Genomic DNA, 57,671 nt, shown 5'->3' with positions numbered 1-57,671 from the left:
GGAGACGGCGGGCTACGCGTTGGTCGCCGCCACCCAGCGCTCCAGGGCCCTCCTGGCCGCGCCGGAGTCGATCGACTCGGCGGCCCGGTCCATGCCGGCCCGGATCTGGTCGGTGAGCGGGCCGTCGCCGGGCTCCAGGGCCACCAGGGCCGCCGCGGAGTTCAGCAGCACCGCGTCCCGCACGGGGCCCCTCTCGCCGGCCAGCAGGCGGCGGGCGACGTCGGCGTTGTAGGAGGCGTCGGCGCCGCGCAGCGCCTCGACCGGGACCAGTTCGAGGCCGACGTCCCGCGGGTCGAAGGTCTCCTCGGTCACCCGGCCGTCCCGCACGACCCAGACGCGCGAGGTGGCGGTCGTGGTCAGCTCGTCGAGGCCGTCGTCGCCGCGGAAGACCAGGGAGGAGTGCCCGCGTTCGGCGAAGACACCGGCGATGATCGGCGCCATCCGGGCGTGCGCGACGCCGATCGCCTGGGACTTCACGCCCGCCGGGTTGGTCAGCGGGCCCAGGAAGTTGAAGACCGTGCGGATGCCGAGCTGGCCGCGGGCCGCCGCCACGTGGCGCAGCGCGGGGTGGAACTTCACGGCGAAGCAGAAGGTGATGCCGGCCTCCTCGGCGACCTCCGCCACCCGCTTCGGCGTCAGCTCCAGATTGACGCCCAGCTTCTCCAGGACGTCGGAGGCCCCCGACGCCGAGGAGGCGGCCCGGTTGCCGTGCTTGACGACCTTGGCGCCGGTGCCGGCCACCACGATCGCCGACATGGTGGAGATGTTGACGGTCTTCGCGCCGTCGCCGCCGGTGCCGACGATGTCGACCGTCCGCCCCGGTACCTCGATCACGTTGGCGTGCGCGTACATGGTGCGGACGAGACCGGAGATCTCCTCGACGGTCTCCCCCTTGAAGCGGAGGCCGACCGCGAAGCCGGCGATCTGCGCGTCGGTCGCCTCGCCGCGCATGATCACGTCCAGCGCCCAGGCGGTCTCGTCGGCGGTCAGGTCCCGGCCGTCGGCCAGTCCGTTCAGCAGGGCGGGCCAGGAGCGGCCCGCCGCGGTGTCGCCTCCAGCGGGGGTCAAAGCGCTCATGAGCCGCTCCTGAATCGTGTGCATGACGGAAAGAAGGTGTGCTCCCACCCTATCCAGCCCCGGGCACGGCGAAGGGCCCCGTCCGCGGAACGGACGGGGCCCTTCGACCGTGGTGTGGCGACGCTGGAGGGTCAGTGGTGGCCGTGGCCGCTCGTGATCTCCTTGTACTCCTCGACGGTCGGCTTCGGAATCTGCGACTCCTCGCCGTAGTACGACTTGCTGAGCTTGGCGCGCAGCTTGTCCGTGCGCTTCACCTTGCGCCGGACGCCGTTCTCGTCGACCGTCGGGCCGATCTCGGCCGGCTTGTACTGCTCGTGGGCCGTGAGCGTGTGCAGCTGCTCCTGGCTGAGCGGCTCGTGCACCTCGATGAACTCACCGTGCGGCAGGCGCTTGATGATGCCGGACTCGCGCCCATGCAGCACCTTCTCCTTGTCCCGGCGCTGGAGGCCGAGGCAGATCCGCTTGGTGATCACGAAGGCGATGACCGGGCCGACGAAGAACCCGATGCGGACGAACCAGGTGACCGCGTTGATCGACAGGTGGAAGTGCGTGGCGACGATGTCGTTGCCACCACCGATCAGCATGATCATGTACGCGGTGACCCAGGCGACACCGAAGGCCGTACGGGTCGGGGCGTTGCGCGGGCGGTCCAGGATGTGGTGCTCGCGCTTGTCCCCGGTCACCCACGACTCGATGAACGGGTAGAGGGCGATGACCGCGAGGAAGATACCGAAGATCACCAGCGGGATGAACACACCCAGGACCAGTGTGTGGCCCCAGAAGTTGATCTCCCAGCCCGGCATGGCGCGGACCAGACCCTCGGCGAAGCCCATGTACCAGTCCGGCTGGGCGCCGGTGGACACCATGTCCGGCCGGTAGGGGCCGATGCTCCAGATCGGGTTGACCGAGGCGATGCCGGCGATGGCCGCGATGACACCGAAGACCAGGAAGAAGAAGCCTCCCGCCTTCGCCATGTACACCGGCAGCAGCGGCATGCCGACCACGTTCTTGTTGGTCTTGCCGGGACCCGCGAACTGTGTGTGCTTGTGGTAGAAGACCAGGATCAGGTGGCCGACCACGAGACCGAGCATGATGCCCGGCAGCAGCAGGATGTGGATCGAGTAGAACCGGGCGACGAAGTCGGTCCCGGGGAACTCCCCGCCGAACAGGAACATCGAGATGTACGTGCCGACGATCGGCACGGACAGGATCGCGCCCTGGGTGAAGCGGACACCGGTGCCGGAGAGCAGGTCGTCCGGGAGCGAGTAACCGGTGAAGCCGGTGAACATGCCGAGGACGAACAGCAGGAAGCCGAACAGCCAGTTGATCTCACGCGGCTTGCGGAACGCGCCGGTGAAGAAGACGCGCATCATGTGCACGAACATGCCGGCGAGGAAGATGATCGCCGCCCAGTGGTGGATCTGCCGGATCAGCAGACCGCCGCGCACCTCGAAGCTGATGTCGAGCGTCGACTTGTACGCCTCACTCATCAGCTGTCCCTGCATCGGGACGTACGCGCCGTGGTACTCCACCTCGTTCATCGACGGGTGGAAGAACAGCGTCAGGTACACACCCGTGAGGATGATGATGATGAAGCTGTAGAGGCAGATCTCACCGAGCATGAAGGACCAGTGGTCCGGGAAGATCTTGCGCATGTTGGCCTTGGCCAGGGAGTAGATCCCGAGCCGGCCGTCGGCCCAGTCGGCGACGCGTTCGCCGGCCGGGGCCTTCCCGCGAGAGCGGGGTGATTCGTTGGCTGCAGTACTCATCCGCGCTCCCAGAATGCAGGACCGACGGGCTCCGCGAAGTCGCTGAGCGCCTCGAGGTAGCCCTCGTCGTTCACGCCGATGCGCAGCTGTGGCAGCGGGTGACCGGCGGGACCGAAGATCACCCGGGCACCGTCGGCGAGGTCGAAGGTGGACTGGTGGCAGGGGCACAGCGCGTGGTGCGTCTGCTGCTCGTACAGCGAGATCGGGCAACCGACGTGGGTGCAGATCTTCGAGTACGCCACGATGCCCTCGTGGGACCACTCGAGCTCCTGCTTGTCCTTGATGGCCTCCGGCTCCAGCCGGATGAGCATCAGGGCCGCCTTGGCGATCTCGTTCTGGAAGCCGTGGTCGTGCTCGTCCAGGCCCTCGGGCTTGGCGAAGGTGAGCGAACCGACCGCGATGTCCGACGGACGCATCGGCTCGTTCGTGTTCATGTTGACGATCAGCTTGCCCTTGGACCACAGCGTGTGGCGCAGCTTGGTCCCGGGCAGCGGGCCGAGGTCGCGCAGCAGGACGACGCCGGAGAGCGGCACCAGGGTGAGCGCGCCCAGCATCGTGTTGCGGATCAGCTTGCGCCGGCCGATCACCGACTCCTTGGCGCCCTGCTTGAAGTCCGCGTGGACCTTGGCACGGGTCTCGGGAGACGCCTCGATCGGGTGCCGCTCGTCGGCGACCTCCTCGTCGGACATCAGGGTGCGCGCCCAGTGGACGGCGCCCGCGCCGATGGCGAACAGCGCCACGCCCAGGGTCAGGCCCAGCGCGAGGTTCATCGCGTTGACGTGCCCGATCGGCCAGACGTAGATCGACTTGTCGTGCGGGATCGCGACGAACGAGGCGATGAAGCCGATGGTCGCCAGCATCGAGACCGTGAACATCAGGGCGACCGTGCGCTCGGACCGCTTGGCGGCCCGCTCGTCGATGTCCTGGATGCGGTGCTCGTGGGGCGGCAGGCCCGGGTCCGCGAACGGGTTCTTGTCGTCCGCGGGCTTCGGCGCGTGGGCGCCGCCGTGCTCGGCGGGCAGGTTCTCTTCTGGAATGTCTTGGCTACTCATGACTTCTTGGCCTTTGCGGTCCGAGCGGCGACCCACACGGCGACGGCGATGCAGCCGCCGAGGCCGAAGATCCAGCCGAAGAGGCCCTCACTGACCGGTCCGAGACCGCCGAGCGAGAGACCGCCGGGGTTCACGGTGTCGTCCGAGTTGACCGCGTCCAGGTAGGCGATGATGTCCTTCTTGTTCTGCTCCGTCAGCGTGCTGTCGGGGAAGGAGGGCATGTTCTGCGGGCCGGTCTGCATGGCCTCGTAGATGTGCTTGGGATCGACGTCCTCGAGGCTCGGCGCGTACTTGCCGTGCGTCAGCGCGCCGCCCTTGCCGGTGAAGTTGTGGCACTGCGCGCAGTTGTTGCGGAACAGCTCACCGCCCTTGGCGATGTCCGCGCCCTGCGGGCCGTACTTCTCCTCCGACGGGATGGCCGGACCGGCACCCAGCGAGGCGACGAAGGCCGCGAGCTGGTCGATCTCCGCCTGGGAGTAGATCACCTTCTTGCGCGGGACCTGCGCGCCCGGCTGCTGGGCCGGCATGCGGCCGGTGCCCACCTGGAAGTCGACGGCCGCGGCGCCCACGCCGACCAGGCTCGGACCGTCGGTGGTGCCCTGACCTCCGGTGCCGTGGCAGCTGGCACAGCCGACGGCGTAGAGCTTCTTGCCCTCTTCGATGGCGAGGGACTGGGCGGTTTCATCGGCCTGCGCCTTGTCCGCGGGTGCGAACGCGGCGTACAGCCCCCCTGTGCATGCCAGCGCGAGGAGTAGGACGACGAGCGCCGCCAGCGGGTGGCGTCGTCGTGCGGAGAGCTTTTTCACGGATTACCCCGGTGTCAGGATCTTCTGCGTCGATGCTTCTGGTATTGCGCGGGTGCGTGCCGCGACTACTTGATCATGTAGATCGTGGCGAAGAGGCCGATCCAGACGACATCGACGAAGTGCCAGTAGTAGGACACGACGATGGCGGCGGTCGCCTGCTCGTGAGTGAACCTCCGGGCCGCGTAGGTGCGGCCGAGGACCAGCAGGAAGGCGATGAGGCCGCCCGTCACGTGCAGTCCGTGGAAGCCGGTGGTCAGGTAGAACACCGAGCCGTACGGGTCCGACGAGAGCGAGAGGCCCTCGTGCTTGACCAGCTCGGTGTACTCGAACACCTGACCGCCGATGAAGATCGCACCCATCACGAAGGTGACGATGAACCACATCCTGAGCTTCTTCACGTCACCGCGCTCGGCCGCGAACACGCCGAGCTGGCAGGTGAGGGAGGAGAGCACCAGGATCGTGGTGTTCGTCGCGGAGAACGGGAAGTTCAGCGCGTCGGCCTTCTCGGACCAGAAGTCCGGGCCGGTCACCGATCGCAGGGTGAAGTACATCGCGAAGAGGGCCGCGAAGAACATCAGCTCGGAACTCAACCAGATGATGGTTCCGACGCTGGTGAGGTTCGGCCGGTTGACCGACGGGTGCGCGTGCCCGGTTTCTACTGTCGTTGCTGTCGCCACGACCGACATTATGTCGGTCGCTTATCCCGCCCTCACCCCGGGGGGTGCCGTTCGGTGTGTTCCCCCCGTCTGTACTGCCCGTATGGCCCATCGAACGGCCCGTCGAAGCCGTGTCCGAACCAGTGTTGACGGGCCGTGGGAGGGAGTAGCATCCGGCGCGACGGGCTACGACTGTTTCACTGCGTATCGGAGGAAGCATGCAGCCGACCGCCACGGTGCTGGTCTACAGCGACGACTCCAACACCCGCGAGCAGGTGCGGCTGGCGACCGGTCGCCGGCCCGCCCCGGACGTGCCCGTGGTCGAGTTCGTGGAGTGCGCGACTCCGGCCGCCGTGATCAAGGAGCTGGACAAGGGCGGCATCGACGTCTGCGTGCTGGACGGCGAGGCCGTGCCGATGGGCGGCATGGGGCTGTGCCGGCAGATCAAGGACGAGGTGTTCCGGTGCCCGCCGGTGCTGTTGCTGATCGCGCGGCCGCAGGACGCGTGGCTGGCGACGTGGAGCCGGGCGGAGGCGGCTGTGGCGTTGCCTGTGGAGCCCGTTGAGTTCGCGGGTGCGCTGGCTTCTCTGCTGCGGCAGAGGAGGCTGCAGAGCGCCTAGGAGCTCGGTCCTTCACGTTGTCCGGCGGCTGCGGGCCGGTGGGGGTTGATCGCGCAGTTCCCCGCGCCCCTGTCGGGGCGCTACACAACCGTTGGCCGCAGCCTGGCCGTGTCCTGGTTTGCTGTGCCTCCCGTGCCGCCCGTGAGGGCGCTGCCCGTGGTCCATTTGGTCCAGTCCAGGTTCCAGTCGCCGAAGCCGTTGCCGAAGGGCTCCATCATGTCGCCGCCCGAGTTCACGACCTCGACGAGGTCGCCCTCCTGGACGGCGCCGAAGAACCACTCCGCGTTGGCGGTGCTCATGCCGACGCAGCCGTGGCTGACGTTGGCGGAGCCCTGGGAGCCGACGGACCAGGGGGCGGCGTGCACGTACTCGCCGCTCCAGGTGACCCGGGTGGCGAAGTAGACGGGCAGGTCGTACGACTCCGAGGAGCCCTCGGCGATGCCGACGGTGCTGCTGCGCATGCGTACGAAGGGTTCCTTGCCCAGGACGACCTTGACGCCGTTGCGGGTCTCGAACCCGGGCTTGCCGGTGGTGACGGGGATCTGCCGGATCGCCTCGCCGTCCCGGTAGACCGTCAGTGTGTGGGCGGCGGCGTCGGTGACGGCCACGACGCGGTCGTCCGTGGTGATGGTCAGGGGCTTCGCGGTGCCGCCCCACATCCGGTCGCCGACCTTGATGCCGTCGAGGGTGCTGCTGACCTGGATGGTGGCGTGGGCGGGCCAGTACTCCTTGGGCCGGTAGTGGAGCTTCTTGTCGTCCACCCAGTACCAGGCTCCCTCCACCGCGGGCGTGGACCGCACCTTCAGGGCGCGCTCCACTATGGCCCGCTGGGCCGGGTCCGCGACCGGCTGGCTCAGCTCCGCGGTGACGGGCTGGCCGACGCCGTACGCGCCCGCCTCGGGCCCGAAGGAGACGTCCAGGGTCTTCTTGGCGCTGGGCCTGCCGGTCTCGAAGGTGAGGACCTTGCGGCCAGGAGCGCCGTCGCCGTCCTCGGTGCTCACGCGGACCGTGTAGCGGGCGTTGGCGGCCAGTGGTGAGGTGCTGTGCCAGCGGGTCCCGTCGGCGGAGAGTTCGCCCGCCACGTAGCGTCCCGCCGCGTCCACGGCCGTGACGTCCGTGATGCGCCCGTCGGCGCCCTCGGCGACGACCTCCAGGGGCTTGTCCGGGTCGGCCTTCTTCCCGGCGTCCGTGGGGCCGTTGAAGGAGATCTGGCCGGCCGCGTCGTAGGGCGCGGCGGACAGGGGGTGCTCGTCGTCGCCGCCGCTGGTGCAGGCGGTGACGCTCGCGCCGAGGGCGATCACCAGCAGGGTGCAGCCGACGACCGTACGCCCCCGCGCCTGGAAGTGAACCGTCTTGTTCATGTCCTCACGCTAGGGAGCAACGTCAACGGCGGCACGGCGGGTAAGCCGGACGAGTGAGGAGAGGTGCGGCAGACGAAGGGGCCCGGACGCTCCTGGCGGAGTGTCCGGGCCCCTCGGCGCGCGGCGCGTGCTACTGGGTGCGGTTCTCACCGCGGTAGTACTCGAAGACCCAGCCGAACAGGCCGATGAGGATGACCGGGGCCGAGAAGTACATCAGCCACCAGCCCAGCGCGATGCTCAGGAAGGCGAGCGCCCCGCCGATACCGAGCGCCAGCGGCTGCCAGCTGTGCGGGCTGAAGAACCCGACCTCGCCGGCCTCGTCCGCGACGTCCGCTTCCTTGTTGTCCTGGGCACCGGCGTCGACCCGCCTGGCCGTGAAGGCCAGGTAGAAGCCGATCATGAGGGCCAGGCCGAAGGCCAGGAAGAGGGCCGTGGTGCCGGCCGGCTCCATCGACCAGTAGCCGTAGACGATCGCGACGGCCAGGATGAAGACGCTCAGCCAGATGAAGAGCTGTCCCTGGATCTTCACTTGCCGGCCTCCTTGCCGCCGGCGAGGGTCTTCTCACCGTGACCGACGTTCTCGAGCTGGTCGATCGCCGAGACCTCCGGGTGGTGCAGGTCGAAGGCGGGGGATTCACTGCGGATGCGCGGCAGGGTGAGGAAGTTGTGCCGCGGCGGCGGGCAGGAGGTCGCCCACTCCAGCGAACGGCCGTAGCCCCACGGGTCGTCCACGTTGACCGGCTTGCCGTACTTGGCCGTCTTCCAGATGTTGTAGAAGAACGGCAGCAGGGACATGCCGAGCAGGAACGAGCTGATCGTCGAGATCGTGTTCAGCGCGGTGAAGCCGTCGGCGTCCAGGTAGTCGGCGTACCGGCGCGGCATGCCCTCGGCACCGAGCCAGTGCTGGACCAGGAAGGTGCCGTGGAAGCCGATGAACAGCGTCCAGAAGGTGATCTTGCCCAGGCGCTCGTCCAGCAGCTTGCCGGTGAACTTCGGCCACCAGAAGTGGAAGCCGGCGAACATCGCGAACACCACGGTGCCGAACACCACGTAGTGGAAGTGCGCCACCACGAAGTACGAGTCCGAGACGTGGAAGTCCAGCGGCGGCGAGGCCAGGATGACACCGGTCAGACCACCGAAGAGGAAGGTGATCAGGAAGCCGGTGGACCACAGCATCGGTGTCTCGAAGCTGAGTGAACCCTTCCACATGGTGCCGATCCAGTTGAAGAACTTCACACCGGTCGGGACCGCGATCAGGAAGGTCATGAAGGAGAAGAACGGCAACAGCACGCCGCCCGTGACGTACATGTGGTGCGCCCACACCGTCACCGACAGACCGGCGATGGCGATCGTCGCGGCGATCAGACCCATGTAGCCGAAGATCGGCTTCCGGGAGAACACCGGGATGATCTCACTGACGATGCCGAAGAACGGCAGCGCGATGATGTACACCTCTGGATGCCCGAAGAACCAGAACAGGTGTTGCCACAGCAACGCTCCGCCGTTGGCCGAGTCGAAGATGTGCGCACCGAACTTGCGGTCCGCCTCGAGCGCGAACAGGGCCGCGGCCAGGACCGGGAAGGCCAGCAGGACCAGCACACCGGTCAGCAGCACGTTCCAGGTGAAGATCGGCATGCGGAACATGGTCATGCCGGGCGCGCGCATGCAGATGATCGTGGTGATGAAGTTGACCGAGCCGAGGATCGTGCCGAAGCCGGAGAAGGCCAGACCCATGATCCACAGGTCACCGCCGATGCCCGGCGAGTGCACCGCGTCGGACAGCGGCGAGTAGGCGAACCAGCCGAAGTCGGCCGCGCCCTGCGGCGTCAGGAAGCCGCCCACCGCGATCAGCGAGCCGAAGAGGTACAGCCAGTAGGCGAACATGTTCAGCCGCGGGAACGCCACGTCCGGCGCGCCGATCTGCAGCGGCATGATCCAGTTCGCGAAGCCGGAGAACAGCGGCGTCGCGAACATCAGCAGCATGATCGTGCCGTGCATCGTGAACGACTGGTTGAACTGCTCGTTCGACATGATCTGCAGGCCCGGGCGGGCCAGCTCGGCGCGCATGAGCAGCGCCATCACGCCGCCGATCACGAAGAACGCGAACGACGTCACCAGGTACAGCGTGCCGATCGTCTTGTGGTCGGTGGTCGTCAGCCACTTCACCACGATCTCGCCACGCCTCTGGCGCCGGACCGGCAGTTCGTCCTCGTAGTGGGACCCTGCCGCGGCACCCTGGGGTTCATTGAGGATGCTCACAGGTTGTTCGTCTCCCGGTTCTTCTCGTGGCTCGTCTGCGCGATGCCGGCGGGAACGTAACCGGTCTGCCCCTTCTTAGCGAGGTCCTGAAGGTGCTGCTCGTAGCGCTCCGGGGAGACGACCTTCACGTTGAACAGCATCCGGGAGTGGTCCACGCCGCACAGTTCGGCGCACTTGCCCATGAAGGTGCCCTCCTTGTTGGGGGTCACCTCGAAGGCGTTGGTGTGGCCCGGGATGACGTCCTGCTTCATGAGGAACGGCACCACCCAGAAGGAGTGGATGACGTCACGCGAGGTCAGGACGAAGCGGACCGTCTTGCCCTTGGGGAGCCAGAGGGTCGGGCCGGGGTTGCCGTTCTGCGGGTTCCTCGTGCCCGGGACACCGCAGTCGTAGACGCCGCCGGCGTTCGCCGGGAAGTCTGCCTTGAAGCGGTCCGGGATGGCGGCCAGTTCCTTGGAGGTCTTGGCGTCGCCGGTGGAACCCTCGACGTTCTGGATGTGGTTGAAGCACCAGCTCCACTGGAAGCCGACCACGTTGACCGTGAGGTCGGGCTTCTTCTTCAGGCTCATGAGCTCGGACTCGTCGCGGGCGGTGAAGTAGAACAGCACCGAGACGATGACGAGCGGAACGATGGTGTACAGCGCCTCGATGGGCAGGTTGTACCTGTTCTGCGGAGGAACCTCGACCTTGGTGCGGCTGCGCCGATGGAAGAAGCAACTCCACAGGATCAGGCCCCACACCAGCACGCCGGTGGCCAGCGCGGCTGCCCAGGAGCCCTGCCACAGGGAGAGGATCCGCGGAGCCTCTTCCGTGGTTGGGGTGGGCATGCCGAGGCGGGGGAAGTCCTCGTATGTGCAACCGGTGGCGGTCGCCAGGACCAGGCCCGCGGTCAGTGCCTGCAGCAGCTTCCGCCGCATCGGGCGCCGCGGCGAGCGGTCGGAGCCGTTGGGACTCACGTAGCGCCTTCCCGAGAGTCTCGCCCGCGCTGTTCGGCTGCGGCCTTCTCGCTGGTCGGTCGCCGCCCTGCGTCGGGCAGGGGTTTGATGTTTATGCGGACCAAACCCTAGCCGACGCTCTCCGAGGGTTCGCGGGGAGGGTGGCATACGCGCCGGGGGGCACCCTGAAAGGGTGGGGCGGGGCGCCTATGGGGGGTGCGAGCTGGGGGTTCGTCGGCGGCTGACGGTGCGTTGTGGCTTGTCGCGCAGTTCCCCGCGCCCCTGGTCGGCGCTTCCCTGCCGGACGTCATAGCGTTGCTGTGTGGCCTACTTTGACGCTGCTTCCGCTGTTCCGCTTCATCCTGTTGCCCGGCAGGCCCTTCAGGCCTCCCTCGACGAAGGGTGGGCCGATCCCGCGCGGCTGTACCGGGAAGGGCGGCGGGCGCGGATGCTGCTCGATGCTGCCCGGGAGGCGGCCGCGGAGGCCGTGGGGTGCCGGGCGGACGAGTTGGTGTTCACCCCTTCGGGGACGCGGGCGGTCCATTCGGGGGTCGCCGGGGCGCTGGCCGGGCGGCGTCGTGCCGGGTCCCACCTGATCGTGTCAGCGGTCGAACACTCCTCCGTACTGCACGCGGCCGAGGTGCACGAGGCCGGCGGCGGGTCGGTCACGCGGGTTCCCGTGGACCGGACGGGCGCCGTGGACCCCGCGGCGTACGCAGATGCCCTGCGCGACGGCACCGCGCTGGCCTGCCTCCAGTCGGCCAACCACGAGGTGGGCACCGAGCAGCCGGTGGCGGAGGTGGCCGAGGCCTGCCGGGCGGCGGGCGTGCCGCTGCTGGTGGACGCGGCGCAGTCGCTGGGGTGGGGGAAGGTCGCGGGTGACTGGTCGCTGCTCGCGGGCAGCGCGCACAAGTGGGGCGGGCCGTCCGGGGTCGGGCTGCTCGTCGTACGCAAAGGGGTGCGGTTCGCGCCGCAAGGGCCGGGGGACGAGCGGGAGTCGGGGCGGGCGCCCGGTTTCGAGAACCTCCCGGCGATCGTGGCCGCGGCGGCGTCGCTGCGAGCGGTGCGCGCCGAGGCGGCCGCGGAGGCGGCCCGGCTGCGGGAGCTGACGGAGCGGATCCGGGCCCGGGTGCCGGGTCTGGTGCCGGACGTGGAGGTGGTCGGCGATCCGGAGCGCCGGCTGCCCGGCGTCGTCACCTTCTCCTGTCTCTATGTCGACGGGGAGACTTTGCTGCACGAGCTCGACCGTGCGGGCTTCTCGGTCTCCTCCGGGTCGTCCTGCACCAGCAGCACCCTGGCACCGAGCCACGTCCTGAAGGCGATGGGGGTGCTCAGCGAGGGCAACGTCCGGGTGTCCCTGCCGCCGGGGGCACCGGCCGAGGACGTCGAGCGGTTCCTGGAGGTACTGCCGGGCACGGTGGCCGCGGTGCGGGAGAAGCTCGGGGCGCCGGCGGCCACGGAGGCCGCCCCGCGGACCGGGGGCGACCTCGTCGTGGACGCGATCGGCCGGCGCTGCCCCATCCCGGTGATCGAACTCGCCAAGGTCATCGGCGACGTCCCCGTCGGCGCCACGGTCCGCGTCCTCTCCGACGACGAGGCCGCCCGCCTGGACATCCCGGCCTGGTGCGAGATGCGGGGGCAGGAGTACGTGGGCGAGGAGGAGGCAGTGAAGGGAACGGCTTACCTGGTCCGCCGGATCAGGTGAGGCTCATAGGGGCGCGGGGCTGTGTCGATTTGCGGCTCCGCCGCGTGGGCGCGACCAGCCCCCACGCACCCGCACCCGGCAATTCACCCCAGCCGCCCCCGAACCTCCTCCGCCGCCTCATCCCCGTACGCCTTCGTAAACCGCTCCATGAAGTGCCCGCGCCGCAACTGGTACTCCTGCGTCCCCACCGTCTCGATGACGAGAGTCGCCAGCATGCACCCCACCTGCGCCGCCCGCTCCAACGACACCCCCCACGCCAGTCCCGACAGGAACCCCGCGCGGAAGGCGTCGCCGACGCCCGTCGGGTCGGCCTTGCGCTCCTCGTCGGGGACGCCGACCTCGATGGTCTCCTCGCCGGCCCGCTCGATCCGCACGCCCCGCGCGCCGAGGGTGGTGACGCGGCACCCGACGCGGCCGAGGATCTCCTCGTCCGTCCAGCCGGTCTTGGTCTCGATGAGCCCCTTCTCGTACTCGTTGGAGAAGAGGTAGGTCGCCCCGTCCAGCAGTATCCGGATCTCGTCGCCGTTCATCCGGGCGATCTGCTGGGAGAAGTCCGCGGCGAAGGGGATCGACCGCGCCCGGCACTCCTCGGTGTGCCGGAGCATCGCCTCCGGGTCGTCGGCGCCGATGGAGACCAGGTCGAGGCCGCCCACGCGGTCGGCGACGGTCTTGAGCTCGATGAGGCGGGCCTCGCTCATCGCACCGGTGTAGAAGGAGCCGATCTGGTTGTGGTCGGCGTCGGTGGTGCAGACGAAGCGGGCGGTGTGCAGGGTCTCGGAGATGCGGACCGAGCCGGTGTCGACGCCGTGCCGGTCCAGCCAGGCCCGGTACTCGTCGAAGTCGGAGCCGGCCGCGCCGACCAGGATCGGCCGGGTGCCGAGCTGGCCCATGCCGAAGGCGATGTTCGCGGCGACGCCGCCCCGGCGCACGTCGAGCTGGTCGACCAGGAAGGAGAGCGAGACCGTGTGCAACTGGTCCGCGACGAGCTGGTCGGAGAATCGGCCGGGGAAGGTCATGAGGTGGTCGGTGGCGATGGAGCCGGTGACTGCGATGCGCACGGCGTGGACTCTCTCCTGAGGGGAGGCGGGTTGACAGTTCACGCTACCCGGGAGTGCCGTCTGGCCGAAGCAGGCGAAACTACCCGGTAGTACAACTTTCTCCACGGTCCCGGACGTGCCTACGGTTCTCTTATGACGAACCTGAGGACCGTCGACCCCGCCCCGGCCGATCTGGACGGCGACCTGGCGTCGCTGCGCGGCGACTGCGCCCGGATGGCCCCGCGCTGGGAGGCTCCGGTCGAGGTGGCGACCCGTCCCGTCCCCGTCTCGCTGCTCCACGGCGTGCGCGTGCCGCAGACGTCGGCCAGGCTGCTGGACGCGATGTCCGACTACGGCGACTGAGGCCACCGGGAACCGGATCCTCCTCCACCGCGTCCCATCGCTGTCCCCAGTAACAGCCGAAGGAGCGATGCGGTGAACACCGAGCGACCCGACAACGACGACGCCACCGCCGCCGACGAGGCCGGCACCGGGCGTCCCGCGCGGCGGCGTCCCCCGGCACTCGCCGTCGCGTCCGTCGCCGCCGCCGTGCTGTTGGTCGGGACCGGCGGGGCGTACCTGGCCACGTCCGCGTCCGGTGGCGGCCAGGACGGCGGCGGTACGTCGTCCGGCGCGTCGGGCGACGGCACTCCCCCGCCGCTGGCCCTGGACGGCTACGGGGCGCCTTCGCCGGGCGGCGAGGGCGGTCAGGACGGCCAGGACGGTACGAACGGCATCGCGCCCGGCGAGCCGAACCCGTACGGCGTCACCTACCGCGCCGACGGCCCGCTCCCCGAAGGGCCCGGCTCGGCGCCCGTCTACCGGGCCGAGGGCGAGGTCACCGAGGAGGAGGTGGCCCGCCTGGCGAAGGCGCTCGGCGTCGAGGGTGCGCCGCGGGTGCGGGGCGACGCGTGGAAGGTGGGCAACGCCAGGGACGGCTCCGGGCCGCTGCTCACCGTGAGCAGGCAGGCGCCGGGCACCTGGACCTTCCACCGCTACGCACCGGGCACGGACAACTGCAAGAAGGGCGCCGTGTGCAAGGCCCCGTCCGCCGACGGGGCGGGCGACCCGGTGAGCGAGGCGGCGGCGAAGAAGGCGGCGGCGCCGGTGCTGAAGGCGCTGGGCCAGGACGACGCCAAGGTGGACGCCGGTCAGGTCATGGGCGCCCGGCGGGCCGTGAACGCCGAACCCGAGGTCGGCGGGCTGCCCACGTACGGCTGGACGACCGGTGTGGTCGTCGGGGCGCGGGGCGACGTGGTCGGCGGCAGCGGGCAGGTGAAGGAGCCGGTCAAGGGGGACACGTACCCCGTCCTGGGTGCCGAGGAGACGCTGGCGCTGCTGAACGCGCCGGGCAGTGCGCCCGGCGCCGGCATCGGGGGCTGCGCGAGCCCCGTACCGCACGGGGACGGCGCGGACACGCCCTGCGAGCTGCCGACGGGCACGCCGAAGAAGCCGGAGAAGCAGGCGGTGACGGTCGAGGAGGCGGTGTTCGGGCTGGCCGCGCACCCGGTCGAGGGGCGGCGGACGCTGGTGCCGTCCTGGCTGTTCGAGGTGAGGACGCCGGGTGCGGACGACGCCGTCACGGTCACCTACCCGGCCGTCGACCCGAAGTACCTGACCACCGCGGCTCCCGCCCCGTCCGACGGGCCGACCTCGGCGCCGGACGGTGACCCGCGGGACGTGGAGGTGCGGGGCTACACGGCCGAGGGCGGGGAGCTGACCGTGCACTTCACGGGCGGGGTCTGCTCCGACTACGAGGCGACGGCGAAGGAGAGCGAGGGGAAGGTGACGGTCACCGTGACCGAGACACCGCACCCGGAGAAGGTCTGCATCCTGATCGCCAAGGAGTACGAGCGGACGGTGCCGCTCGACGAGCCGCTGGGCGACCGGAAGGTCGTGGGGTCGGACGGCGAGGAGATCCCGGCGCACAAGCCGGGCGCGCGGCTGCCGGCGCCGTCCGGAGGCCGGTGACCGCGTAAGGAGGTGAAAGGGGCGGCGGCCCGGGGTGTCCCGGGCCGCCGCCCCTCTCACACACGCCGTCGGCCGGCGCCGCGCGGCTCAGCTGAAGGAGTCGCCGCAGGCGCAGGAGCCCGTCGCGTTCGGGTTGTCGATCGTGAAGCCCTGCTTCTCGATCGTGTCCACGAAGTCGATGGTGGCGCCGCCCAGGTACGGGGCGCTCATGCGGTCGGTGGTGACCTTGACGCCGTCGAAGTCCTTCACCACGTCGCCGTCGAGCGAGCGCTCGTCGAAGAAGAGCTGGTAGCGCAGGCCGGAGCAGCCGCCGGGCTGGACGGCGACGCGCAGCGCCAGGTCGTCACGGCCTTCCTGGTCGAGCAGGGCCTTGACCTTGGCCGCGGCGGCGTCGGTCACGATGATGCCGTCGGTGACGGTGGTGGACTCGTCCGATACGGACATCTACATCTCTCCCGGGTTGTACGGAGACTGCTTGCCGACGGTTTCAACCGACGGGGCCGCGTATTCATTCCGGGCCGGGGCCGTGTCTTTCTCCTCGGCTCGTCCCTTCATGCTCGCACACGCCCCGGGGAGCGGTCAGCGGCTCGGGCGCCGGGATTCACGTCACACCGACACTATGGGCATCGTCAAAGTGACGTGAACGGGTTATGATATATAGCGTCAGTTCGACGAAAAGTAGAAAGGGTGCGTGTCGTGACCACCGCCCAACCCCAGGAGCTCGACGTACAGCCGACGCCCCTCGCCCTGCTGCTGCTCGGCCGCGAGGCGGACCCGACGAGCGAGCGCGGCGTGGACTGCCCCGGCGACCTGCCCTCGCCCTCCGACCCGGACCTGGTGGCGCGTGCCCGCGCGGCCAAGGAGAAGCTCGGTGACAAGGTCTTCGTGCTCGGTCACCACTACCAGCGCGACGAGGTCATCCAGTTCGCCGACGTCACCGGGGACTCCTTCAAGCTGGCCCGGGACGCGGCCGCGCGCCCGGAGGCCGAGTACATCGTCTTCTGCGGTGTGCACTTCATGGCGGAGTCGGCCGACATCCTGACCTCGGACGACCAGAAGGTGGTCCTGCCCGACCTGGCGGCCGGCTGCTCCATGGCGGACATGGCGACGGCCGAGCAGGTCGCCGAGTGCTGGGACGTGCTGACCGAGGCCGGGATCGCCGAGCAGGTCGTGCCCGTCTCGTACATGAACTCCTCCGCGGACATCAAGGCGTTCACCGGCAGGCACGGCGGCACCATCTGCACCTCGTCCAACGCCAAGCGCGCCCTGGACTGGGCCTTCGAGCAGGGCGAGAAGGTGCTCTTCCTGCCCGACCAGCACCTGGGCCGCAACACCGCGGTGCGGGACATGGGCATGTCGCTGGAGGACTGCGTCGTCTACAACCCGCACCGGCCGAACGGCGGGCTGACGGCGGAGGAGCTGCGCGGCGCGAAGATGATCCTGTGGCGCGGGCACTGCTCGGTGCACGGCCGCTTCAGCCTCGACTCGGTCGACGACGTGCGGGCGCGCATACCGGGCGTGAACGTCCTGGTGCACCCCGAGTGCAAGCACGAGGTCGTCGCGGCGGCGGACTACGTCGGCTCGACCGAGTACATCATCAAGGCCCTGGAGGCGGCCCCGGCCGGTTCCAAGTGGGCCATCGGCACCGAGCTGAACCTGGTCCGGCGGCTGGCGAACCGTTTCGCCGCGGAGGACAAGGAGATCGTCTTCCTCGACAAGACGGTCTGCTTCTGCTCGACGATGAACCGCATCGACCTCCCGCACCTGGTCTGGGCGCTGGAGTCGCTGGCCGAGGGCACCCTCGTCAACCGCATCGAGGTCGACAAGGAGACCGAGGCGTTCGCGAAGCTGGCGCTGGAGCGGATGCTGGCACTGCCGTAATCCGGTCGGGGTCGGTCCGGGCGGGCGGAAGCCCACGGCCGCGGTGTCAGTCCGCTGCCGTAGGCTTCCCGCCGCCCGCACACCGACTGACGAGGACTCAGAGCATTGACCGGCCTGCCCGCTTTCCCCCTGCCCTTCCACTCGACCCGTTCCATATCGTCCGCGAAACCCCGGACGCTCCGGGAACTCGAGATGATCCTGTGCAGCGCCCACATCCGGTCGAAGCCGGGGTGGTTCGAGAAGATGCACGACCCCGGCATCGTCGACAGATGGTCGCGGGAGGCGGTCGACCAGGGCCTCACCGAGGCACAGGTCCGCTACGTGCTCGCCGAGCTCGCGCACTACGCCGCGCTGCGGGACGCCCGGGCCGGCGTCGAGGTGTCCGCCGTCGACGGGGTGTGGCAGTCGGACACACTGATCGACGACAGGCTCCGCTCCCGGCTGGCCGAGGCGGTCCGGGTGCTGGAAGAGGTTCCCGAGGAGGAGCGGGACTGGCATCCCGGGTCCGACAGCCAGGTACTGGACCTGGTCCACCCCTCCCTGTTCTGCCTGGTCCGGGAGGTGAGCGGCGCACCCGAGCGGGCCTGGCGGAACCCGACGGACCGCTACTCGAAGTACGAGTTCTCGGAGAAGTTCCAGTGGCTGCCCACGGACGTGGACGTCAGCGACGACGGCGACGTCACCTTCCGTTCGTACGTCAACAACGTCCACCCCGAGGATCATCGCGCACTGGCCTCCGTCCTGCCCGACCTGTTCGCGCGCATGCGCCCGCTGCTGGAGAACGTCCTCACCGACCTGCGCCATCCGCGTCCCCTGCGGATCGAGGCCGATCCCTACGGGTGGTACGACGAGTCGCAGGAGCCGGAGGAACCCGACGAGGACTCCTTCAACGACGAGGCGGCCTACGAAGAGGCCATGGAGGCCTGGGAAGAGGCCAGCGACGACTGGTGGGAGAACCGCCGGCCGACCGTCCCGGACGCCCCGGAGTTCACCGCGCCCGAGGCGCCCGGCGACACGGCGCGCGTCGACCTGCGCGGCCGCCGGCTCCAGGTCGTCGTCAAGCTCGCCACCATCCACCTCACCCCGGACCGGCCCGAGTACGCCGGCGGCTCCTGGCACGTCGAGGGCATGCTGAACGAGCGGATCGTCTCGACCGGCATCTACTACTGGGACAGCGAGAACATCACCGAGAGCCGGCTGAGCTTCCGGACGGCGCTCGACGACCCGCACTACGAGCAGAACGACGACAACGGCATGCGCGACGTCTACGGCCTGGAGAACGAGGACGCGCTGAACCAGGTGCTGGGGTCGGCGTCGACCCCGGCGGGCCGCTGCCTGGCGTTCCCGAACGTCCTGCAGCACCGCGTCGGTGAGTTCCGCCTCGCGGACTCCACCCGCCCGGGCCACCGCAAGATCCTCGCGTTCTTCCTGATCGACCCGTCGGAGCGGATCGTCTCGACCTCCGACGTGCCGCCGCAGCAACCCTGGGCCGACACCTCGACCATGACGCTCGAAGAGGCCAAGGGCCACCGCGAAGAGCTCATGCGGGAGCGCAAGCTCTTCGTCGACGAGCACAACGAGCAGCTCTACGAGCGGGAGTTCTCCCTCTGCGAGCACTGAGGAGCGGCACGGCGGGGGGCGGTCAGTCAGCGTCCCGGTAGCTCATGAACCAGTGGGTGTCGAAATAGCGGGCCATCGTGTACGGGTGCTGGGGGTCGACGAGGACGCGGCAGACGAACTCCGCGGCCCCGCAGTCGAAGACGAGGTCCTCGCCGTCGAAGGACCGGACCAGGACGGGCCAGCGGTCGGGATCGCCGCCGTCGGCCCTCCAGCCGTACTGGTCCTCGTGCTCGGTGCCCGCCCAGACGAACCGACCGCCGTCCCCGCGGTCCGCCCACGGCTCCTGGAAGAGGCCCAGATACCCGTCGAAGGCGCCGTCGCCGAACGTCTCGACCATGCGCTTGTAGTCGGTCGGCAGCGCGGTGCCCAGGCGTGACTCGGCCTCCGTCCAGTCCGTGTCCGGCCGCCGGGCGGGCCGGGTCCAGCCGGTGATCCCCACCAGCCGCTCCACCCAGTCGACGTCCTCGCCCGGAACGACGGCCAGGGGCTGCGGCACCCGCCGGTGAGCGACCGCCAGCACCGGCCCCTCGATCCCCTCGGCGTCCCGTGCCGTACCCGCGCCGACCCACTGGTCGCCGTACGCCCACACCCGTATCGTCACCGCCCGGCCCTCGAAGGGGGCGAGGAGTGCCGCGCCCGACGACTCGTCGACGGTCGGATCGGTGAAGCCGTCGAGGACGAGGGTGCGCGGGGCACCGAACCGGTCGCCGAGGAGGTCGATCAGGTCCCGCGGGTCGAGGTCGCCGGGCAGAGGGAGGTGCCTGGGCCCCGGACCGAGCCGGGTCAGCAGATCATTGACGGTCGCTTGCGTGAGCTCCATGGCCGCCAGTGAAGCGCACGGCACTGACAGCGGGGCGCCCCCGTGATGACTCCACGGGAGCGCCCCTTCGCCGTACCGACGGGTGTCAGACCTGGGCCGGCTCCGGCTCCTCCGCAGGCTTCGGCTGCTCGGGCAGGCCCTTCTTCGCCGCCCGCTTCTTCGCGCGCCGCTCCTTGCGGAGCTCCAGCATCGCGTAGAGCGTCGGGACGAGGAGCAGCGTCAGCAGCGTCGAGGTGATCAGACCGCCGATCACCACCACGGCCAGCGGCTGGGCGATGAAGCCGCCCTCGCCGGTGACGCCCAGCGCCATCGGGAGGAGGGCGAAGATCGTCGCCAGGGCCGTCATGAGGATCGGGCGCAGACGGTGCCGGCCGCCCTCGATCACGGCCTCCACGACGCCGTGGCCCTGCCTGCGGTACTGGTTGATCAGGTCGATCAGCACGATGGCGTTGGTGACCACGATGCCGATCAGCATCAGCATGCCGATCATCGCCGGGACACCCATCGGGGTGCCGGTGGCGAGCAGCAGGCCGATCGCGCCGGTCGCCGCGAACGGGATGGACACCAGCAGGATCAGCGGCTGGGCCAGCGACCGGAAGGTGCCCACCAGCAGCATGAAGACGATCGCGATCGCCGCGAGCATGGCCAGGCCCAGGTTGACGAACGCCTCGTCCTGGTCGGCGGTGACGCCGCCGATCTCGGCCGTGGCACCGGCCGGCAGGTCCAGCGCGTCGATCTCCGTCTGGAGCTCGGTGCCGACCGCGCCGGTGTTGTCGCCGGTCGGCTTGGCGGTGATGGTCGCCGCGCGCTGACCGTCGATGCGGGTCATCGACACCGGCCCGTCCACCAGCTGCACGATGGCGATGTCGCCGAGCTTGACCGGGCCCAGGTTCAGGGCCTTCAGCTCGGCCATGGTCGTCGCCGGCTGGGCCGACCGGATCACGACGTCGCGCTCGGTGTCGTCCAGGGTCGCCTTGGCGGCCGGGGTGCCGCGCACCGCCTGGGCGACGGCCGCGCCGAGCGTCTGGTCGTTGAAGCCGGCCTCGGCGGCCTTCGGGGTGGCCTTGACCGAGATGCGCGGCACGCTCTGCGCCAGGTCGCTGGTGACGTCGGTGACGTCGTCGAGCCCGGCGACGGTCTCGCGGACCTCCTCGGACGCCTCGCGCAGCACCTTCGCGTCGGCCGCCTTGACGACGACGCTCAGGTCCTGACTGGCGAAGCCGTCACCGGCGGCGACCGTGGTGGTGCCGATGCCGTCGAGCTTCGCGAGCCCGTCCTCGATGTGGTCCTGGACGTCCTCGGCGTTCGCCGAGTCCTCCAGCATGAGCTGGTACGAGGCCTGGTTGGTGTCCGTGCCGCCGCCGAAGGCGGCCATGAAGCCGGACGAACCGATGGTGACCTGGAAGTCCTTGATGCCCTCGGTGTCGCCGAGCAGCTTCTCGACCTTCTCGGCCTGCGCGTTCGTCGCGTTCAGGCTGGTGCCGGGCTTCAGCTCCTGCTTGATGCTGAGGACCTTCTGCTCGCCCTGGTCGAAGAAGTTGGTCTTCAGCAGCGGCGCCATGCCGAACGTGCCGAGCAGCACGACGACCGCGATGGCCAGGCTGGTGACGCGGCGGCGGGTGGCGAAGCGCAGGACCGGGACGTAGAGGCGCTGGAGGCGGCTCTTGGCCTCCTTCTCCTCGGCCAGGCGGCGAGCCTCGGCCGCGTCCTCGGGGGTGCCCTTCGGCGGGCGCAGGAACCAGTACGACAGCACCGGGACGACCGTGAGCGACACCAGCAGGGAGGCCAGCAGCGCCGCGGTGACGGTGAGGCTGAAGGAGCCGAACAGCTCGCCGACCATGCCGCCGACCAGGCCGATCGGCAGGAAGACGGCGACCGTGGTGAGGGTGGAGGAGGTGACCGCTCCGGCGACCTCGCGGACCGCCTTGAGGATCGCCTCCTGGCGTTCCTCGCCGTAGCCGAGGTGCCGCTTGATGTTCTCCAGGACCACGATCGAGTCGTCGACGACCCGGCCGATGGCGATGGTGAGCGCGCCCAGCGTCAGCATGTTCAGCGACAGGTCGCGCGTCCACAGCACGATCAGCGCGAGCACCACCGACAGCGGGATGGAGACCGCGGTGACCAGGGTGGAGCGGATGGACGCCAGGAAGACCAGGATGATCACGACGGCGAAGACCAGACCGAGGGCGCCCTCGGTGGTCAGGCCCTCGATGGCCTTGGAGACCGCCGGTCCCTGGTCGCTGACGACGGTGAGCGTCGCGCCGGAGCCGAGCTGCTCGCGCAGGCCGGGGAGCTTGTCCTCGACGGCGTTCGAGATGGCGACCGCGCTGCCGTCGTGGTCCATGGTGACGGCGACGGCCAGGCTCGGCTCGCCGTTGGTGCGGGTGAGGGAGTCGGCCTTGGCCTCCTCCTCCTTGACGGTGGCGACGTCGGCGAGGCGGACGGGCTTGTCGACGCCCTCGCCGGTGACCATGAGGTCCTGGATCTGCTGCAGCGAGGTGTAGCCGCCGCCGACCTGCACGGTGCGGTTGGCGCCGGCCTCGTCGAAGGAGCCCGCCGGGACGGTCGCGCCGCCGGCCTGGAGGGACTGGGCGAGGGCCTGCGGGGTGACGCCGGCCTCGGCGAGCTTCGCCGGGTCCGGAGTGACGGTGACCTGGACGTCGCGGACGCCGTCGACCATCACCTGGGCGACGCCGTCGATGTCCTTGAGCTCGGTGACGACCGTCTTGTCCAGCTGGTCGGCCAGGGCCTGCTGGTCCTTGCCCGAGGTGACGGCGAGGACGACGGTCGGGATGTCGTCCGTCGACCCGGAGATGACCTGCGGGTCCACGTCGTCGGGGAGCTGGGCGCGGGCCCGGTTGACGGCCTGCTGGACGTCGGCGACGAGCTGCTGGGTGCCGTTGCCGTAGTCGAAGGACGCCATGATGACGGCGTTGCCCTCACTGGCCGTCGAGGTGATGCCCGAGATCCCGTCGACCGCCTCGAGACTGTCCTCGATCGGCTCGACGACCTGCTTCTCGACCACGTCCGGCGAGGCGCCCTGGTACGGGGCGAGCACGGACACCATGGGCAGTTCGATGGTGGGCAGCAGCTGCTGCTTGAGCTGGGGGATGGCGATCGCGCCGAAGACGAGCGCGACGATCGACATCAGGCCTATCAGGGCCCGTTGCGCGAGGCTGAATCTCGACAGCCAGGACATGGATCAGGGTCTCTCTTCTGTGGCCGAGCGGTGGGGACGGGGCACATCGGTACGCCCACCCCAACACCCTGGTCCATGAGTGACCCCGGTTCCCTAGGTCCCAGGTCCCTTTCCTTATCCCGCGCATACTCCGGCCGCAGTACGCCCGGCTCCGGGTCACTCCACCCTTGGACGTACCAGCCCGGACTCGTAGGCGATGACGACCAGCTGGGCGCGGTCGCGGGCGCCCAGCTTGGCCATCGCCCGGTTCACGTGCGTCTTCACGGTGAGCGGGCTGACCTCCAGCCGCTCGGCGATCTCGTCGTTGGACAGTCCCCCGGCGACCTGGACCAGCACCTCGCGCTCGCGCACGGTCAGCGACTCCAGCCGCTCGGCGCGCGCCGGGTCGCGCTCCGCGCCGTCCCCGGTGCCCTCCTGGGCGAGGAAGCGGGCGATCAGTCCCTTGGTGGCGGTCGGCGACAGCAGCGCCTCACCGCCGGCCGCGACCCGGATCGCGCTGAGCAGCTCCTCGGGTTCGGAGCCCTTGCCGAGGAAGCCGGAGGCGCCCGCGCGCAGCGACTGCACCACGTAGTCGTCGACCTCGAAGGTGGTCAGGATGACCACGCGGACGTGGGCGAGGGACGGGTCGGCGCTGATCATGCGGGTGGCGGCCAGGCCGTCCGTGCCGGGCATCCGGATGTCCATCAGCACCACGTCGGCCCGCCGTTCGGCGGCCAGCCGGGCCGCCTCCGCGCCGTCGGACGCCTCCCCCACCACCTCCATGTCGGGCTCGGAGTCGACCAGCACCCTGAAGGCGCTGCGCAGCAGTGCCTGGTCGTCGGCGAGCAGGACACGGATCGTCATGCGGGGTCCTTTGCTGCATCGGTGGCGGCGTCGGTGCGGTTCCTGACCGGAAGGATCGCATGGACGCGGAAACCGCCCCCGTAGCGGGGACCGGTGGTGAGAGTGCCGCGCACGGCGGTGACGCGCTCGCGCATACCGAGCAGGCCGTGGCCGCCGCCGGCCGGCGCGTGGGTCTCGGCGGTACTGCCGCCGGCCCCGTCGTCGAGCACGGTGACCTCGATGTTCGGCCCCACCCGCACGACGCTGACCTCGGCCTTCGCCCGCGTCCCCGCGTGCTTCTGCACGTTGGTCAGCGCCTCCTGGATGATGCGGTACGCGGCCAGGTCGACGGCGGTGGGCAGGTCGGTGCCCTGGTCGGTGCGGGCCACCTCGACGTGCAGTCCGGCGTGGTGGAAGGTGGCGACGAGTTCGTCGAGGCGGTCCAGGCCGGGGGCGGGCTCGGTCGGGGCCTTGGGGTCGTCGGACTGGCGGAGCAGGCCGACGGTGGCGCGCAGCTCGTCGAGTGCGGAGCGGCTGGCCGTCCGTACGTGGGCCAGGGCCTCCTTGGCCTGGTCGGGCCGCTTGTCCATGACGTGGGCGGCGACCCCGGCCTGCACGTTGACCAGGGCGATGTGGTGGGCGACCACGTCGTGCAGGTCGCGGGCGATGCGCAGCCGCTCCTCGGCGACCCGGCGGCGGGCCTCTTCCTCCCGGGTGCGTTCGGCCTTCTCGGCCCGGTCCCGGATGGCCTGGACGAAGGCGCGCCGGCTGCGGACCGCGTCCCCGGCGCTGGCACCGATGCCGGTCCAGGCGAAGACGGCGAGGTTCTCCTGCGCGTACCAGGGCAGCGGTCCGGCCAGCATGGCGGCGCCGGTCAGCACGGTCATGGTGAGCAGGCCGACCCGCCACGTGGTGGGGCGGTCGGTGGAGGCGGCGACCGTGTAGAGGGCTAGCACGGCGGACATGACGACGGGGACGCGGGGGTCGCCGGTGACGCTCTCGACCACGGAGACGCAGCCGGTGACCGCGAGGACCACCAGCGGGGCCCGGCGCCGGAAGACGAGCGCGGCGGCACCGACGGCCATGAGGGCGAGGCTGAGCGCGTCGGGGGTGCGCAGGGCCCAGCTGACGCCCTGGGGCCCGTGCGGGTCCACGAAGGAGCCGGCGACCATGCACACCAGGACGGCCGCCGCGAGGGCGGCGTCCAGTGCGGAGGGGTGGGCGCCCAGGGTGCAGCGGGCGCGGGCGAGGGTGTGCATGGTTTTTTTACGGTAGCTGGAGTGGGCGCGTCTTATGAGTAAGCCCGCGTGCGGTGGGCGTCTGCTGGGGGCTGCGCCCCCAGGCCCCCGCTTCGGCCTGGACGGCCTCGTCCTCAAACGCCGGACGGGCTGAAAAGAGACTACCCACCGTCCGGGATCAGGCCGTCGTCGCTCAGCAGCTCCTGGACCTCCTCCAGGGTCGCGTCCGAGGACGGGAGGATGAGGTCGGACGGCTCCAGGGAGTCCTCCGGCAGCGGCTCCCCCAGCTCCCGCACCTTGGCCAGGAGGGCCTGGAGGGTCGCGCGGAAACCGGGGCCGTCGCCGTTCTCCATCTCGGCCTGGAGTTCGTCGTCCAGCTTGTTCAGCTCGGTGAGCCGGCCGTCGGCCAGCGTCAGCTGTCCCTCCCCCATGATCCGTACGATCATGTCGCCCTCCTAGGCGTGGCCTACTGCTTGTCGAAGCGCGGGGTGTCCTGCGGCTGCTGCCGGTCCTGCTGCTGGCCCTGGTCCTGACCGCCTTCGAGGGCCTGCCGGTCGGACGTGCTGCCGCCGGCCAGCTCGGCCTTCATCCGCTGCAGCTCCAGCTCTACATCCGTACCACCGGAGAGCCGGTCCAGCTCGGCCTGGATGTCGTCCTTGTGCATGCCGGACTGGTCGTCGAGGGCGCCGGAGGCGAGCAGTTCGTCGATGGCGCCGGCCCGGGCCTGGAGCTGGGCGGTCTTGTCCTCGGCGCGCTGGATGGCCAGGCCCACGTCGCCCATCTCCTCGGAGATGCCGGAGAACGCCTCGCCGATGCGGGTCTGCGCCTGGGCGGCCGTGTAGGTGGCCTTGATGGTCTCCTTCTTGGTGCGGAAGGCGTCCACCTTGGCCTGGAGGCGTTGGGCCGCGAGGGTGAGCTTCTCCTCCTCGCCCTGGAGGGTGGCGTGCTGGGTCTCCAGGTCGGTCACCTGCTGCTGGAGCGCCGCGCGGCGGGAGAGCGCCTCGCGGGCCAGGTCCTCGCGGCCCAGCGCGAGCGCCTTGCGGCCCTGGTCCTCCAGCTTCGACGACTGGGACTGGAGCTGGTTGAGCTGCAGCTCGAGCCGCTTGCGGCTGGTCGCCACGTCGGCGACGCCGCGGCGCACCTTCTGCAGCAGCTCCAGCTGTTTCTGGTACGAGTAATCGAGGGTCTCGCGCGGGTCCTCGGCCCGGTCCAGGGCCTTGTTGGCCTTCGCGCGGAAGATCATCCCCATACGCTTCATGACACCGCTCATGGGCTTCGCGCGCCCCCTTCTGACCGACTCCAGCTCCAGCACCTGCGACAGAACCCACAGTACGGGCCCTGCATCCATTACCGCACTGTTCGGGGACGGATGCGCTCATCCCCAAGGACGACTGCGTACGCTCCCGGTCCGGCGTAGGGAGTAGGTGCTCCCCGGGGTTGTCCGTAATACCCCGGTGTCCGGGGCGGTACGCAACGTCCCCTCTGTCCCTTTACAGACGACCGGCGTTGCCGGATCGTTCCCCACCGGACTGGGGTCCACACCCCCGCACCCCGTACCCTTGGGTTTTGTGTTCCGTAGCCGTGCCAAGGATGAGAAGGCCCAGAGCGCCGTCAGCGCGCCGGTGACCGACTCCAAGCAGCCCCGTGACCCGCAGGCCCCCAAGGGCAGGCCGACGCCCAAGCGCAGCGTGGCCCAGTCCCAGCGCCGCAGCGTGTCCAATACGCCGATGACGCGCAAGGAGGCCGCCAAGCGCCAGCGCGAGGAGCGGCGGACCGCGCTGGCCAAGCAGCGCGAGGCGCTGGCCAGCGGCGACGAGCGGTACCTGCCGGCCCGCGACAAGGGCCCGGTCCGCAAGTACGCGCGCGACTTCGTCGACTCGCGGTTCAACATCGCGGAGTACTTCCTGCCGATGGCCGTGATCATCCTCGTGCTGAGCATGATCCGGGTGGCCTCGCTGCAGAACGTCGCGCTGCTGCTGTGGCTGGTCGTGATCGTGCTGATCGTGCTCGACTCGCTCGTCACCGGATTCCGGCTGAAGAAGCGCCTCGCCGAGCGCTTCCCCGACGACCGCAGGCGCGGCGCGGTGGCCTACGCGCTGATGCGCTCGCTCCAGATGCGCCGGCTCCGGCTGCCCAAGCCCCAGGTCAAGCGCGGGGAGCGGCCCTGAGCACGACGCCGTTCGCCGGGGGCGCGGCGGATGCCTGGCTGGACAAGCTGGGGGGTCTGCGGGACGTCGTACGGCAGGAGCTGGTGGCCCGGCAGCTTGACGAGCAGATAGTCGGCCGCTTCCCGGTGGGCAAGCGGCTGCGGGTCCTCGACGTCGGCATGGGCCAGGGCACCCAGGCGCTGCGGCTGGCACGGGCCGGGCACCAGGTGACCGGCGTGGAGCGGGACGCGACGATGATCGCCGCGGCGCGGGACGCGCTGGCCGGGCAGCCCGAGGGCATCCGGGAGCGGATGCGGATCGTCGAGGGCGACGGCCGGGACACCGGCGTGCACTTCCTGCCCGGCAGCTTCGACGTGGTGCTGTGCCACGGCGTGCTCATGTACGTCGAGGAGCCCGACCCGCTGCTCGCGGGGCTGGCCCGGATGCTCGCCCCGGGCGGACTGCTGTCCCTCCTGGTGCGCAACGGCGACGCGCTCGCGCTGCGCCCCGGCCTGTACGGCGACTGGGCGGGCGCCCTGGCCGCCTTCGACACCGTCGAGTACACCAACCGCCTCGGACTGCACGTCCGGGCGGACCGGCTGGCGACGCTGACGGCGAAGCTCGCCGGCATCGGCGCCCCGCTGCACACCTGGTACGGCGTCCGGGTCTTCACGGACACGGCCCCCGACGGCGCCACGCCCCCGGACGACCTGGAGACGCTGCTGGCGGCGGAGGAGCGGGCCGGTCGCACCGATCCGTACCGCTCAGTCGCGGCGCTGCTGCACCTGTGCGGCGTACGGGGCTGACGCCCGTCTCGTCCCGGGCGCCCGTTCGGGTGCCCACCGGAAGCCGGAGTCCTGACGCGCGGTGAGACTCGGGGCATGGACGCTTCCCCCGCCCGCCCGCCCTCCAGGCTGCTCGCCCCGCTCGCCCTGCTGGCCTGCGCACTGCTGCTGCTCACCGGCTGCTCCGGCTCCGCCTCCCGCGGCGGGCAGGAGGGCGACACGGCGCAGGCCGCCGCGCCTGCCGCGGCGAACGACCTCCAGGCCGACTACCAGCGGGTGATCGAGGACGTCCTCCCGTCGGTCGTGCAGATCCAGGCGGGCGACTCCCTGGGTTCCGGCGTCGTGTACGACGACAAGGGGCACATCGTCACCAACGCGCACGTCGTCGGGGACGACAGGACCTTCCGGGTGACGACCGCCCGCACCGAGGAGGCCCTCGCCGCGAAGCTGGTCTCCTCCTACCCCGAGCAGGATCTCGCCGTCATCAAGCTGGACCGGCTGCCCGAGGGCATGAGGGCGGCCCGCTTCGGCGACTCCTCGAAGGCGGCGGTCGGGCAGATCGTGCTGGCGATGGGCTCGCCGCTGGGGCTGTCCTCCAGCGTGACGCAGGGCATCGTGTCGGCGGTCGGACGGACCGTCACCGAGGGCCGCCAGGGCGGCGGTACGGGGGCGACGATCGGCAACATGGTGCAGACGTCGGCGGCCATCAACCCCGGCAACAGCGGCGGCGCCCTGGTGAACCTCGACGGCCAGGTGATCGGCATCCCGACGCTGGCCGCGACCGACCCGGGCATGAGCGACAGCGCGGCGCCCGGGATCGGGTTCGCCATCCCGTCGTCGATGGTGAAGACGGTCGCCGACCAGATCATCGAGGACGGCCGGGTGACCGACTCGGGCCGGGCGGCGCTCGGCATCACCGCCCGCACGGTCGTCGACGACGGCTACCGGCCCGCGGGCGTGGCCGTCGTCGAGGTGAGCGACGGCGGGGCCGCCGACGACGCGGGGCTGCGGCCCGGCGACGTCATCGTCCGGCTGGGTGACACGGACATCACCACGATCACCTCGCTGGCCGAAGCGCTGGCGTCGATGGAGCCGGGCGAGAGGACGAAGGTGACGTACACCCGCGACGGCGACGAGCGCACCGCCGAGGTGACCCTGGGCGAGCAGTGAGGGGGGCGGGAGCCGGTCGGCCCTCGCCCGCCCCACTCCACCACTCAGCCCTCCGCCGACTCCTGTTCCTGGGCCTCTTCGGCGTGCAGGCTCATCGGCCCGTAGATCTCCGTGGAGTCCTCGAACAGCCGCACCTGGTCCGTGCCGCCCTCCTGGAGTTCCTTCCAGTGCTCCCCGATCCAGGACTCGGCGTCCCCTTGCGTGGTGAACTCCTCGGGCTGGACCGCGGGCTGGACCTCAGTCCCGCCGGCCGTCTCGAACCGCCACGTCCATGCCGCCATGTACGCCTCCAAGATGTGAGCACATGCAGAGCGGAAGCCGGATCTTGGTCCGGCCTCCGCCCGCAGCCTATGCGCTGAGCCGACCGCGTCGTAGCAGGCCTGGAGGACGGGCCCCGCCCCCTTAGGGGGCCTCGGGCGCGCACCCCGCCGCCCCACCGGGGAAAATCAGGGCGTGGACGTGACTCTGCTCGGCACCGGTGCCCCCGCGGGCCTGCCCCGCCCCGACTGCCCCTGCGCGGCCTGTGCCGCCGCCCAGGGCGAGAACGCGCGCGCGGCGACCGCGCTGCTGGTGGACGGGGCCCTGCTGCTGGACCTCACCCCGGGCGCCGCGTTCGCCGCCGCTCGCGCCGGGCGCTCCCTGAGCGGCGTACGCCAGGTGCTGCTGTCGCACCCGCACGACGGTCCGGCGCTGGAGGTGCCCGCCGGGCTGCCGCAGCCGGGCCGGGTGCCGGACGGCCGGGAGCTGGCGCTGCTGACCGGGCACCGGGTGCGGGCGGTGGCGATGGACGCGCCGGGCACCGGGTACGCCGTGACGGGCCCGGACGGACAGCGGCTGCTCTACCTGCCGCCGGGCGGCGCTCCGGCGGGCCTCGAGGAGCCCGCCGAGCCGTACGACATGGTCCTCGCGGACGTCGTGGGCCGCCCGGACGCGCTGGCGAGGCTGCGCGCGGTGGGCGCGGTCGGCGCCACCACGGACGTCGTCGCCGTCCACCTGGGCCACGACGTGCCGCCGGGCCGGGAGCTCGCCCGCCGTCTCGCGGCGGCCGGGGCACGGGCCGTACGGGACGGCACGACGCTGGTGGTGGGCGCCTACGAGGACGTACCCGACGTACCGCGCCGCACCCTCGTGCTGGGCGGCGCCCGCTCGGGCAAGTCGGTGGAGGCCGAACGCCGGCTGGAGTCCTTCCCGGAGGTGCTGTACGTCGCGACCGGCGGCTCACGGGGCGGGGACACGGAGTGGGCGGCCCGGGTCTGCGCACACCGCGAGCGGCGCCCGGGCTCGTGGCGCACCGTGGAGACCTGCGACCTGGTCCCGCTCCTCAAGGACGACGGAGCGCCCCTCCTCATCGACTGCCTGTCCCTGTGGCTGACGGACGCGATGGACGCCGTGGGGGCCTGGGACGACGCGGAGTGGGCCGACGGCGGCGAACGGGCCCTGCGCGACCGGGTACGGGACCTGACGGAGGCGGTGCGCGCCACGCGGCGCACGGTCGTCGCCGTGTCGAACGAGGTCGGCTCGGGCATCGTCCCGGCCACCGCGTCCGGCCGCCGCTACCGGGACGAACTCGGCCGCCTGAACGCCGCCTTCGCGCACGAGTGCGAGCAGGTACTGCTGGTGGTGGCGGGCCAGGCCCTCGTCCTACGCGGCTGAGACGGCCCCCTTGCGCGCGATGACGCGCCGGCTCCGCGCCCCGGTGACCACCGTGCAGTCCAGCGCGGCCAGTTCAGCGCGCACGCACGCCGGAAGAACGAGCAGCCGCCGCGGGTCCGCCACGTCGACGAGCAGATGACCGCCGGGCCGCAGCACGTGCAGCGCGGCCCGCAGTTCGGCACGCGGGTCGGGCACCCGCTCCAGCTGCTGAAAGAGGCTCACCACGTCATAGCGGCCCCGCAGCCGGGCCTGGATGTGCGGGTCCGTCAGCCTGCCGACGAACGCCTCCTCGACCCGCTCGACGGCACGGGCCCGCAGCACCCGGTGCGTCGGGTCCAGGCCGTCGAACGAGGTGTACGGGAAACAGGCCCGTGCGGCATCGGGGAAGTCGGCGTCGCCGGTGCCCACGTCCAGCCAGCTCTCGGGCTCCGGGCAGCGGCGGGACATCGCGCGGGCGGCCGACCCGTACCGGAGGCGGACGGCGGCTCGGACGACCGGGTGTTCGAGCCCCGGCTCGAGCGGCGGATTGCGGAATCCGTGCCCGCACGCCAGGCAGCGCTCGAGGACGCAGTGACCGGGTGCGGCCCGCCGCGGCCCTTGGCCGAACAGCCGGGAACGCAGCCGCCGGGACCCGCACCAGGGGCAGTCCGCACGGTGCGGCCCGTAACCGGGGAAGGGCGGAACCGGGGGCACGGGAGGCGGCGCCGAGGGGACGGGCGGTGCGGACATGGGCGGCTCCGACGCGCGAGGAAGAGAACGAATGACAATCCAGACAAAACGTTACGTAGGTGATCGTCGTCGAGCGGGGAACGACGCCCCCCGGGCGCGGTGTGGACGGGCCCGCCGTCGTGTTCGACCCAGGCCGGTACTGTTCGGCGAATGAGCTCGCTGAATCTCGACGACTTCACCGATCTGATCGAGCGCCCCGACGGCGGGGTGCGCCGCGACGCCGAGGCGCGCCGGGAGCGCCAGGTCGTGCCGCCCGGATCGCTGGGCCGCCTGGACGAACTGGGCGAGTGGCTCGCCGCGGCGCGGTCCACCGTGCCGGTGCGGCCGGTCGAACACCCCCGGGTGGTGCTCTTCGCCGGTGACCACAAGGTCGCCGAACTCGGCGTGTCGGCACGGTCCGCGGGCGGTGCGGGCGAGCTGGTGCGCGAGGTGCTGGAGGGCGGCCGCCCCGTGTCCGTACTGGCCCGTCGCCTCGGCGTACCGGTGCGGGTGGTCGACATGGCCCTGGACTGCGACCCGGACACCCTGCCCGCCGACGTCTCGGCGCACCGGGTCCGGCGGGCCGGTGGACGCATCGACATCGAGGACGCGCTGACCCTGGAGGAGGCGGAGGCCGCCTTCCGGGCCGGGATGGCGGTGGCCGACGAGGAGGCCGACTCCGGTACGGACCTGGTGGTGCTGGGCGACGTGAGCGTGGGCGGCACCACGGCGGCGGGCGTACTGGTCGCCGCGCTGTGCGGCACCGACGCGTCGGTCGTCACCGGGCGGGGCGGGCTGGCCATCGACGACCTGGCCTGGATGCGCAAGTGCGCGGCGATCCGCGACGCGCTGCGCCGCGCGCGGCCGGTCCTCGGGGACCAGCTGCAGCTCCTCGCGACGGTGGGCGGGGCCGACCTGGCCGCGATGACGGGCTTCCTGCTGCAGAGCGCGGTGCGGAAGACGCCGGTGATCCTGGACGGCGTCGTGACGGCCGCGTGCGCGCTGGTCGGGCAGCGGGTCGCCTTCCGGGCACCGGACTGGTGGCTGGCGGCGCACGACAGCGGGGAGCCGGGCCAGGCCAAGGCGCTGGACCGGATGGCCCTGGAGCCGCTGCTCGCCCAGGGCGTGACGGTGGGCGAGGGGGCGGGGGGCCTGCTGGCGCTTCCGCTGGTACAGGCCGCGGCGGCGTTGGCGGCGGAGCTGCCGGTCGTCTCCGACGGGGAGGGGTAGCGGGGGTGACGTGGCCCTGCGTTCACGGTCACCCGGCGTGGGTGTGGCCGTCGGGGGTGGGTGCGCGGCCCGGCGCTGCGGGGTGCCGCTGCGCCCACCCGTGCCGCCCCAGCGGCACGACTGCCCGCAGCTGGGGCGGGATGGCGGCCCGCAGCTGAGCGAGACGGACGGATAGCCGCGTACGGCGGGAAGGGGACGTGTCAGGGGTGTCCGCCCGCAGCGGTTGGCGCGTCAACGCCCCGCACCTTTCAAGTAACCGATTCCGCGCCGTTCCGAGGACGGACACCCCCCGGCGCGGCCCCGACCCACAACACAACCGAACGCGCACCGCGAACCCCCACCGAACCCGCAGCGGCGCCGCAGGCACCCGGCACCCACCCCACCACCGGAGGCCTACACATCCGGCCGCCCCCCGATCCAGTCCTGCACCGCCCGGCGCGGCCCCGACCAGCGGCGGTCGTGGCGGTAGGCCCGTAGGTGGGACTTGGCGCGGGCGTGCGGCCGGCGGGCGTAGAAGCGGCGGGCCCACAGCGAGCCGGGCCGCGCCAGGCGGACCGCGCCGATCAGGGCGACGAGCGGCACGATCACCCCGAAGACCGCGAGCCGCGCCTTGCCCTTGGCCAGGGCGAGGAGGGAGAAGAAGAAGTTCCCCGCGACGGTCGCGATGACGTTCGCCCGGTCCTGCAACTCGTCCTGGGACATGCCGTCGACACCGAACGGCGTGAACCCGGCGAGGACCAGCCCCACCAGCGCCGCCGTGAGCACCACGGCCTCCACGCTCTTGCGCCCCGCCTCGCTCCAGTACACGTCGTCGAGATGCAGGATCAGCGCGAACTCGTCCAGCACCAGCCCCGCCCCGACCCCGAAGACGATCGCCGCAAGCGCGGAGCCGAACCCGTGCCGGCCCCCGGCGACGGCGGCGAAACCGCCGACCACGGTGAGGACGACCCCCGGAACGACGTGGTGCACGTGCACCCCGCCCGACTCGACGTTGCCGAAGGGACCCTTGCCCGCCCGGATGAGCCGGGTGATCACCCGTGTGATCACGAACGTCAGCACGAAGGCACCCAGGGCGAGGAGCAGCGGCAGCTTCCCGGGTTCCATGATGTTGCGCTGCCACCAATCTCCCATATGCGCACTTTATCCCCGGTCGCCGCCGACGCCCTCCTGACCGCCGGGTAGTCTGCGCCGGTGCTCAGGACCCCCTCCCCCGACGGCCTCCGCTTCGCCTTCGGCACCCTCACCGTGTTCCCGGTCAAGGTGACCCGCTGGGACCGCGAGGCGGCCCGCGCCGGCATGCTCTGCGCACCGCTGGCCGGCCTGGCCGTCGGCGTCGCCGCCGCCGCGGCCGGGCTCCTGCTGCTGCTCCTCGGCGCGGGCACCCTGCTCGCCGCCGTCGCCACCGCCGCCGTACCCGCCGTGCTCACCCGCGGCCTGCACCTGGACGGGCTGGCCGACACCGCGGACGGACTCGGCAGCGGCAAGCCCGCCGAGGACGCGCTGCGGATCATGAAGCAGTCGGACATCGGCCCGTTCGGCGTGCTCACGCTGCTCTTCGTGCTGCTGGCCCAGGTGGCCGCGCTGGCGCAGGCCTACGCCGCGTCCTGGGCGCACGGCGCGCTCGCCGCCGTGGTCTCGGCGGCCGCCGCCCGGCTGGCGCTGACCCTCGCCGCCCGCACCGGCGTGCCCGCCGCCCGACCGGAGGGCCTGGGCGCGGCGGTCGCGGGAGCGGTGCCGTCGGGTGGCGCGCTCGCGGTCACGGCCGCCGTCACGGCGGCAGCGGCGGCGGCGGCCGGCGCGCTCTCCGGCCCCTACGACGCGATCCGTGCGGCACTCGCCGTACTGTGCGCCGTCGCCGTCGCCGAACTTCTCCTGCGCCACTGCGTCCGCCGCTTCGGCGGGGTCACCGGCGACGTCTTCGGCTCGGTCGCGGAGACGGCGGCCACCACCGCCCTCGTCGTACTGATCCTGGGCTGACCTCAGCAGGCCTCCCGCCACACCCCCAGCTCGTACTCCTTCCGCATCGAACTCAGCCCCAGCTCCCGCGACTCGGCACAGAACCGGTCGGTCGGCAGCTCGTACTCGGCGTGGAAGACCGCCTTGTCCGCGTCGACGAACGGCTTGTTGTCGGCGCACTCGCCGTACTGGGCGCACTGCTCGTTGACCGCGAAGTCGAAGTCGTCGACCAGCTCGGGGATCTGGTCCAGGTCGTTCTTCAGGCCGACGGCCATGCCCCGGTCGTGGGCGAGCCGCGCGATCAGCCGGTTGTAGCGGAGCTGGTCGTCGGCGGTGAGCGGGAAGCCGGTGTCGTTCTTGTAGCCGTCCATGTTGTCCGGCTCGACCGCGTCGAAGCCCTTGTCGCGGCACATGTCGATCCGCTCGGCCATCAGCGGTTCGAGGACGTCCGTCTCACGGATGTCCAGCCACCGCTCGCCCTCCCAGCCGTTGCCCTCGCCCAGCACCGACTCCGGGAACTTCCCGGCGTCGGGGCGGAAGTCCTCCCAGGCGCCGGTGGAGAGATAGCAGATGACCTTGCGGCCGTCGTCGTGCAGCCCGGCGACCGTGGCCCCCGTGTGGTCGAAGCCGTCGATGTCGTAGACCGGTACGTCGACGGAGGTGTCCAGCTTGCCGCTGAGCTGCCACTGCCAGGCGGTGCCGGGGCGCGGCTGCCAGTGACCGGCACTCTCCCGCCCGTCGTCGGGGGACGCCGTGGAGCAGCCCGCGAGCAGCAGGAGAAGGACCGACAGCAGGACCGGGCGTCTCATGGGGCGTGCTCCAGAGGGTGGGGGCGGCGTAGCCGGTAATGATCGCGTACGCCCCGGCGGCACGGGAAACGCGGGGCGCGGGAGGGAGCGGACGCGGGCGCGAGCGTAGGCTCGTGCCGGGTGTTTGCCTGCCCAGGTAAGGACCGCATCGCAGGAGGGATCTAGGGTCGGTTGTCGGGCCCGGTCGACCCACCCGCATTCGGCCGCACAAGACTTCATACGGAAGCGAGAATTCACCACCGTGACTGCTCTCACTCTCTCCACCGCCGCGGCGCCCGGCCTGCGGGCCGACGCGATCGTGATCGGTGTCGCCAAGGGCGCCAAGGGGCCGGTCGTCGCACCGGGCGCCGAGGCCGTGGACAAGGCGTACGACGGCCGGCTCGCCGGCGTCCTGGAGACCCTCGGTGCCTCGGGCGCCGAGGGCGAGGTGACGAAGCTGCCCGCGCCGTCCGGCTTCAAGGCACCCGTCGTGGTGGCGGTGGGCCTGGGCGCCGAGCCCGAGAAGGACGCCGGCTTCGACGCCGAGGCGCTGCGCCGGGCCGCCGGTGTGGCCGCCCGCGCGCTCGTCGGCTCCAAGAAGGCCGCCTTCGCCCTGCCGCTCACCGAGGCCGCCGACGCCGGCGCCGTCGGTGAGGGCGTACTGCTCGGCGCGTACTCCTTCGACGCCTACAAGGAGATCGGCAAGGACGCGAAGGCCAAGAACGGCAAGGCCCCGCTGGCGGAGGCCGCGCTGCTGGGCGGCAAGCCCCGCGACAAGGCGTACAAGGCGGCGGTCGAGCGCGCCGCGGCCGTCTCCGAGGAGCTGAACCGCGCCCGCGACCTGATCAACACCCCGCCGAACGACCTCAACCCCGAGGCGTTCGCCGCGGTGGCGCAGGCCGCCGCGAAGGAGCACGGCATCAAGGTGCAGGTGCTCGACGAGAAGGCGCTCACCAAGGGCGGCTACGGCGGCATCCTGGGCGTCGGCGCCGGTTCGGCGGCCGGCCCGCGGCTGGTGAAGCTGTCGTACACCTCGGCCAAGGCGACGAAGTCGCTCGCCTTCGTCGGCAAGGGCATCACCTACGACTCGGGCGGCATCTCGCTGAAGCCGGCCGGTCACAACGAGACGATGAAGTGCGACATGAGCGGTGCCGCCGCCGTGTTCGCCGCGGTCGTCGCCGCCGCGCGCCTGGGCCTGGAGGTCAACGTGACCGGCTGGCTGGCGCTGGCCGAGAACATGCCGTCGGGCTCCGCCACCCGCCCGGGTGACGTGCTGCGCATGTACAGCGGCAAGACGGTGGAGGTGCTGAACACCGACGCCGAGGGGCGGCTCGTACTCGCCGACGCGCTGTGGGCGGCCTCGCAGGAGAAGCCGGACGCGATCATCGACGTGGCGACGCTGACCGGCGCGATGATGCTGGCGCTGGGCAGCCGGACGTACGGGATCATGGCGAACGACGACGCGTTCCGCACCGCGGTGCACGAGGCGTCGGAGGAGGTCGGCGAGCCGGCGTGGCCGATGCCGCTGCCGGAGCACCTGCGCAAGGGCATGGACTCGCCGACCGCGGACATCGCGAACATGGGCGAGCGGATGGGCGGCGGTCTGGTGGCCGGTCTGTTCCTGCGCGAGTTCGTGGGCGAGGGCATCGCGTGGGCGCACCTGGACATCGCGGGTCCGGCGTTCAACGAGGGCGGGCCGTTCGGGTACACGCCGAAGGGCGGTACGGGGACGGCCGTGCGGACGCTGGTGCGGGTTGCCGAGCTGGCGGCTGCGGGTGACTTGGGCTAGGGGCGCCTGAGAGCTCGGGGGTGCGGGTGATTCGGGCGGCCGCGGGTCCGTTGTGGCTGGTCGCGCAGTTCCCCGCGCCCCCAGGGACGTCTCCGCCTCCTCCGCTACAAGCGAACGTGGGGCGTCTCACACACCGGCCCCACGTCTCGTCGGTCCCCTACAAGTGCGAAGATGGGGCTCGGCAGGACAGGGCCCCCACCTAAGGGCCGAGAACAAAGAGCGGCCGGACACCAGCCGCCGACCGGTCACTGGAGACCGGCGTGGCGCACATGCATGGAGGACGTGACGTGGCGAACGACGCCAGCACCGTTTTCGACCTAGTGATCCTCGGCGGTGGCAGCGGTGGTTACGCCGCGGCCCTGCGCGGGGCGCAGCTGGGCCTGGACGTCGCCCTGATCGAGAAGGACAAGGTCGGCGGTACCTGCCTGCACAAGGGGTGCATCCCCACCAAGGCCCTGCTGCACGCGGGCGAGATCGCCGACCAGGCCCGCGAGAGCGAGCAGTTCGGCGTGAAGGCCACGTTCGAGGGCATCGACGTGGCGGCCGTGCACAAGTACAAGGACGACGTGATCTCGGGCCTGTACAAGGGTCTGCAGGGTCTGATCGCCTCGCGCAAGGTGACCTACATCGAGGGTGAGGGCCGCCTGTCCTCCCCGACCTCCGTGGATGTGAACGGCCAGCGGATCCAGGGCCGCCACGTCCTGCTGGCGACCGGCTCCGTGCCGAAGTCGCTGCCGGGCCTGGACATCGACGGCGACCGGATCATCTCCTCCGACCACGCCCTCAAGCTCGACCGCGTGCCGAAGTCCGCGATCGTCCTGGGCGGCGGCGTCATCGGCGTCGAGTTCGCCTCCGCGTGGAAGTCCTTCGGCACCGACGTCACGATCGTCGAGGGCCTCAAGCACCTCGTGCCGGTCGAGGACGAGAACAGCTCCAAGCTGCTGGAGCGCGCCTTCCGCAAGCGGGGCATCAAGTTCAACCTGGGCACCTTCTTCGAGAAGGCCGAGTACACCCAGGACGGCGTCAAGGTCACCCTGGCCGACGGCAAGTCCTTCGAGGCCGAGGTGCTGCTCGTCGCCATCGGCCGCGGCCCGGTCTCGCAGGGCCTGGGCTACGAGGAGGCCGGCGTCGCGATGGACCGCGGCTTCGTCCTCGTCGACGAGTACATGCGGACCAACGTCCCGACCATCTCCGCCGTCGGTGACCTCGTCCCGACCCTCCAGCTCGCGCACGTCGGCTTCGCCGAGGGCATGCTGGTGGCGGAGCGGCTGGCCGGCCTGAAGACCGTCCCGGTCGACTACGACGGCGTGCCGCGGGTGACGTACTGCCACCCGGAGGTCGCCTCCGTGGGCATCACCGAGGCCAAGGCCAAGGAGATCTACGGTGCGGACAAGGTCGTCGCCCTGAAGTACAACCTGGCGGGCAACGGCAAGAGCAAGATCCTGAAGACCACGGGCGAGATCAAGCTCGTCCAGGTCAAGGACGGTGCCGTGGTCGGCGTCCACATGGTCGGCGACCGCATGGGCGAGCAGGTCGGCGAGGCCCAGCTGATCTACAACTGGGAGGCGCTGCCGGCCGAGGTGGCCCAGCTGGTGCACGCCCACCCGACGCAGAACGAGGCGATGGGCGAGGCGCACCTGGCGCTGGCCGGCAAGCCGCTGCACTCCCACGACTGACCTCCCTCGGTCACTGGGCGCGACGACACAGACTTCCGCAATTTCGTAAGGAGCAACCGAAACCATGGCGGTTTCCGTAACCCTTCCGGCGCTCGGCGAGAGCGTCACCGAGGGCACCGTCACCCGTTGGCTGAAGGCCGAGGGTGAGCGTGTCGAGGCCGACGAGCCGTTGCTCGAGGTCTCGACCGACAAGGTCGACACCGAGATCCCGGCCCCCGCTTCCGGCGTGCTGTCCTCCATCAAGGTCGCCGAGGACGAGACGGTCGAGGTCGGCGCCGAGCTGGCGCTGATCGACGACGGCACCGGCGCCCCTGCCGCCGAGCAGGCCCCGCAGGCCGAGCAGGTCGCCGAGCCGGCCCCCGAGCCCGCCCCGGCCGCACCGTCCACCGAGCAGGCCGCCCCGGCGCCCGCTCCCACCGCCGAGGCCGCTGCCGGCGGTTCCGCCGAGGGCACGGACGTGGTCCTGCCCGCGCTCGGCGAGTCCGTCACCGAGGGCACCGTCACCCGCTGGCTGAAGTCGGTCGGCGACTCGGTCGAGGCCGACGAGCCGCTGCTGGAGGTGTCCACCGACAAGGTCGACACCGAGATCCCGGCGCCCGCCTCCGGCACCCTGCTGGAGATCGTGGTCGGCGAGGACGAGACCGCCGAGGTCGGCGCCAAGCTCGCCGTCATCGGCGAGGCGGGTGCCGCTCCGGCCGCCGCCCCGGCGCAGGAGGCCCCGGCCGCCCCGGCCCAGCCCGAGCCCACCCCGGCTCCGGCGCCGGCCGCCCCCGCCGCTCCGGCGCCGCAGGCCCCCTCGGCCCCGGCTCCGCAGCAGCAGACCACCCCGGCGCCCGACCCGGTCCCGTCCGCCCCGGCGCCCGCGCCGGCCCCGGCCGCCGCTCCGGCAGCCCCGGCCGCCGCCCAGCCGGTGGACGACGGCGCCTACGTCACCCCGCTGGTGCGCAAGCTCGCCACCGAGAACGGCGTCGACCTGTCCACCGTCAAGGGCACCGGCGTCGGCGGCCGCATCCGCAAGCAGGACGTCATCGCAGCCGCCGAGGCAGCGAAGGCCGCCGCGCCGGCTCCGGCCGCCGCTGCTGCGACTGCCGGAGGCCCTGCCGCCGCCGCGAAGAAGGCCCCCACCCTGGAGGCCTCCCCGCTGCGCGGCCAGACCGTGAAGATGCCGCGCATCCGCAAGGTCATCGGCGACAACATGGTCAAGGCCCTGCACGAGCAGGCCCAGCTGTCGTCGGTCGTCGAGGTCGACGTCACCCGTCTGATGAAGCTGCGCGCCCGTGCCAAGGACTCGTTCGCGGCGCGCGAGGGCGTCAAGCTCTCGCCGATGCCGTTCTTCGTCAAGGCCGCGGCCCAGGCGCTGAAGGCGCACGCGCCGATCAACGCCAAGATCAACGAGGCCGAGGGGACCATCACCTACTTCGACACCGAGAACATCGGTATCGCGGTGGACTCCGAGAAGGGCCTGATGACCCCGGTCATCAAGAACGCCGGTGACCTCAACCTGGCCGGCATCGCCAAGGCGACCGCCGACCTGGCGGGCAAGGTCCGGGCCAGCAAGATCAGCCCGGACGAGCTGGCCGGCGCGACCTTCACCATCTCCAACACCGGTTCGCGCGGCGCGCTGTTCGACACGATCATCGTGCCGCCGGGCCAGGTCGCCATCCTCGGCATCGGTGCCACGGTCAAGCGTCCGGCCGTCATCGAGACGGAGGACGGCCCGGTCATCGGCGTCCGCGACATGACGTACCTGACCCTGTCCTACGACCACCGCCTGGTGGACGGCGCCGACGCCGCCCGCTACCTGACGGCGGTCAAGGCGATCCTGGAGGCGGGCGAGTTCGAGGTCGAGCTCGGCCTGTAATTCCCTGCCAGTGGGCCTGTACGGTGCCCCCGCCCGGACCTCTCCGGACGGGGGCACCGTCGCGTTCCGGCGTCGGCACGCTGTGTAAGTCTCGTCTCACCTGCGTAAAAGCGCCCCCGTGCGCCCTTCCCGCCGGCCGCGTCGGCCGTATTGTCTAAGCGTCAAACGCCCCCGGGGTCCGAAGGGGACCCTCCCGAAGGAGCTCTCATGACCGCGCCCGTCGTCCACTCGCTGCGCGAACAGATCCGCGAGCACATCCTGGAAGGGATCATCAGCGGACGCTGGCAGCCGGGCGAGCGGATCGTGGAGCGGCGGATCGCCACGGAGCTGGAGGTCAGCCAGACACCGGTGCGCGAGGCGCTGCGCGAGCTGGAGTCGCTGCGGCTGATCGAGTCGGCGCCGAACAAGGGCGTGCGGGTGCGCAACCTGACCGCGGCCGACCTGGAGGAGAGCTACCCCGTCCGGGCCGGCCTGGAGGCGATCGCGGCGGAGCTGGCGGCGGACCGGCTGGCGGTGGACTGCTCGGCCCTCGAACCGCACGTCGCCGCGCTGTACGAGGCCGACCGGGCCTCCGACGGGACGGCGCAGGTCAGGCACACGGTGGGCTTCCACCGGGAGCTGGTGCGGGCGGCGGGCAACTCGGTGCTGCTGCACACCTGGGAGGGGCTGGGCATCGAGGTGTTCACGGCGCTGTCGATACGGTGGCTGGGGACGGTGCAGCAGTCGTACGCGGAGGAGCACGAGGAACTGGTCGCGGCGTTCCGTCGCCGGGATCCGCGTATCGCGGACCTGGTCAAGGCCCACGTCCTGGGCTGCGCCCCCCGCGCCTGAGCTTCCTTCGCCCCCGCCGCCCCTACCCTTCCCGTCCCTGGGGGCTCCGCCCCCAGACCCCCGTTCGCGCAGTTCCCCGCGCCCCTGAAAGAGGCGCGGGGAACTGCGCGATCAACCACGACGCTCCCGCACCCGCCACACCTCCCGAACCACCCGAGCTCCACGGCGCTCACCTGCACAAACCCCCAACCTCAAGGTCACTCCGTGCCATCGCCGAAGGCACCCCGTGCCGACTTTCTCGTAATCAAGAGGTTTTGCCCCTCAACCCTTTGATCGATCATCGATCAGGGAGTTACAGTCTCGGACGGGCTTGCACCCAAGCCCAGCCCTGTCCTGCCAAAGACCAAGGGCACCCCCGATCCCCTTACCGATGAGGGAACCCCCTTCGACTGAGGAAGGCGGCGACATGACCGACCCCAAAGCCATCCAGCCGAGCGAGCTCGACCAGCTCCCGGACCGCGACCCGGAGGAGACCGCCGAATGGCAGGCCTCCCTGGACGCCGTCACCAAGGCGGCCGGGCCGCACCGTGCCGCGTACCTGATGCGCCGCACACTGGAGCGCGCCGAGGGCGCCGGCCTCGCGCTGCCGAAGCTCCTCGAGACGGACTACGTCAACACCATCCCCACCTCCGCCGAGCCCGCCGTGGACGGCGACGAGGCGATGGAGCAGCGGATCACCGCCTGGAACCGCTGGAACGCGGCGGCGATGGTCACCCGTGGCAGCAAGTACGGCGTCGGCGGCCACATCGCCACCTTCGCCTCCGCGGCCTGGCTGTACGAGACCGGCTTCAACCACTTCTTCAAGGGCAAGGAGGGTGACGGCTCCGGCGACCAGCTCTACGTCCAGGGCCACGCCTCCCCGGGCATCTACGCCCGCGCCTTCCTCGACGGCCGCCTGAACGAGGAGCAGCTCGACAACTTCCGCCGCGAGTCCGGCGGCAACGGCCTGCCGTCCTACCCGCACCCGCGCCGTCTGCCCTGGCTGTGGGAGTTCCCCACCGTCTCCATGGGCCTCGGCCCGATCTCCGCGATCTACCAGGCGCGCTTCAACCGCTACCTGACCAGCCGCGGCATCAAGGACCTGAGCAACTCCCACGTGTGGGCGTTCCTCGGCGACGGCGAGATGGACGAGCCGGAGTCCACCACCGCGCTCACCCTCGCCTCCCGTGAGGGCCTGGACAACCTGACCTTCGTCATCAACTGCAACCTGCAGCGCCTCGACGGTCCGGTCCGCGCCAACTTCAAGATCGTGCAGGAGCTGGAGGCCCAGTTCCGCGGCGCCGGCTGGAACGTCGTGAAGTCGCTGTGGGGCACGGCCTGGGACGAGCTGTTCCAGCTCGACACCACCGGCGCCCTCGTACGCCGCCTGCGCGAGGTACCGGACGCCCAGGTCCAGACGTACCAGACCCGCGACGCCGCCTACATCCGCGAGGACTTCTTCAACAAGGACCCGCAGCTCGCCGAGATGGCGAAGCTGCTGTCCGACGACAAGATCCTCGAGTGCTTCCACTACTCGCGCGGCGGTCACGAGTCCCGCAAGGTCTACGCCGCCTACCGCGCCGCGCTCGCCCACAAGGGCGCGCCGACCGTGATCCTGGCCCAGACGGTCAAGGGCCACACCCTCGGTACCGGCTTCGCGTCCAAGAACGCCAACCACCAGATGAAGAAGCTCTCGGTGGACGAGTTCAAGGACATGCGCGACCTGCTCGGCCTGCCGATCAAGGACAGCGACTTCACCGACGGCGTGGTCCCCTACGGCCACCCGGGCGCCGACTCCCCCGAGGTCCGCTACCTCCAGGAGCGCCGCGCGGCCCTGGGCGGTCCCGCCCCGGCCCGCCGCGTCCACCCCCTCGCGCCGCTGCCCGCGCCCGCCGAGAAGGCGTTCGCCTCCTTCGACAAGGGCTCCGGCTCGCAGAGCGTGGCCACCACCATGGCCTTCGTCCGCCTGGTCAAGGACCTGGTCCGCGACAAGGAGACCGGCAAGCGCTGGGTGCCGATCGTCCCCGACGAGGCGCGCACCTTCGGCATGGAGAGCCTCTTCCCGTCCCTCGGCATCTACTCGCCCAAGGGCCAGACGTACGAGCCGGTCGACCGCGACCAGCTGATGTACTACAAGGAAGCCAAGAACGGCCAGATCCTCAACGAGGGCATCACCGAGGCCGGCTCGATGGCCGACTTCATCGCCGCGTCCACCGCGTACGCGACGCACGGCGAGGCGATGATCCCGTTCTACATCTTCTACTCGATGTTCGGCTGGCAGCGCACGGCCGACCAGATGTGGCAGCTCGGCGACCAGCTCGGCCGCGGCTTCCTGGTCGGCGCCACCGCCGGCCGCACCACCCTCACCGGTGAGGGCCTCCAGCACGCGGACGGCCACTCCCCCGCCATCGCGGCGACCAACCCGGCGGCGCTGACGTACGACCCGGCGTTCGCGTACGAGGTCGCGGCGATCGTCAAGGACGGTCTGCGCCGGATGTACGGCGAGGCGGCCCCGGGCGAGGACCCGAACGTCTTCTACTACCTGACGGTCTACAACGAGCCGATGCCGCAGCCGGCCAAGCCGTCCGCCGCCGGTGTCGACGAGGGCATCGTCAAGGGCCTGTACCGCTTCAACACGGCGGAGTCCGCGGGCCTGACCCCGGCCGCGAACGCCCCGCGCATCCAGCTGCTGGGCTCCGGCACGGCGATCCACTGGGCGCTGAAGGCACAGAAGCTGCTCACCGAGGAGTGGGGCGTGGCCGCCGACGTGTGGTCCGCGACCTCCTGGACGGAGCTGCGCCGGGACGCGATGGACGCCGACGCGGCGCTGCTGCGCGGCGAGGAGCGGGTGCCGTACGTCCGCCAGGCGCTCCAGGGCGCCGAGGGCCCGGTCCTCGCGGTCTCCGACTACATGCGCCAGGTCCCGGACCAGATCGCGCAGTGGGTCGAGCAGGACTACTCGTCGCTCGGCGCCGACGGCTTCGGCCTGTCGGACACCCGTGAGGCCGCCCGCCGCCACTTCGGCGTCGACGCCGAGTCCATCGTGGTCGCGGCCCTGGCCCAGCTCGCGGGGCGCGGCGAGGTCAAGGCGACGGCCGTGAAGGAGGCGCGCGAGCGCTACGGCCTGTAAGCACCAGGCAGTGAAGGAAGGCCCCCGCCACGGCGGGGGCCTTCCGCCTTCTCCTGCATCATGTGGGGATGCGCGCTGCCCGCCTCATCAAGATGGTGCTGCTCCTCCAGTCCCGCCCCACCATGACCGCGGCCGAGCTGGCCCGCGAGCTGGAGGTGTCCGAGCGCACCGTGACCCGGGACGCGCAGGCGCTGTCGGAGGCAGGCGTGCCGGTGTACGCTGAGCGCGGCCGGGCCGGCGGCTACCGCCTGATCGGCGGCTACCGCACCCGGCTGACCGGCCTCGCCCGGGGCGAGGCGGAAGCCCTCTTCCTGTCCGGGGTGCCGGGGGCGCTGCGCGAGATGGGCCTGGAGGACGCCGCGTCGGCGGCCCGCCTGAAGGTGTCGGCGGCCCTGCTCCCCTCCCTGAGGGACGCCTCCCGCACGGCGGCCCAGCGGTTCCACCTGGACGCGCCCAACTGGTTCCGGGAGCCCGAGACGCCCGAGCTGCTGCCGGCGGTCGCGGAAGCGGTCTGGGACGACCGGCGGATCACCGCGCGCTACCGGCGCGGTGAGGACGACGTCGTCCGGGAGCTGGAGCCGTACGGTCTCGTGCTGAAGGCCGGCGTCTGGTACCTGTGCGCGCGGGTCACGCGCACGCCGGGCGACGGGCCCTTCCGCGTCTATCGCATCGACCGCTTCACGGCCGCGGAGGCGAGCGAGGAACGCTTCGAGCGGGACGATGCCTTCGATCTGCCCGCGTTCTGGGCGGAGCGGGCCGAGCAGTTCGCGCGGTCGATCCTGCGGGCCGAGGTCGTGCTGCGACTGTCGCCCCAGGGCGTACGGGGCCTTCCGTACGCCGTCGACGCGCTGTCCGCCCGGGAGGCGCTGGAGACCGCGGGGGCGCCCGACGCGGACGGGTGGGTGACGGTGACGCTGCCGGTGGAGTCGGAGGAGGTCGCACACACGCAGCTCAAGGGGCTCGGGCCGGAGGCGGAAGTACTGGCACCGAGTGCGCTGCGGGAACGGTTCGCCCAGGACGCACGACGGTTGGCAAGGTTGTACGCCCACGCGGACGGGTAGCCGCGTACGGCGGGAAGGGGACGTGTCGGGGGGTGTCCGCCCGCACCTCCACCGAACCCGCACAGGCCGCCGCAGGCACCCCACCCGCCCCACCGCCGGAGGCACCCGCACATAACGATCCGCCGCACTCCACGTGCGTCACCCCCGCCCAGGGCCGATGCTGGACCCGTGATGGACGAGACGGAGTTCTGGGAGCTGATCGACGCCACCCGGCAGGGCGCCGACGGCGATCCCGAGGACCAGGCCGATCTGCTCGTGGAGCGGCTCCTCGGGCTGGACCCGGACCTGGTGCTGGACTTCGCCCGCCATTTCGAGGCCCGCTACAACCGCGCCTGTACCTGGGACGTGTGGGGCGCCGCGTGGGTGCTGCTCGGCGGCGCGAGCGACGACGCCTTCGACTACTTCCGCTGCTGGCTGATCGGCCAAGGCCGCGAGGTGTACGAGGGCGCGGTGCACGAGTCCGACTCGCTCGCCGAGCTGCTGGACGACTTCGACGAGGAGCTGGACGGCGACGGCGAGGAACTGGGCTACGCGGCCGACGAGGCGTACGAGCAGCTCACCGGCACCGTCGCCCCCGACCTGGGCATCGCGCCCGCCCCGGCGGAGCCGCGAGGGGCCCCGATCGACCTGGAGGACGACCGGGCCGTGGCCGCCCGGTTCCCGCGCCTGTGGGAGCGGTTCGGTCGGGACTGAGCCGCGCCGATCAGCCGGGCCGGCCCTGGAGCCGGGCCGCGGCCTCCCTGATGTCCGGGAGGCGCGCCGTCAGCGCCGCGCCCGGGCAACTGGTCTGGTAGCCCTCGTCGTGGCCGGCGACGGCGGGCAGCGTGGCGGTGGCGCCGGCGGCGTACCGGCTGAGGCCGTTGCTGGAGACCAGGCGGACCTTGCCGCGGGGGTCGCTGCCGGTCCCGCCGAGTTTCCAGGCGGCCAGCGCGGCGATCGCGTCGGTCAGCGCGTCGGGCACGGGCACGCCGGCGGTGAAGGTGCCGAGGGCGGCGATGCCGGTGGTGCGGTGGTTGAAACCCTGGGTGTGGGCGCCGGTGACGGCACGGGCGATGCCCCCGGCGCGGCCCTCGTAGATGGTGCCGCAGCGGTCGACGACGAAGTTGTAGCCGATGTCGTCCCAGTCCCGCGCGCCCGTCTGGCCGGAGTAGACGCCGCGGAGGATGGCCGGCACGTCGGCGCAGTCGTAGCCGTTCGGCGTGTCCGTGTGGTGGACGAAGACGGCGAGGACCTTGTCGTCGTAGCGCGGCGGCGGCTGTGGGCGGGCGGCTTCGCCCAGCCAGACCGACCGGGGCACGACGGGCGGCCGGGGCGCGGTGTACGGGTCGGCGGCGGCCGGCCGGGGGCCCGTGGCGGCGGCCCTCTCCACCCCGCTCGCGCAGAGCGCCAGCGCGACGACGGCGGCGAGGCCGGGAAGGCACGCGAGCAGCGCCGGCACCGGGCCCGGCAGAGCCGCCCCACGAGCCGCACCGGACACGCCGGCCACACGGGACACGCGGGCCACGCCGGGTACGGGAGCCGCACGCCGTCGCCGGGTCCCGCGCGGTCCTCGGAAGACACGCATGGTTCCACTGTCCGGCGCATCGGGTCCGCCCGCGACGTGTGCTGTGCCACCTGGTGGAACCATCGTCCCGGTCCCCGACGTTTTCCGGTTGACCCCGGCTGATCACGGGGCCCGTCCGGCACGTACTCAGGGTTGCGGGACCCGGCCGGGGTCCGGCGGAAAGGCGGCTCGCGTGGACCTGCTCGACATCGTGCTGGCGCTGGTGGTGCTGGCCTACGCGGCCTCCGGCTACCGGCGCGGACTGGTGGCCGGCTGTGTCTCGCTGGCCGGTTTCGTGGGCGGCGCGGTGATCGGCGTGTGGGCCCTGCCCTGGGTGATGGACCTGGTGTCGCCGGGCTCCACGGCGGCGACGGTGACGGCCGTGGTCACGGTGCTGCTGCCGGCGGTGGTGGGGCACGAGCTGGCGGGACGGCTGGCGCTGCGGCTGCGCCGGGAGCTGGACGCCGGTCCGCTGTGGGTGGCCGACGGGGTCGGCGGCGCGGTGGCCAACGCGGCGGCCGCGCTGATCGTGGCGTGGGTGGCGGCGAGTGTCCTGGCGGCGTCCTCGTCGTCGCTGCTGACCTCCGCGATCCGTGACTCGACGCTGCTGGGCGCGGTGCAGCGGGCGATGCCGGACACCACACCGGCGTGGTTCTCGAACGCGACGTCCGCACTGACCGAGGCGGGGTTCCCGCAGGTCTTCAACCCGTTCGAGAACGAGTCGACCGCCCAGGTCGCCGAGCCCTCCGGCGACAGTGTCACCGCCGCGGCCACCAACGCGGCCAAGCTCAGCACGGTGAAGGTGGAGGGCGTCGCCGGCAGTCAGGGCCGGGAGGGCAGCGGCTTCGTCTACGCGCCCCGGCACGTGATGACCAACGCCCACGTGGTGGCCGGCATCGACGACCCGACCGTCCGCGTCGGCGGGGTGGGACCGGCGTACGAGGCGCGGGTGGTGCTCTTCGACCCGGCCGAGGACGTGGCCGTGCTGTACGTGCCGGACCTGTCCGCGCCCGCGCTGCGGTTCGACGACGACGCGCAGCGCGGCGACGCGGCGGTGGTCGCCGGTTACCCGCAGGACGGCGACCTGGACCTGCGCGCGGCGACGGTGGCGAACCGTATCCGGGCGACCGGCCAGAACATCTACAGCGACGCGAACGTCACCCGGGAGATCTACTCGATCCGCTCCACGGTCCGCCCCGGCAACTCGGGCGGCCCGCTGCTCACCACCGACGGCCGGGTGTACGGCGTGGTCTTCGCCCGCTCCACCTCCGACGCCCGGACCGGATACGTGCTGACGGCGGACGAGGTGGCCGACGAGGCCCGGCGCGCGGCGGACGCGACGGAGGCGGTGGACACGGGCGAGCCGGTCGCGTCCTGACCCGCCGCGGGGGCGGACGCTCAGACCCCGGTCAGCATCTGCCCCATCAGCACGTCGTCGACGTACCGGCCGTCGAGGTGGAACTCCTCGGGCTGCACGCCTTCGACGACGAAGCCCTCCGACTCGTAGAGCCCCCGGGCGGCCGTGTTGTGGCCGAGGACCCGCAGGGTGATGCGGCGGAAGCCCTTCTCGCGGGCCTCCTCGACGGCGGCCCGGACCAGGGCCCGCCCCACGCCGTGGCCGCGGGCCGAGCCGGCGACGGCGAGTCCGCGGATCTGGCGGACGTGGGTGTTGGAGGCCAGCTCCGTGGGGAGGCCGAGACGGACGTAGCCGGCGACGGCGCCGTCGAGTTCGGCGACCAGGTGGGCCTCGGGCCCGCAGGTGTCGCGGAAGAAGGGGTCGTCCGGTCCCGGCGGGGGCGAGACGGCGTGCAGGTACGACCAGGTCTCGAGGTCGATCCGGCGCAGCGGCTGCTCGTCCTCGGACCTGGCGCGGCGTATGTGCGGGGCTGGCATGACGGTCACTGTACGACGCGGGCGCGCGGCCCGGTCCAGCGGTTTCCGGAGCCGCCCGGCAGGATGGGCGCATGGACGATGGACGCAAGGACGCGGGGCGTTCCCGGGTCGCGGTGGCCGGCGCGTCCGGCCTGATCGGCGGCGCGCTGGTGCGGTCCCTGACCGCGGACGGCCACGAGGTGTGCCGCCTGGTACGGCGCCCGCCCCGGGGCGCGGACGAGGTGCGCTGGGACCCGGAGGGCGGACGCGTGGACACGGCCGGGCTCGCCGGGTGCGACGCCGTGGTCAACCTGGCCGGGGCCGGGGTGGGCGACCGCCGCTGGAACGACGCGTACAAGACGCGTATCCGCAGCAGCCGGGTGCACGGCACGACGGCGCTGGCCGAGGCCGTCGCCTCGATGGAGCAGCCGCCGCGGGTCTTCCTGAACGGCAGCGGGATCGGCTTCTACGGGGAGACCGGCGACCGGCCGGTGGACGAGGGCGCACCCGCGGGAGAGGGTTTCCTGCCGTCCCTGTGCGTGGAGTGGGAGGCCGCCGCGGCGCCCGCCCGGCACGCGGGCGTACGGACGGTGTTCGCCCGGACCGGTCTGGTCGTCTCCCGCCGGGGCGGGGCGTGGGGCCGGCTCTTCCCGCTCTTCGGGGCGGGGCTCGGCGGGCGGCTGGGCGACGGCTCCCAGTACTGGTCCTTCGTGTCCCTGCACGACGAGGTGGCGGCGCTGCGGCACCTGCTGGACCGGGACGACCTGTCCGGCCCGTTCAATCTGACGGCTCCGCGTCCGGTGACGAACCGTGAGGTCACCGTGGCGATGGGGCGGGTGCTGCACCGCCCTGCGCCGTTCGCGGTGCCGGCGCCGGTCCTGCGCGCGGTGCTGGGCGAGATGGCGGGCGACGTCCTGGGCAGCGCACGGGTCCTGCCGAACCGTCTTCTGGAGTCGGGCTTCCGCTTCGCGTTCCCGGAGATCGACGGGGCGATCCGGGCGGCGGTGTGAGCGCCGGGCCGCGCGCGAGATCACGAGACCGCGTGAGACCACTCACGACCGCGTGAGACCACTCACGACCGTGTGAGCCCGTTCAAGCACCACATGACCTCCACATGCGACCAGCGTGCGACCGTGCCCTGCCCCCGTGCGATTCCCGTTGACCGTTTCCAGCCCTAACCTCGTGTCGAACTCGGGTATCCCTCAAGCCGGTTGGGGGCATGACGTCTCCAGCGGCCGCGCAACCTCGAGGAGGGGCACGTGCTTGAGCCCGCGTACCAGGCGGACGTCGTCGTCGTGGGGGCCGGGATCGCCGGACTCGCCGCGGCGCATCGGCTGACCAGCGCAGGAGTGACGACCACGGTCCTGGAGGCCGCCCATGCGGTGGGCGGCAGGATGGCGACGGAGAAGGTCGACGGCTTCCGGCTCGACAGAATCGGGCAGTTGCTGTCGACGGCGTGTCCCGAACTGCGGCTCACCCCCGGGCTGGACGGCCTCGCGCTGCTGCCCTTCGCCCCCGGGGTGCTGCTGCACAGCGAGGGCCGCCACCACCGGGCGGGCGTCCCGGCGGGGACCCGGGGCGCAAGGGGCGCACTCCACGCGGTGCGCGCCCTGGCGAGCGCCCCCCGCTCGGTTCCCGCGCCCCGGCGCCCGGTCTCCGCGGTCCGCACTCCGGGGAGGCCCGCCCCCGTTTCCCGCGCCAGGGCCGGCGCCCCGCTCGGCACGGCCGTCGACCAGGCCCGGCTCGGTGCGGCGCTGACCCGCCTGGCCGCCACCCCCGTCGAACGGCTGCTGGCCCGTCCGGAGCTGTCCGCGGCCCAGGCCCTGGCGGTCCGCGGACTGCCGCCCCGCACGATCGACGGTTTCCTGCGTCCGCTGCTCGCCGCCCTGCTGTCCGACCCGGACCTGGCCACCTCCAGCCGGTGCGCCGACCTCGTGCTGCGGCAGTTCGCCGGCGGGCGGCTGGGGCTGCCCGAGGGCGGCGCGGAGGCGCTGCCGGAGCTGCTGGCGCGGCGGCTGCCGCCGGGGACCGTGCGCACCGGGGTCCGGGTCACCTCGGTGGCGACCAACGCCGTCACCACCGCCGAGCACGGCGTCATCCGCTGCCGGGCCGTCCTGGTGGCGACCGACGCCCGGGCGGCGGCCGAGCTGCTGCCGGGTCTGCGGGTGCCGGACTTCCACCCGGTGACGGTGGTGCACCACACCACGGACGAGCCGCCGACGACCGGCGCCGCCCTGCTGCTCGACGCGGACCGCGGGGGCCCGGTCGCCCACACGGCGGTGGTCAGCCACGTGGACCCGTCCCGCGCACCGGCCGGACGGGCCCTGGTCTCGTCGACGGTCCTCGGCCCTCGCCCGCCCGACGTCGACACCGCCGTACGCATCCACCTCTCCCGCCTCTACGGCACCCCGACCACCCGCTGGGAGACCCTCGCCGTGCACCACACGCCCGAGGCGGTGCCCGCGATGCGCCCGCCGCACGACCCGCGCAGGCCGGTACGGCTGCTGGCCGGCCTGTACGTGTGCGGCGACCACCGCGACACCAGCGGCGTCCAGGGCGCCCTGCACTCGGGCCACCGGGCCTCGGCGGCGATCCTGACGGACCTGGGGGCGGGGCGGCCGATGCACTCGGCGGAGGGGGTGAGGGCGGCTCGGGCGGCTTAAGGGGCTGTCCGGCACGGAGGACCGACGAGAACAGGGTCACCGGCCGAAGCCGGTGACCCTGTTCAACGTGTCATGACGGACCGTGCCGGTCAGCGCCAGTCGTCAGGAATGCGCGCCAGTTGGGCCAGCACATCCCACTCCGCCGGCCGGGCGGCCGGAACCGCCCACGGGGCGCCGACGGCCACCCAGTAGCCGCGACGGGCCCGGATGCCGCGCAAAGCGGCCCAGACCCCTGGTGTTCCGAGGTCGTCGATCCCGGATACTGACCCGCACGACAGACAAACCGTCTCGGTGGGCGTCCCGTCGCGCCAGAACACTTGCCCCGACAACCCGCAGATCCGGCACTCGGTCTCAGTGCCGAGCGAGCCGTATGACGGCCGCTCGGCGACCCGGCGAGCGAGATCGGCCGGAGGCGGTACTGGGGTACGCCACACCGGGGGAATGTTCTGCAACTGCTCGAGCAGGTCCCAGTCACGCGGCTTCATGCGTGGATTCCACCACCGGGCGCCGGAGCCGACCCATTCGCCCCGGAAGGCATGCAGCCCCTCCAGACCGGCCCACGAGCCAGATTTTGCCCCCATATCGGCGATACCGGACTCATTCCCGCAACAAGCGCAGATCATCGAGGTGGGCCACCCAGCCTCCCAGAACCTGTACTCGTCAAATCCGCACATGCGACAAAAGTCTTCCGCATCGTCGCCCTGAGCGTCTGCAGCGATGTGTTTCTCAGTCACCTACCGTTCCGTCCCTTGATTCTTCAGGTAGTCGTCCACTGACCCGATCGCTGGATCGTAGCCGGTAGGGTACGTGTCACTCTTCGGACCCGGGCGGAACATGGTGAGGGGGAGCCCATCGGGATCGTAAGACACGAGCGTGTTACTAGACTTGTGGTAGACCAAGTAGTAGCCGTTCTCACGATCGAAGACGCGGTACCCAGGCGGAGCCTTGGGGAGCTTCCCCGCAGGCGCGTGACGGTGAGCCAATTCGACGTATTGCACCGCATTGTTCAGCTCGGGGAACTCGTATCCGTGCTTTTTCCAATGCTCCAACGCGTTCTGAACGTGGGTGTAATTTTTGCTGGCCTTACCAGTGTCCCAGATGTGCGGCGTCTTCCCGTTGGCCCGCATGGACTTGGCGAAGGCCTCGACCGCCGCGTAGCCACTCATGCTCCATTTCGTGCCGACGGCCCCCCAGCCGAGGATCGGGACGGCGGCGGCGCAGGAGAGGCTGGAGTTGAGGGCGTCGCCCTCCGCTCCGTACCAGCCGCAGTTGATGAGGTCGAAGCCCTCACCGAAACCGGGGATCAGGCCGCCCGCGTCAAGGAGGGTGTGGCCGATGGTGGTCAGGTCCCACCAGTCGGTGTCCCCCTCAGCCGCCATGTCGGCGAAGGCGTCCTCAAGTTCCTGGAGCGACGCCAGGTCGGCCCGGTCCTGCTCTGCCAGTTCCTTGCGCCACTGCTCCTGCTCCGCCCACGCCTTCGTGGCCGCCGCGAACAGCGCCTCGCTCATGGCCTCGGCGGCCGCGTCCGCGTCCTTACCCGCCGCCTCGGCGGACGCGCGGGCCTCTCCGGCCGCGGCCCAGGCGATCGCGGCCGAACCGGCAGCGGCGTCCGCGGACGTCTGAGCCCGGGCGGCGGAGTTGTCCGCGTCCCGGGCGGCGCGGTGGGCGTCCGCCTCGGCCGCGCGGGCGGTCTTCGCCGACGCCGCGGCGTCGGCGGCGGACTTCTCGGCCTCGTCGGCGGCGGCGTCCGCCTGCTCGGCGTAGCCGGCGGCCAGCTCGGCGGAGTCCTTGGCCTGCTGCGCGTACTGCTGCGCCAGGTCCGCGGCGTCGTTCGCGGTGGCCGCGGCACGGCCGGCTTCGGCCGCGTACTTCTGCGCGGTCGCGGCGACTGCGGAGGCATCGGCGATGAGCCCCTGGACACGCGCCACGTGCGTGGCCGTCAGCAAGTCCTTGCGCTTGGCCTGGTACTGCCCGGTCTCGATGAACGCGTGCAGGACCTGCGGCGGCCCTTCGAGCGCGATGCGCGCCGCGGCAGAGACCTCGGCGGTGCCCGACTCCGAGAGCTGGACGGCGAGCACCCGTTCGTCCTGGGTGCGCTGGGCGTAGTAGTCGGTGGTGATGAAGGCGCGCAGCCGGTCCGGGGAGCCGTCGTTCAGCGCCGCTTCCCCCGCTGCCCGCACTCCGGGCCCGGCACCGTTCATGAGCTGGGTGACGGTGACCCGGTAGTCGTTGGCCGCGGCCTGGTGCTGGCCGGTGGCGAGGAACTCGGCGATCGTCGCCGCGTCCCCGTCGAACGCCACCTCCGCCGCCGCCCGGACGGCCGCTGACTCGGACTCCGTGGCAAGGCGGTTGACCCGCGCCCGGTTGTCGAGCTCCAGGGCCTTGTCCCGGCCGGTGCGGACGTACTCGATCACGTCCTGGTCGGAGCCGGCCAGGGCCACCTCGGCCGCGGCGACGCTCCAGGGGCCGCGCGTCTTGACCGTGTTCAGGGCAACCTTGCGGGCCTTGGGGGCGACGACGGCCACGTCGACGTCGGACTGAGCGACCTCGGCGGCCAGCCGGTCCGCCTCCTCGTCCAGCGCCTGGGCCGCCCGGGCCTGCTCGGCCTGGTCCGCCTTGCTCTCCTGGTCGAGTGCCTTGAGCGAGCGGGCCTGCTCGATGGCTCCGGCCGTACGAGTGGTCAGCCCCTCCTTCTCGATCTCGCGGGCGAGAGTGAAGGTCGCCTTCGCCTTGGTGACCGCTGCCGTCGCCGCGTCGGCGGCCTCTTTGGCGGCCTTGGCGTGCTTCGTGGACTCCGCGGCGGCGGTGGCCGCATCACCCGCGTGGTCGGCTGCCTCGTCGGCGGCGTCCGCGGCGTTGTTGGCGTGCGTCGCGGCCGAGTTGGCCGCGTCCCGCGCCTCGTGGGCGGCCTTGGCCGCCTTACCGGCCAGGGTCTCCGCCCGGTTCGCGGCGGCAGTGGCCTGGGCGGCGTGCCGGTGAGCCTCGGCCGCCGCGGCCTTGGCCCGGGCAGCTTGGGCGTCGGAAACTCCGGCCTGGCCGCTCGCCTCCGCCGCCGCGCTGGCCGCGGCGTCCGCGTTGATACCCGCGGAGGCAGCGGCCTTGGCGGCGTTGGCCGCCTCGAACGCGGCGGTTCCGGCGTGGTCGGCGGCGGTCGCGGCCTTCTGCGCTCCCTTCGCAGCATCACGCGCGGTTTCGGCCGCCGCACGTGCGGCGGACGCCTTCCCCGCGTCGGTCGCGGCGGCGGCAGCGGCACTACGCGCGTTGGAGGCGGCCCGAGCGGCCGCCGCGGCGGCGGAAGCGGCCTGCGAGGCGGCGTTGGCCGCCACCCGGGCGGACGTGGTCGCGGCGTTGGCCGCGTCGATGGCCTGCTGGGCGGCACGTGCCGCGCCTCTGGCGGCATCCGCGGCCCGGCCCGCGGCGCTCGACGCCTTCTGCGCGTCCTCCTTGGCCGCCGCGGTCTCCTCGGCCGCCTTCTCCGCCGCCTCCTTGGCGGCCTGCGTGGCCGCGACGGCGCGTGCCGACGCGTCCTTGGCCTTCTCCGTCTCCGCCTTGGCCTGACGTCCGGCCTCGGTGGCCCACTCGGCGAGCTGGGCGACCGTCGCCTGCTCCTGGTCCCGGGCCCGCGCGATGTGCTGGCCGACCTCGAGGAACTCGCGGATGTCGTTGATGTCGCCGTTGAGCGCCAGCCGGGCGGCTTCGCGGGTGGCTTCTCCGCCGGTGCTCATGATCTGGACGACCTGCACGCGTGCGTCGTTGTCGGCGGCGGTGTACTGCCCCTCGTTGAGGAACTTCCGCACGTCCTCGATGGTGCCGTTGAGCGCCTTCTGGCCGGCCTCCTTGACACCACGCCCGGAAGCCGCCGAGATGATCTGCACGACCTGGACCCGCTGGTCCTGCTCCAGCGGATCCTGCCAGCCACCCTCGAGGAAGTTGCGCAGGTCCTCGGGCGATCCGGCAAGGGCCGTCTGCGCGGACGCACGCACCGCGCGCCCACCCAGCGACAGGATCTGAACCGCCGCCACCCGGTCGTCGCTGAGCTGCGCGATCTGCTTCTCGGCGGCGAGGAACTTCTGCACGTCGGCGTCGGTACCGAGCAAGGCCACTTCGGCAGCGGCCTTGACTGCCGGTCCCCCGGACTGCCACAACGCCAGCACCCGGCCTCGGTCCGTGGCGGGTATGTAGTCGGTCACCTCCTCCTGGTCCGGCACCTCGCCCGCAGCGGATGCCGGAACGGTGCCCAGCGTGCCCAGCATCAGGGCGAGCAGAAGCCCGAAGCAGAGCGAACGCAGAGAGGCGAGCCGCCATCGCGACTTGCCGCCGGTTCCTGTGCCGGGTACACGCATCCGGGCGATCGTGTGTCTGATGAGTCTTCGACTCAAGAGCGTCATTCCTCTCACTGCCCGACAACTCGGGTGCCGGGGGCCGCCGTTCGGCCTGGTGAGCTTACGTGTGAATTGGATGTGCACCACATGTAGACCTGGTGTGAACGCGTGATACGTTGCGCAATCGGTGCGCCGCGAGGGGGCGACGCTGGGGGCATTTCACAACCGGGCGAGCAGGACACGCGGCGCCCGAGCCGCACCCACGGACGGCTTCGCTCTCGGTGCGTCGGGCATGCACGGCCGCGTCACACACCGACCCGGACGAGCGTGCGCATCAGGTAACACATCGCCCTGGAAGGGACCTCTGGTGAACTCCCGTCTCCGTAAACCGCTTGTCGCCGGACTGCTCGCCGTCTGTGCCGTCGCGGGTGCTTCGGCCGTCGGTTACGCCGCCACCGGCGCCGACGCCTCGCCGGTTGCCGCTCAGGCGGCCGCTGCTGAGGAACCGCCGCCCGCGATAGAGGACTTTCAGCACCCCAACGCCGACCGCATCCTCGAAGAGAAGGGCATCACCGTCCACCGCGGGGACGGCCACATCTTCTTCGCGGACTGCGACGGCTCCGCGGAGCAGATCCAGGTCTGGACCCGCAAGAGCAGTGAGGGCTACTACTGCTTCCAGACGACCTCCACCACGGGCTACCTCAAGGTCGAGGTCCCCGAGGTATTCGCCCTGCAGACGCAGGAAACGGCCGTGCACGCCGAGCTGAGCGCGGAAGGCAAGAGTCAGGAGATCGACCTGGCCAAGAACGAATTCAAGGGTGTCGGCGAAGGCGTCGGCGGGGCCTCCACCGTCCTGTTGGAACTCCGGGTCACCGGATGATCCCGCCCCTCCTCACCTCGCTTCTTGAAAGGACCGGAAACCACCCGTGACACGATCCCGTTCCCGCGTCATCCTCTCAGCAGGTGCGCTCGCGACCGCGGTGGCCGCCGGCTGTCTCACCGCCGGCAGCGCGCAGGCCGCCACCGGTCCCGCCGTCACCGACGGCGGCTTCGAGTTCGCCGCCCGCCTGCAGATAGGCGACGACCAGCGGGGCTGCTCCGCGGTGCTGATAGCCCCGCAGTGGCTGGCCACCGCCGCGAGCTGCTTCGCCGACGACCTCGGCGCCGGCCAGGTCGCGGCGGGGGCGCCGAAGTGGAAGACGACGGCCGTCCTCGGCCCCGCCCCGGGCACCAACAAGCCCGTCGACGTCGTCGAACTCGTGCCGCGCACCGACCGGGACATGGTGCTGGCCCGGCTCGCCTCGCCCGCCACCGGCATCACCCCCGTCCCCTTCGCCACCACCGCGCCCGTCGCGGGCGAGGAGCTGACGGTCGTCGGGTACGGCCGGACCAAGGACGAGTGGGCGCCGCTCGCCCGCCACACGGCCGCCTTCACCGTCCAGTCGGTCGCCGGCACCACCATCGCGCTCGACGGCAAGACCGACGGCGACGCCATCTGCGCCGGTGACGCCGGCGGCCCCCTGGTGCGGCACAAGGACGGCACGTTCGAACTGGTCGCGCTCGCCAGCCAGTCCTGGCAGGGCGGCTGCTTCGGCTCCGACCCGGCCGAGACCCGCAACGAGGCCGTCTCCCCGCGCCTGGACAACATCAACGGCGGCAACACCCTCACTCCCGGCTCC

Annotated in this window: 49 protein-coding genes; 24 read left to right on the top strand and 25 right to left on the bottom strand. The window is 71.7% G+C overall.

The window, feature by feature from the left end; all coding sequences use genetic code 11:
• Positions 1-12 precede the first annotated feature (12 nt).
• The 5 genes from trpD to KUM03_RS28385 all read right to left on the bottom strand — a co-directional run bounded on the left by trpD (position 13) and on the right by KUM03_RS28385 (position 5,390).
• Positions 13-1,077: an anthranilate phosphoribosyltransferase gene (trpD, locus tag KUM03_RS28405; RefSeq protein WP_217252730.1), complete on the bottom strand. Its 1,065-nt coding sequence runs from the start codon at positions 1,075-1,077 to the stop codon at positions 13-15.
• Positions 1,078-1,208: 131 nt separating this feature from the next.
• A complete protein-coding gene (locus KUM03_RS28400) occupies positions 1,209-2,846 on the bottom strand; it encodes a cytochrome bc complex cytochrome b subunit (RefSeq protein WP_217252728.1) in 1,638 nt (545 codons plus the stop codon).
• The gene (locus tag KUM03_RS28395; RefSeq protein ID WP_217252725.1) at positions 2,843-3,898 is read right to left on the bottom strand and encodes a ubiquinol-cytochrome c reductase iron-sulfur subunit; all 1,056 of its coding nucleotides are present in this window, start codon (positions 3,896-3,898) and stop codon (positions 2,843-2,845) included. Before KUM03_RS28395 ends, KUM03_RS28400 begins: the two co-directional genes overlap by 4 nt.
• Positions 3,895-4,704 (bottom strand): c-type cytochrome, encoded by an 810-nt coding sequence (locus KUM03_RS28390; protein ID WP_073722154.1) that lies wholly within the window; start codon positions 4,702-4,704, stop codon positions 3,895-3,897. Before KUM03_RS28390 ends, KUM03_RS28395 begins: the two co-directional genes overlap by 4 nt.
• A gap of 65 nt (positions 4,705-4,769) precedes the next feature.
• Positions 4,770-5,390 carry a heme-copper oxidase subunit III gene (locus tag KUM03_RS28385; RefSeq protein WP_029393865.1) on the bottom strand — a complete coding sequence of 207 codons (621 nt, stop codon included), beginning with the start codon at positions 5,388-5,390 and terminating at the stop codon, positions 4,770-4,772.
• Positions 5,391-5,578: 188 nt separating this feature from the next.
• Here KUM03_RS28385 and KUM03_RS28380 point away from each other — a divergent pair, with 188 nt between their 5' ends.
• Positions 5,579-5,980: a hypothetical protein gene (locus tag KUM03_RS28380; RefSeq protein WP_217252722.1), complete on the top strand. Its 402-nt coding sequence runs from the start codon at positions 5,579-5,581 to the stop codon at positions 5,978-5,980.
• 80 nt (positions 5,981-6,060) lie between these two features.
• Here KUM03_RS28380 and KUM03_RS28375 read toward each other — a convergent pair whose 3' ends face one another.
• The 4 genes from KUM03_RS28375 to coxB form a co-directional block, all read right to left on the bottom strand.
• Entirely contained in the window at positions 6,061-7,341 is a 1,281-nt protein-coding gene (locus KUM03_RS28375) for an Ig-like domain-containing protein (RefSeq protein ID WP_217252720.1), read from the bottom strand.
• Positions 7,342-7,471: 130 nt separating this feature from the next.
• On the bottom strand, positions 7,472-7,870 hold the full coding sequence (locus KUM03_RS28370; RefSeq protein ID WP_217252717.1) for a cytochrome c oxidase subunit 4: 399 nt from the start codon (positions 7,868-7,870) through the stop codon (positions 7,472-7,474).
• Positions 7,867-9,600 carry a cytochrome c oxidase subunit I gene (gene ctaD / locus KUM03_RS28365; protein ID WP_217252716.1) on the bottom strand — a complete coding sequence of 578 codons (1,734 nt, stop codon included), beginning with the start codon at positions 9,598-9,600 and terminating at the stop codon, positions 7,867-7,869. Before ctaD ends, KUM03_RS28370 begins: the two co-directional genes overlap by 4 nt.
• Positions 9,597-10,556 (bottom strand): cytochrome c oxidase subunit II, encoded by a 960-nt coding sequence (gene coxB / locus KUM03_RS28360; RefSeq protein WP_217252714.1) that lies wholly within the window; start codon positions 10,554-10,556, stop codon positions 9,597-9,599. The genes ctaD and coxB overlap by 4 nt, the downstream gene beginning before the upstream one ends.
• A 301-nt stretch (positions 10,557-10,857) precedes the next feature.
• Between coxB and KUM03_RS28355 the strand changes: the two genes are divergently transcribed.
• Positions 10,858-12,240, top strand: coding sequence for a cysteine desulfurase/sulfurtransferase TusA family protein (locus KUM03_RS28355; RefSeq protein ID WP_217252712.1), 1,383 nt, complete (start codon positions 10,858-10,860; stop codon positions 12,238-12,240).
• Positions 12,241-12,323: 83 nt separating this feature from the next.
• Here the strand turns inward: KUM03_RS28355 and KUM03_RS28350 are convergent, their stop codons facing one another.
• Positions 12,324-13,298, bottom strand: a complete 975-nt coding sequence (locus KUM03_RS28350; protein ID WP_217252710.1) for a carbohydrate kinase family protein — start codon at positions 13,296-13,298, stop codon at positions 12,324-12,326.
• 132 nt (positions 13,299-13,430) lie between these two features.
• Here KUM03_RS28350 and KUM03_RS28345 point away from each other — a divergent pair, with 132 nt between their 5' ends.
• Positions 13,431-13,640 carry a hypothetical protein gene (locus KUM03_RS28345; protein WP_217252708.1) on the top strand — a complete coding sequence of 70 codons (210 nt, stop codon included), beginning with the start codon at positions 13,431-13,433 and terminating at the stop codon, positions 13,638-13,640.
• Positions 13,641-13,712: 72 nt separating this feature from the next.
• Positions 13,713-15,248 (top strand): hypothetical protein, encoded by a 1,536-nt coding sequence (locus KUM03_RS28340; protein ID WP_217252706.1) that lies wholly within the window; start codon positions 13,713-13,715, stop codon positions 15,246-15,248.
• 87 nt (positions 15,249-15,335) lie between these two features.
• Here KUM03_RS28340 and KUM03_RS28335 read toward each other — a convergent pair whose 3' ends face one another.
• Complete coding sequence (locus tag KUM03_RS28335; RefSeq protein WP_122620514.1) at positions 15,336-15,692, bottom strand: iron-sulfur cluster assembly accessory protein; 357 nt, start codon at positions 15,690-15,692, stop codon at positions 15,336-15,338.
• Between the two features lie 252 nt (positions 15,693-15,944).
• On the opposite strand from KUM03_RS28335, the gene nadA reads away from it, so the two are divergent.
• Both nadA and KUM03_RS28325 read left to right on the top strand, forming a co-directional pair.
• On the top strand, positions 15,945-17,129 hold the full coding sequence (gene nadA, locus KUM03_RS28330; protein ID WP_217252704.1) for a quinolinate synthase NadA: 1,185 nt from the start codon (positions 15,945-15,947) through the stop codon (positions 17,127-17,129).
• A 105-nt stretch (positions 17,130-17,234) separates the two neighbouring features.
• Complete coding sequence (locus tag KUM03_RS28325; RefSeq protein WP_217252702.1) at positions 17,235-18,749, top strand: DUF4246 domain-containing protein; 1,515 nt, start codon at positions 17,235-17,237, stop codon at positions 18,747-18,749.
• A 22-nt stretch (positions 18,750-18,771) separates the two neighbouring features.
• Here KUM03_RS28325 and KUM03_RS28320 read toward each other — a convergent pair whose 3' ends face one another.
• The 6 genes from KUM03_RS28320 to KUM03_RS28295 form a co-directional block, all read right to left on the bottom strand.
• Positions 18,772-19,569, bottom strand: a complete 798-nt coding sequence (locus KUM03_RS28320; RefSeq protein ID WP_217252700.1) for an SMI1/KNR4 family protein — start codon at positions 19,567-19,569, stop codon at positions 18,772-18,774.
• An 85-nt stretch (positions 19,570-19,654) separates the two neighbouring features.
• Positions 19,655-22,768, bottom strand: coding sequence for an efflux RND transporter permease subunit (locus KUM03_RS28315; RefSeq protein WP_217252698.1), 3,114 nt, complete (start codon positions 22,766-22,768; stop codon positions 19,655-19,657).
• A 156-nt stretch (positions 22,769-22,924) separates the two neighbouring features.
• A complete protein-coding gene (locus KUM03_RS28310) occupies positions 22,925-23,611 on the bottom strand; it encodes a response regulator transcription factor (RefSeq protein ID WP_217252694.1) in 687 nt (228 codons plus the stop codon).
• Complete coding sequence (locus KUM03_RS28305) at positions 23,608-24,849, bottom strand: sensor histidine kinase (protein WP_217252691.1); 1,242 nt, start codon at positions 24,847-24,849, stop codon at positions 23,608-23,610. Before KUM03_RS28305 ends, KUM03_RS28310 begins: the two co-directional genes overlap by 4 nt.
• 140 nt (positions 24,850-24,989) lie before the next feature.
• Positions 24,990-25,274, bottom strand: coding sequence for a hypothetical protein (locus tag KUM03_RS28300; RefSeq protein ID WP_217252689.1), 285 nt, complete (start codon positions 25,272-25,274; stop codon positions 24,990-24,992).
• A gap of 20 nt (positions 25,275-25,294) precedes the next feature.
• Positions 25,295-26,098, bottom strand: a complete 804-nt coding sequence (locus tag KUM03_RS28295; RefSeq protein WP_217252687.1) for a PspA/IM30 family protein — start codon at positions 26,096-26,098, stop codon at positions 25,295-25,297.
• 259 nt (positions 26,099-26,357) lie between these two features.
• Here KUM03_RS28295 and KUM03_RS28290 point away from each other — a divergent pair, with 259 nt between their 5' ends.
• From KUM03_RS28290 to KUM03_RS28280, 3 genes are all read left to right on the top strand, one after another.
• Positions 26,358-26,996, top strand: coding sequence for a DUF3043 domain-containing protein (locus tag KUM03_RS28290; protein ID WP_217253052.1), 639 nt, complete (start codon positions 26,358-26,360; stop codon positions 26,994-26,996).
• An 83-nt stretch (positions 26,997-27,079) separates the two neighbouring features.
• Complete coding sequence (locus KUM03_RS28285; protein ID WP_217252685.1) at positions 27,080-27,781, top strand: bifunctional 2-polyprenyl-6-hydroxyphenol methylase/3-demethylubiquinol 3-O-methyltransferase UbiG; 702 nt, start codon at positions 27,080-27,082, stop codon at positions 27,779-27,781.
• Between the two features lie 75 nt (positions 27,782-27,856).
• Entirely contained in the window at positions 27,857-28,930 is a 1,074-nt protein-coding gene (locus KUM03_RS28280; RefSeq protein WP_217252683.1) for a S1C family serine protease, read from the top strand.
• A gap of 44 nt (positions 28,931-28,974) precedes the next feature.
• On the opposite strand, the gene KUM03_RS28275 is transcribed toward KUM03_RS28280, so the two are convergent.
• Positions 28,975-29,211 carry a hypothetical protein gene (locus KUM03_RS28275; RefSeq protein WP_217252680.1) on the bottom strand — a complete coding sequence of 79 codons (237 nt, stop codon included), beginning with the start codon at positions 29,209-29,211 and terminating at the stop codon, positions 28,975-28,977.
• 172 nt (positions 29,212-29,383) lie between these two features.
• Between KUM03_RS28275 and KUM03_RS28270 the strand changes: the two genes are divergently transcribed.
• Positions 29,384-30,583, top strand: coding sequence for a bifunctional adenosylcobinamide kinase/adenosylcobinamide-phosphate guanylyltransferase (locus KUM03_RS28270; RefSeq protein ID WP_217252678.1), 1,200 nt, complete (start codon positions 29,384-29,386; stop codon positions 30,581-30,583).
• Here KUM03_RS28270 and KUM03_RS28265 read toward each other — a convergent pair.
• Complete coding sequence (locus tag KUM03_RS28265) at positions 30,572-31,312, bottom strand: class I SAM-dependent methyltransferase (protein ID WP_217252676.1); 741 nt, start codon at positions 31,310-31,312, stop codon at positions 30,572-30,574. The two genes, KUM03_RS28270 and KUM03_RS28265, sit on opposite strands and share 12 nt — an antisense overlap.
• A gap of 150 nt (positions 31,313-31,462) precedes the next feature.
• Here KUM03_RS28265 and cobT point away from each other — a divergent pair, with 150 nt between their 5' ends.
• Positions 31,463-32,521 (top strand): nicotinate-nucleotide--dimethylbenzimidazole phosphoribosyltransferase, encoded by a 1,059-nt coding sequence (cobT, locus tag KUM03_RS28260; protein ID WP_217252673.1) that lies wholly within the window; start codon positions 31,463-31,465, stop codon positions 32,519-32,521.
• A 393-nt stretch (positions 32,522-32,914) separates the two neighbouring features.
• Here the strand turns inward: cobT and KUM03_RS28255 are convergent, their stop codons facing one another.
• A complete protein-coding gene (locus KUM03_RS28255; RefSeq protein WP_217252672.1) occupies positions 32,915-33,652 on the bottom strand; it encodes a hypothetical protein in 738 nt (245 codons plus the stop codon).
• A 60-nt stretch (positions 33,653-33,712) separates the two neighbouring features.
• Between KUM03_RS28255 and KUM03_RS28250 the strand changes: the two genes are divergently transcribed.
• Positions 33,713-34,498, top strand: coding sequence for an adenosylcobinamide-GDP ribazoletransferase (locus tag KUM03_RS28250; protein WP_217252670.1), 786 nt, complete (start codon positions 33,713-33,715; stop codon positions 34,496-34,498).
• Between the two features lie 2 nt (positions 34,499-34,500).
• On the opposite strand, the gene KUM03_RS28245 is transcribed toward KUM03_RS28250, so the two are convergent.
• The gene (locus tag KUM03_RS28245) at positions 34,501-35,286 is read right to left on the bottom strand and encodes an endo alpha-1,4 polygalactosaminidase (protein WP_217252668.1); all 786 of its coding nucleotides are present in this window, start codon (positions 35,284-35,286) and stop codon (positions 34,501-34,503) included.
• Between the two features lie 241 nt (positions 35,287-35,527).
• Between KUM03_RS28245 and KUM03_RS28240 the strand changes: the two genes are divergently transcribed.
• From KUM03_RS28240 to KUM03_RS28210, 7 genes are all read left to right on the top strand, one after another.
• On the top strand, positions 35,528-37,054 hold the full coding sequence (locus tag KUM03_RS28240; protein ID WP_217252666.1) for a leucyl aminopeptidase: 1,527 nt from the start codon (positions 35,528-35,530) through the stop codon (positions 37,052-37,054).
• A 287-nt stretch (positions 37,055-37,341) separates the two neighbouring features.
• Positions 37,342-38,730, top strand: a complete 1,389-nt coding sequence (gene lpdA / locus KUM03_RS28235) for a dihydrolipoyl dehydrogenase (protein WP_217252664.1) — start codon at positions 37,342-37,344, stop codon at positions 38,728-38,730.
• A gap of 64 nt (positions 38,731-38,794) precedes the next feature.
• Positions 38,795-40,591 (top strand): 2-oxoglutarate dehydrogenase, E2 component, dihydrolipoamide succinyltransferase, encoded by a 1,797-nt coding sequence (gene sucB / locus KUM03_RS28230; RefSeq protein ID WP_217252662.1) that lies wholly within the window; start codon positions 38,795-38,797, stop codon positions 40,589-40,591.
• Positions 40,592-40,798: 207 nt separating this feature from the next.
• Complete coding sequence (locus tag KUM03_RS28225; RefSeq protein WP_217252660.1) at positions 40,799-41,422, top strand: GntR family transcriptional regulator; 624 nt, start codon at positions 40,799-40,801, stop codon at positions 41,420-41,422.
• Between the two features lie 406 nt (positions 41,423-41,828).
• Positions 41,829-44,531: a pyruvate dehydrogenase (acetyl-transferring), homodimeric type gene (gene aceE, locus KUM03_RS28220; RefSeq protein ID WP_217252658.1), complete on the top strand. Its 2,703-nt coding sequence runs from the start codon at positions 41,829-41,831 to the stop codon at positions 44,529-44,531.
• A 68-nt stretch (positions 44,532-44,599) separates the two neighbouring features.
• Positions 44,600-45,592 (top strand): YafY family protein, encoded by a 993-nt coding sequence (locus KUM03_RS28215; RefSeq protein WP_217252656.1) that lies wholly within the window; start codon positions 44,600-44,602, stop codon positions 45,590-45,592.
• Positions 45,593-45,763: 171 nt separating this feature from the next.
• Positions 45,764-46,285 (top strand): DUF4240 domain-containing protein, encoded by a 522-nt coding sequence (locus KUM03_RS28210; RefSeq protein WP_217253051.1) that lies wholly within the window; start codon positions 45,764-45,766, stop codon positions 46,283-46,285.
• Between the two features lie 10 nt (positions 46,286-46,295).
• Here KUM03_RS28210 and KUM03_RS28205 read toward each other — a convergent pair whose 3' ends face one another.
• Positions 46,296-47,030, bottom strand: a complete 735-nt coding sequence (locus KUM03_RS28205; RefSeq protein ID WP_217253049.1) for a peptidoglycan recognition protein — start codon at positions 47,028-47,030, stop codon at positions 46,296-46,298.
• A gap of 298 nt (positions 47,031-47,328) precedes the next feature.
• Here KUM03_RS28205 and KUM03_RS28200 point away from each other — a divergent pair, with 298 nt between their 5' ends.
• On the top strand, positions 47,329-48,513 hold the full coding sequence (locus KUM03_RS28200) for a MarP family serine protease (RefSeq protein ID WP_217252654.1): 1,185 nt from the start codon (positions 47,329-47,331) through the stop codon (positions 48,511-48,513).
• A 20-nt stretch (positions 48,514-48,533) separates the two neighbouring features.
• Here the strand turns inward: KUM03_RS28200 and KUM03_RS28195 are convergent, their stop codons facing one another.
• Positions 48,534-49,028, bottom strand: coding sequence for a GNAT family N-acetyltransferase (locus KUM03_RS28195; protein ID WP_217252652.1), 495 nt, complete (start codon positions 49,026-49,028; stop codon positions 48,534-48,536).
• Positions 49,029-49,099: 71 nt separating this feature from the next.
• Here KUM03_RS28195 and KUM03_RS28190 point away from each other — a divergent pair, with 71 nt between their 5' ends.
• Both KUM03_RS28190 and KUM03_RS28185 read left to right on the top strand, forming a co-directional pair.
• On the top strand, positions 49,100-50,017 hold the full coding sequence (locus KUM03_RS28190; protein ID WP_217252651.1) for a TIGR01777 family oxidoreductase: 918 nt from the start codon (positions 49,100-49,102) through the stop codon (positions 50,015-50,017).
• A gap of 249 nt (positions 50,018-50,266) precedes the next feature.
• Entirely contained in the window at positions 50,267-51,670 is a 1,404-nt protein-coding gene (locus KUM03_RS28185; protein WP_217252649.1) for an NAD(P)/FAD-dependent oxidoreductase, read from the top strand.
• An 89-nt stretch (positions 51,671-51,759) separates the two neighbouring features.
• Here the strand turns inward: KUM03_RS28185 and KUM03_RS39090 are convergent, their stop codons facing one another.
• Entirely contained in the window at positions 51,760-52,404 is a 645-nt protein-coding gene (locus KUM03_RS39090; RefSeq protein ID WP_308406431.1) for a hypothetical protein, read from the bottom strand.
• Positions 52,405-56,013, bottom strand: a complete 3,609-nt coding sequence (locus tag KUM03_RS28170) for a hypothetical protein (protein WP_254399901.1) — start codon at positions 56,011-56,013, stop codon at positions 52,405-52,407.
• Between the two features lie 346 nt (positions 56,014-56,359).
• On the opposite strand from KUM03_RS28170, the gene KUM03_RS28165 reads away from it, so the two are divergent.
• Together KUM03_RS28165 and KUM03_RS38605 are read left to right on the top strand one after the other, a co-directional pair.
• On the top strand, positions 56,360-56,872 hold the full coding sequence (locus KUM03_RS28165) for a hypothetical protein (protein WP_308406430.1): 513 nt from the start codon (positions 56,360-56,362) through the stop codon (positions 56,870-56,872).
• 46 nt (positions 56,873-56,918) lie between these two features.
• Positions 56,919-57,671: S1 family peptidase (locus tag KUM03_RS38605; protein ID WP_308406429.1), on the top strand; the 753-nt coding region annotated here is incomplete at its 3' end.

It is taken from the genome of Streptomyces sp. AC602_WCS936 (assembly GCF_019049125.1).
GTDB lineage: Bacteria > Actinomycetota > Actinomycetes > Streptomycetales > Streptomycetaceae > Streptomyces.
Note: the sequence above shows the minus strand (reverse complement) of the source record. Positions and strands in the feature narration are given on the sequence as shown.

Coding starts and splice junctions, on each gene's coding strand:
- trpD (WP_217252730.1), bottom strand. CDS start 1,077: ATGAGCGCTTTGACCCCCGCTGGAGGCGACACCGCGGCGGGCCGCTCC.
- KUM03_RS28400 (WP_217252728.1), bottom strand. CDS start 2,846: ATGAGTACTGCAGCCAACGAATCACCCCGCTCTCGCGGGAAGGCCCCG.
- KUM03_RS28395 (WP_217252725.1), bottom strand. CDS start 3,898: ATGAGTAGCCAAGACATTCCAGAAGAGAACCTGCCCGCCGAGCACGGC.
- KUM03_RS28385 (WP_029393865.1), bottom strand. CDS start 5,390: ATGTCGGTCGTGGCGACAGCAACGACAGTAGAAACCGGGCACGCGCAC.
- KUM03_RS28380 (WP_217252722.1), top strand. CDS start 5,579: ATGCAGCCGACCGCCACGGTGCTGGTCTACAGCGACGACTCCAACACC.
- KUM03_RS28375 (WP_217252720.1), bottom strand. CDS start 7,341: ATGAACAAGACGGTTCACTTCCAGGCGCGGGGGCGTACGGTCGTCGGC.
- KUM03_RS28345 (WP_217252708.1), top strand. CDS start 13,431: ATGACGAACCTGAGGACCGTCGACCCCGCCCCGGCCGATCTGGACGGC.
- KUM03_RS28335 (WP_122620514.1), bottom strand. CDS start 15,692: ATGTCCGTATCGGACGAGTCCACCACCGTCACCGACGGCATCATCGTG.
- KUM03_RS28320 (WP_217252700.1), bottom strand. CDS start 19,569: ATGGAGCTCACGCAAGCGACCGTCAATGATCTGCTGACCCGGCTCGGT.
- KUM03_RS28315 (WP_217252698.1), bottom strand. CDS start 22,768: ATGTCCTGGCTGTCGAGATTCAGCCTCGCGCAACGGGCCCTGATAGGC.
- KUM03_RS28310 (WP_217252694.1), bottom strand. CDS start 23,611: ATGACGATCCGTGTCCTGCTCGCCGACGACCAGGCACTGCTGCGCAGC.
- KUM03_RS28305 (WP_217252691.1), bottom strand. CDS start 24,849: ATGCACACCCTCGCCCGCGCCCGCTGCACCCTGGGCGCCCACCCCTCC.
- KUM03_RS28300 (WP_217252689.1), bottom strand. CDS start 25,274: ATGATCGTACGGATCATGGGGGAGGGACAGCTGACGCTGGCCGACGGC.
- KUM03_RS28295 (WP_217252687.1), bottom strand. CDS start 26,098: ATGAGCGGTGTCATGAAGCGTATGGGGATGATCTTCCGCGCGAAGGCC.
- KUM03_RS28280 (WP_217252683.1), top strand. CDS start 27,857: ATGGACGCTTCCCCCGCCCGCCCGCCCTCCAGGCTGCTCGCCCCGCTC.
- KUM03_RS28275 (WP_217252680.1), bottom strand. CDS start 29,211: ATGGCGGCATGGACGTGGCGGTTCGAGACGGCCGGCGGGACTGAGGTC.
- KUM03_RS28265 (WP_217252676.1), bottom strand. CDS start 31,312: ATGTCCGCACCGCCCGTCCCCTCGGCGCCGCCTCCCGTGCCCCCGGTT.
- cobT (WP_217252673.1), top strand. CDS start 31,463: ATGAGCTCGCTGAATCTCGACGACTTCACCGATCTGATCGAGCGCCCC.
- KUM03_RS28255 (WP_217252672.1), bottom strand. CDS start 33,652: ATGGGAGATTGGTGGCAGCGCAACATCATGGAACCCGGGAAGCTGCCG.
- KUM03_RS28245 (WP_217252668.1), bottom strand. CDS start 35,286: ATGAGACGCCCGGTCCTGCTGTCGGTCCTTCTCCTGCTGCTCGCGGGC.
- sucB (WP_217252662.1), top strand. CDS start 38,795: ATGGCGGTTTCCGTAACCCTTCCGGCGCTCGGCGAGAGCGTCACCGAG.
- KUM03_RS28225 (WP_217252660.1), top strand. CDS start 40,799: ATGACCGCGCCCGTCGTCCACTCGCTGCGCGAACAGATCCGCGAGCAC.
- aceE (WP_217252658.1), top strand. CDS start 41,829: ATGACCGACCCCAAAGCCATCCAGCCGAGCGAGCTCGACCAGCTCCCG.
- KUM03_RS28215 (WP_217252656.1), top strand. CDS start 44,600: ATGCGCGCTGCCCGCCTCATCAAGATGGTGCTGCTCCTCCAGTCCCGC.
- KUM03_RS28210 (WP_217253051.1), top strand. CDS start 45,764: ATGGACGAGACGGAGTTCTGGGAGCTGATCGACGCCACCCGGCAGGGC.
- KUM03_RS28195 (WP_217252652.1), bottom strand. CDS start 49,028: ATGCCAGCCCCGCACATACGCCGCGCCAGGTCCGAGGACGAGCAGCCG.
- KUM03_RS28190 (WP_217252651.1), top strand. CDS start 49,100: ATGGACGATGGACGCAAGGACGCGGGGCGTTCCCGGGTCGCGGTGGCC.
- KUM03_RS28170 (WP_254399901.1), bottom strand. CDS start 56,013: ATGCGTGTACCCGGCACAGGAACCGGCGGCAAGTCGCGATGGCGGCTC.